The sequence below is a fragment of the Psychrobacter sp. K31L genome (genome assembly GCF_017942195.1).
GTDB lineage: Bacteria > Pseudomonadota > Gammaproteobacteria > Pseudomonadales > Moraxellaceae > Psychrobacter > Psychrobacter glaciei.
On the sequence record NZ_JAGKSC010000001.1, the window covers coordinates 461,371 to 519,041 of the forward strand.

Annotated in this window: 50 protein-coding genes and 1 pseudogene (2 of these 51 only partly in view); 24 read left to right on the top strand and 27 right to left on the bottom strand. The window is 43.7% G+C overall.

Annotated elements, in window-relative coordinates:
- The 4 genes from J5X94_RS01800 to glpK form a co-directional block, all read right to left on the bottom strand.
- A protein-coding gene (locus J5X94_RS01800; RefSeq protein WP_210539620.1) for an endonuclease/exonuclease/phosphatase family protein crosses the window boundary here: on the bottom strand, positions 1-28 show its start. It extends 1,001 nt beyond the left edge of the window; the window shows 28 of its 1,029 coding nt (coding positions 1-28); its start codon is at positions 26-28; its stop codon lies off the left edge, out of view.
- A 241-nt stretch (positions 29-269) separates the two neighbouring features.
- Positions 270-1,601 (bottom strand): hypothetical protein, encoded by a 1,332-nt coding sequence (locus J5X94_RS01805; RefSeq protein ID WP_210539622.1) that lies wholly within the window; start codon positions 1,599-1,601, stop codon positions 270-272.
- A 172-nt stretch (positions 1,602-1,773) separates the two neighbouring features.
- A complete protein-coding gene (locus J5X94_RS01810; RefSeq protein ID WP_189581493.1) occupies positions 1,774-2,286 on the bottom strand; it encodes a hypothetical protein in 513 nt (170 codons plus the stop codon).
- A 263-nt stretch (positions 2,287-2,549) separates the two neighbouring features.
- Positions 2,550-4,154 carry a glycerol kinase GlpK gene (gene glpK, locus J5X94_RS01815; protein ID WP_210539623.1) on the bottom strand — a complete coding sequence of 535 codons (1,605 nt, stop codon included), beginning with the start codon at positions 4,152-4,154 and terminating at the stop codon, positions 2,550-2,552.
- Between the two features lie 615 nt (positions 4,155-4,769).
- Between glpK and J5X94_RS01820 the strand changes: the two genes are divergently transcribed.
- The 5 genes from J5X94_RS01820 to J5X94_RS01840 all read left to right on the top strand — a co-directional run bounded on the left by J5X94_RS01820 (position 4,770) and on the right by J5X94_RS01840 (position 11,289).
- The gene (locus J5X94_RS01820) at positions 4,770-6,482 is read left to right on the top strand and encodes a TolC family protein (protein WP_210539626.1); all 1,713 of its coding nucleotides are present in this window, start codon (positions 4,770-4,772) and stop codon (positions 6,480-6,482) included.
- 130 nt (positions 6,483-6,612) lie between these two features.
- Positions 6,613-7,476, top strand: a complete 864-nt coding sequence (locus tag J5X94_RS01825; RefSeq protein ID WP_210539628.1) for a YihY/virulence factor BrkB family protein — start codon at positions 6,613-6,615, stop codon at positions 7,474-7,476.
- Positions 7,477-7,561: 85 nt separating this feature from the next.
- Complete coding sequence (locus J5X94_RS01830) at positions 7,562-8,761, top strand: HlyD family secretion protein (RefSeq protein WP_210539630.1); 1,200 nt, start codon at positions 7,562-7,564, stop codon at positions 8,759-8,761.
- A gap of 3 nt (positions 8,762-8,764) precedes the next feature.
- The gene (locus J5X94_RS01835) at positions 8,765-10,075 is read left to right on the top strand and encodes an ABC transporter permease (protein WP_210539632.1); all 1,311 of its coding nucleotides are present in this window, start codon (positions 8,765-8,767) and stop codon (positions 10,073-10,075) included.
- Positions 10,075-11,289, top strand: coding sequence for an ABC transporter permease (locus J5X94_RS01840; RefSeq protein ID WP_210539634.1), 1,215 nt, complete (start codon positions 10,075-10,077; stop codon positions 11,287-11,289). The genes J5X94_RS01835 and J5X94_RS01840 overlap by 1 nt, the downstream gene beginning before the upstream one ends.
- A 143-nt stretch (positions 11,290-11,432) precedes the next feature.
- On the opposite strand, the gene J5X94_RS01845 is transcribed toward J5X94_RS01840, so the two are convergent.
- The 3 genes from J5X94_RS01845 to J5X94_RS01855 all read right to left on the bottom strand — a co-directional run bounded on the left by J5X94_RS01845 (position 11,433) and on the right by J5X94_RS01855 (position 14,019).
- Positions 11,433-12,005, bottom strand: a complete 573-nt coding sequence (locus J5X94_RS01845) for a methylated-DNA--[protein]-cysteine S-methyltransferase (RefSeq protein WP_210539637.1) — start codon at positions 12,003-12,005, stop codon at positions 11,433-11,435.
- A gap of 65 nt (positions 12,006-12,070) precedes the next feature.
- Entirely contained in the window at positions 12,071-13,045 is a 975-nt protein-coding gene (gene ftsY / locus J5X94_RS01850; protein WP_210540034.1) for a signal recognition particle-docking protein FtsY, read from the bottom strand.
- 779 nt (positions 13,046-13,824) lie between these two features.
- On the bottom strand, positions 13,825-14,019 hold the full coding sequence (locus J5X94_RS01855) for a hypothetical protein (RefSeq protein WP_210539638.1): 195 nt from the start codon (positions 14,017-14,019) through the stop codon (positions 13,825-13,827).
- A 3-nt stretch (positions 14,020-14,022) separates the two neighbouring features.
- Here J5X94_RS01855 and J5X94_RS01860 point away from each other — a divergent pair, with 3 nt between their 5' ends.
- A complete protein-coding gene (locus J5X94_RS01860) occupies positions 14,023-15,573 on the top strand; it encodes a M16 family metallopeptidase (protein WP_210539641.1) in 1,551 nt (516 codons plus the stop codon).
- A 69-nt stretch (positions 15,574-15,642) separates the two neighbouring features.
- The gene (locus tag J5X94_RS01865; protein WP_210539643.1) at positions 15,643-17,220 is read left to right on the top strand and encodes a M16 family metallopeptidase; all 1,578 of its coding nucleotides are present in this window, start codon (positions 15,643-15,645) and stop codon (positions 17,218-17,220) included.
- Between the two features lie 177 nt (positions 17,221-17,397).
- On the opposite strand, the gene J5X94_RS01870 is transcribed toward J5X94_RS01865, so the two are convergent.
- Together J5X94_RS01870 and J5X94_RS01875 are read right to left on the bottom strand one after the other, a co-directional pair.
- Complete coding sequence (locus tag J5X94_RS01870) at positions 17,398-17,946, bottom strand: hypothetical protein (protein WP_210539644.1); 549 nt, start codon at positions 17,944-17,946, stop codon at positions 17,398-17,400.
- A gap of 232 nt (positions 17,947-18,178) precedes the next feature.
- Positions 18,179-19,159 (bottom strand): D-Ala-D-Ala carboxypeptidase family metallohydrolase, encoded by a 981-nt coding sequence (locus tag J5X94_RS01875; RefSeq protein ID WP_210539646.1) that lies wholly within the window; start codon positions 19,157-19,159, stop codon positions 18,179-18,181.
- A gap of 262 nt (positions 19,160-19,421) precedes the next feature.
- Here J5X94_RS01875 and rodA point away from each other — a divergent pair, with 262 nt between their 5' ends.
- Together rodA and J5X94_RS14075 are read left to right on the top strand one after the other, a co-directional pair.
- A complete protein-coding gene (gene rodA, locus J5X94_RS01880) occupies positions 19,422-20,564 on the top strand; it encodes a rod shape-determining protein RodA (RefSeq protein ID WP_201592572.1) in 1,143 nt (380 codons plus the stop codon).
- A 1,077-nt stretch (positions 20,565-21,641) separates the two neighbouring features.
- Positions 21,642-21,983, top strand: a pseudogene (locus J5X94_RS14075) (septal ring lytic transglycosylase RlpA family protein); the annotation flags it as partial.
- Positions 21,984-22,093: 110 nt separating this feature from the next.
- On the opposite strand, the gene radA reads toward J5X94_RS14075, so the two are convergent.
- From radA to J5X94_RS01940, 11 genes are all read right to left on the bottom strand, one after another.
- Complete coding sequence (gene radA / locus J5X94_RS01890; protein ID WP_189581451.1) at positions 22,094-23,539, bottom strand: DNA repair protein RadA; 1,446 nt, start codon at positions 23,537-23,539, stop codon at positions 22,094-22,096.
- Positions 23,540-23,917: 378 nt separating this feature from the next.
- On the bottom strand, positions 23,918-24,628 hold the full coding sequence (lptB, locus tag J5X94_RS01895) for an LPS export ABC transporter ATP-binding protein (protein WP_210540037.1): 711 nt from the start codon (positions 24,626-24,628) through the stop codon (positions 23,918-23,920).
- Between the two features lie 136 nt (positions 24,629-24,764).
- Positions 24,765-25,247: a lipopolysaccharide transport periplasmic protein LptA gene (gene lptA, locus J5X94_RS01900; protein WP_413191387.1), complete on the bottom strand. Its 483-nt coding sequence runs from the start codon at positions 25,245-25,247 to the stop codon at positions 24,765-24,767.
- A gap of 327 nt (positions 25,248-25,574) precedes the next feature.
- Complete coding sequence (gene lptC / locus J5X94_RS01905) at positions 25,575-26,162, bottom strand: LPS export ABC transporter periplasmic protein LptC (RefSeq protein WP_210539648.1); 588 nt, start codon at positions 26,160-26,162, stop codon at positions 25,575-25,577.
- Complete coding sequence (locus J5X94_RS01910) at positions 26,159-26,725, bottom strand: KdsC family phosphatase (RefSeq protein WP_189581445.1); 567 nt, start codon at positions 26,723-26,725, stop codon at positions 26,159-26,161. The genes lptC and J5X94_RS01910 overlap by 4 nt, the downstream gene beginning before the upstream one ends.
- A gap of 151 nt (positions 26,726-26,876) precedes the next feature.
- Positions 26,877-27,869, bottom strand: coding sequence for a KpsF/GutQ family sugar-phosphate isomerase (locus tag J5X94_RS01915; RefSeq protein WP_189581442.1), 993 nt, complete (start codon positions 27,867-27,869; stop codon positions 26,877-26,879).
- A gap of 262 nt (positions 27,870-28,131) precedes the next feature.
- The gene (gene hfq / locus J5X94_RS01920; protein WP_010198110.1) at positions 28,132-28,659 is read right to left on the bottom strand and encodes an RNA chaperone Hfq; all 528 of its coding nucleotides are present in this window, start codon (positions 28,657-28,659) and stop codon (positions 28,132-28,134) included.
- A 454-nt stretch (positions 28,660-29,113) separates the two neighbouring features.
- A complete protein-coding gene (gene miaA / locus J5X94_RS01925; protein ID WP_210539650.1) occupies positions 29,114-30,304 on the bottom strand; it encodes a tRNA (adenosine(37)-N6)-dimethylallyltransferase MiaA in 1,191 nt (396 codons plus the stop codon).
- A 49-nt stretch (positions 30,305-30,353) separates the two neighbouring features.
- On the bottom strand, positions 30,354-32,234 hold the full coding sequence (mutL, locus tag J5X94_RS01930; protein ID WP_228293110.1) for a DNA mismatch repair endonuclease MutL: 1,881 nt from the start codon (positions 32,232-32,234) through the stop codon (positions 30,354-30,356).
- 87 nt (positions 32,235-32,321) lie between these two features.
- Complete coding sequence (gene tsaE / locus J5X94_RS01935; RefSeq protein ID WP_210539652.1) at positions 32,322-32,876, bottom strand: tRNA (adenosine(37)-N6)-threonylcarbamoyltransferase complex ATPase subunit type 1 TsaE; 555 nt, start codon at positions 32,874-32,876, stop codon at positions 32,322-32,324.
- The gene (locus tag J5X94_RS01940) at positions 32,869-33,492 is read right to left on the bottom strand and encodes a 6-pyruvoyl trahydropterin synthase family protein (protein WP_210539654.1); all 624 of its coding nucleotides are present in this window, start codon (positions 33,490-33,492) and stop codon (positions 32,869-32,871) included. Before J5X94_RS01940 ends, tsaE begins: the two co-directional genes overlap by 8 nt.
- Positions 33,493-33,908: 416 nt before the next feature.
- Between J5X94_RS01940 and J5X94_RS13995 the strand changes: the two genes are divergently transcribed.
- Complete coding sequence (locus tag J5X94_RS13995) at positions 33,909-34,031, top strand: hypothetical protein (protein WP_264623036.1); 123 nt, start codon at positions 33,909-33,911, stop codon at positions 34,029-34,031.
- A 261-nt stretch (positions 34,032-34,292) separates the two neighbouring features.
- Here J5X94_RS13995 and J5X94_RS01945 read toward each other — a convergent pair whose 3' ends face one another.
- The 3 genes from J5X94_RS01945 to J5X94_RS01955 all read right to left on the bottom strand — a co-directional run bounded on the left by J5X94_RS01945 (position 34,293) and on the right by J5X94_RS01955 (position 36,567).
- Positions 34,293-34,625: a YnfA family protein gene (locus tag J5X94_RS01945; RefSeq protein ID WP_010198099.1), complete on the bottom strand. Its 333-nt coding sequence runs from the start codon at positions 34,623-34,625 to the stop codon at positions 34,293-34,295.
- A gap of 6 nt (positions 34,626-34,631) precedes the next feature.
- Entirely contained in the window at positions 34,632-35,453 is an 822-nt protein-coding gene (locus J5X94_RS01950) for a PhzF family phenazine biosynthesis protein (RefSeq protein ID WP_210539656.1), read from the bottom strand.
- Positions 35,454-35,541: 88 nt separating this feature from the next.
- Positions 35,542-36,567 (bottom strand): zinc-binding alcohol dehydrogenase family protein, encoded by a 1,026-nt coding sequence (locus tag J5X94_RS01955; protein ID WP_210540041.1) that lies wholly within the window; start codon positions 36,565-36,567, stop codon positions 35,542-35,544.
- Positions 36,568-36,667: 100 nt separating this feature from the next.
- On the opposite strand from J5X94_RS01955, the gene J5X94_RS01960 reads away from it, so the two are divergent.
- The 11 genes from J5X94_RS01960 (at position 36,668) to yfaE (ending at position 47,920) form a co-directional block, all read left to right on the top strand.
- On the top strand, positions 36,668-37,573 hold the full coding sequence (locus tag J5X94_RS01960) for a LysR family transcriptional regulator (RefSeq protein ID WP_210539658.1): 906 nt from the start codon (positions 36,668-36,670) through the stop codon (positions 37,571-37,573).
- A 129-nt stretch (positions 37,574-37,702) separates the two neighbouring features.
- Positions 37,703-38,629, top strand: a complete 927-nt coding sequence (locus J5X94_RS01965) for a bestrophin family protein (protein WP_210539660.1) — start codon at positions 37,703-37,705, stop codon at positions 38,627-38,629.
- Positions 38,630-38,758: 129 nt separating this feature from the next.
- Positions 38,759-39,406, top strand: a complete 648-nt coding sequence (gene tenA / locus J5X94_RS01970) for a thiaminase II (protein WP_210539662.1) — start codon at positions 38,759-38,761, stop codon at positions 39,404-39,406.
- Between the two features lie 176 nt (positions 39,407-39,582).
- The gene (locus J5X94_RS01975; protein WP_210539664.1) at positions 39,583-40,281 is read left to right on the top strand and encodes a class I SAM-dependent DNA methyltransferase; all 699 of its coding nucleotides are present in this window, start codon (positions 39,583-39,585) and stop codon (positions 40,279-40,281) included.
- A 310-nt stretch (positions 40,282-40,591) separates the two neighbouring features.
- Positions 40,592-40,912: a YbeD family protein gene (locus tag J5X94_RS01980; RefSeq protein WP_051000722.1), complete on the top strand. Its 321-nt coding sequence runs from the start codon at positions 40,592-40,594 to the stop codon at positions 40,910-40,912.
- Between the two features lie 512 nt (positions 40,913-41,424).
- A complete protein-coding gene (nrdA, locus tag J5X94_RS01985) occupies positions 41,425-43,701 on the top strand; it encodes a class 1a ribonucleoside-diphosphate reductase subunit alpha (protein ID WP_210539666.1) in 2,277 nt (758 codons plus the stop codon).
- Positions 43,702-44,541: 840 nt separating this feature from the next.
- Entirely contained in the window at positions 44,542-45,429 is an 888-nt protein-coding gene (locus J5X94_RS01990) for a hypothetical protein (protein WP_210539668.1), read from the top strand.
- A 196-nt stretch (positions 45,430-45,625) separates the two neighbouring features.
- Positions 45,626-45,889 (top strand): hypothetical protein, encoded by a 264-nt coding sequence (locus tag J5X94_RS01995; protein WP_210539670.1) that lies wholly within the window; start codon positions 45,626-45,628, stop codon positions 45,887-45,889.
- 32 nt (positions 45,890-45,921) lie between these two features.
- Complete coding sequence (locus tag J5X94_RS02000) at positions 45,922-46,305, top strand: hypothetical protein (protein WP_210539672.1); 384 nt, start codon at positions 45,922-45,924, stop codon at positions 46,303-46,305.
- Positions 46,306-46,372: 67 nt separating this feature from the next.
- Positions 46,373-47,506 (top strand): class Ia ribonucleoside-diphosphate reductase subunit beta, encoded by a 1,134-nt coding sequence (gene nrdB, locus J5X94_RS02005; protein ID WP_010198779.1) that lies wholly within the window; start codon positions 46,373-46,375, stop codon positions 47,504-47,506.
- Between the two features lie 147 nt (positions 47,507-47,653).
- Positions 47,654-47,920 carry a class I ribonucleotide reductase maintenance protein YfaE gene (gene yfaE, locus J5X94_RS02010; protein WP_210539674.1) on the top strand — a complete coding sequence of 89 codons (267 nt, stop codon included), beginning with the start codon at positions 47,654-47,656 and terminating at the stop codon, positions 47,918-47,920.
- A 120-nt stretch (positions 47,921-48,040) separates the two neighbouring features.
- On the opposite strand, the gene J5X94_RS02015 is transcribed toward yfaE, so the two are convergent.
- Positions 48,041-49,381, bottom strand: coding sequence for a S1C family serine protease (locus J5X94_RS02015; protein WP_210539676.1), 1,341 nt, complete (start codon positions 49,379-49,381; stop codon positions 48,041-48,043).
- A gap of 355 nt (positions 49,382-49,736) precedes the next feature.
- Between J5X94_RS02015 and J5X94_RS02020 the strand changes: the two genes are divergently transcribed.
- Together J5X94_RS02020 and J5X94_RS02025 are read left to right on the top strand one after the other, a co-directional pair.
- Positions 49,737-50,558: a Nif3-like dinuclear metal center hexameric protein gene (locus J5X94_RS02020; RefSeq protein ID WP_210539678.1), complete on the top strand. Its 822-nt coding sequence runs from the start codon at positions 49,737-49,739 to the stop codon at positions 50,556-50,558.
- A 1,012-nt stretch (positions 50,559-51,570) separates the two neighbouring features.
- Positions 51,571-52,779 carry a transglycosylase SLT domain-containing protein gene (locus tag J5X94_RS02025; protein WP_210539680.1) on the top strand — a complete coding sequence of 403 codons (1,209 nt, stop codon included), beginning with the start codon at positions 51,571-51,573 and terminating at the stop codon, positions 52,777-52,779.
- Positions 52,780-52,965: 186 nt separating this feature from the next.
- Here the strand turns inward: J5X94_RS02025 and sthA are convergent, their stop codons facing one another.
- The 3 genes from sthA to J5X94_RS02040 all read right to left on the bottom strand — a co-directional run bounded on the left by sthA (position 52,966) and on the right by J5X94_RS02040 (position 56,109).
- Positions 52,966-54,609, bottom strand: a complete 1,644-nt coding sequence (gene sthA, locus J5X94_RS02030) for a Si-specific NAD(P)(+) transhydrogenase (RefSeq protein ID WP_228293112.1) — start codon at positions 54,607-54,609, stop codon at positions 52,966-52,968.
- 78 nt (positions 54,610-54,687) lie between these two features.
- The gene (locus J5X94_RS02035; RefSeq protein WP_010198794.1) at positions 54,688-55,095 is read right to left on the bottom strand and encodes a hypothetical protein; all 408 of its coding nucleotides are present in this window, start codon (positions 55,093-55,095) and stop codon (positions 54,688-54,690) included.
- Between the two features lie 117 nt (positions 55,096-55,212).
- Entirely contained in the window at positions 55,213-56,109 is an 897-nt protein-coding gene (locus J5X94_RS02040; protein WP_227669839.1) for a pyruvate, water dikinase regulatory protein, read from the bottom strand.
- Positions 56,110-56,661: 552 nt separating this feature from the next.
- Between J5X94_RS02040 and ppsA the strand changes: the two genes are divergently transcribed.
- Positions 56,662-57,671 carry the 5' portion of a phosphoenolpyruvate synthase gene (ppsA, locus tag J5X94_RS02045; RefSeq protein WP_189581369.1) on the top strand. The gene runs 1,375 nt beyond the window's last position, so only the first 1,010 of its 2,385 coding nucleotides appear in the window; the start codon lies at positions 56,662-56,664; its stop codon lies beyond the right edge, outside the window.

The following is a 57,671-nucleotide window of genomic DNA, read 5'->3' on the forward strand; positions in this document are numbered from 1 at the left end:
CAATACCTTTATGGGCAGAGTAAGTCATAAAAATCCTAGTGCTATATGTATAGTATGCATTATTATGAATAAACAACGCAACTTGTTCATGATAATAGACCGCCCGTACTAAATCTGTAGTGTTTCGTATTGCTTTATCCTGCTACTTAAAACTCAAAAAATCGATCAACTGATAATGTAGCGAATACTTGCTCCATCAAAGTCATAACGCTAAATATTTATATGCATGTTACATCTGTACGTAGTTAGCTGTTTAACAGATTGGCTAATCACATTCGTTTGCGAGCCAATACAAAGGCGATACTACCAATCATAGAAGCCATGACACATAATATCAACAGCTGCACGTATTTGTGCTCTGCGCCAAATACTGGTGCCATCACTGTAATATAGCCACCGTTTTCTAACATATAGACAATACCAGCCATGAGCGCTGATACAAAGCTCACTATAATGGCCCAAGGTTTGACTTCCCAACTTGACCAAATACTAAAAAACACGACAGGTGCTAAAAACAAGGAAGCCGTACCACTAATGGCCACCGCATCAAACAGGTCTTTGCTACCAGTTGCAATGAAGGCCAAGCCTGCCAGCAAAAATCCTAGCATGATTAGTCTGCCATTTCTAACAGTTGGCTTTACCAGTTTCATATCAATGGCTATCAATTTTGCGGCACTGGCATACGTAGAATCTAATGTTGATATGGCTGAAATAATTAAGGCGAAACTAAACAACATCATTACCGCTGGTGAGAATAGCGTATTGAGCGTTTGCGTCACTTCAGTGGCACCGCCTGCATTGTTCAGCTGTGCGAATACACCTAGCAAACCAAACAGAAGGATACAAGCCATCGAAATAGGAGCAGCATAGTAAAATGACTTTTTGGTAGTGCCCCTGTCTGCTAAAAATCCTCTGTCAGTCATAACAGGATCATGAGCGGGATAACTCCATATTTGGATAAATGCAACTATCAATAATATCCATCCCTTGTTGTCAGCGGTATTAGATGAGCTGATAATGTCATCGAAGGAAAACAAGGGATGTGCAAACATAGCAACCGACAGAACAGCAATGGCGACGATCGTCAATAACGCTTGGGCAACATCTGTCTTTAACGCCGTGTGCAGCCCACCAATCGAAGAATAAATTAAGGTAGCAACCGCTATAATCAGTATTAGATAATTCTCATTAAAGCCTACGAACAAGGTGGTGATAAACCCAAATACCAGTAAGTTGCTGAACACCTCGCTCACTAATCGAAAACCAATCACTGCATTGTAAAGATGCTCACCAGTTGCCCCAAACTTGACTTGCATGAATGTCTGTATGTTATTGAAACCATGTTTGAATCGTAAGCTATCGACAATATGCGCGCCAGTGATAAAACTAAAATAATACATCCCATAAGCCAAAGTACCAGCGATACCATAGAAAAATCCCAAAACGGCCGCATTCATGAGCGACCGTGCAAATATCCAAGTAGTGACTTGAGACAACACCAACGTCCAAAGACTGGGTGGCTGACCTTGTAAAGACTTACCTTGATAAAATTTGGCGATATCAGGAGCAAGCTCACACGTTTCAGAAGAAGAGTCAGTCATAGTAGCTCTATGGGTTGTTAAGACATCATTAAGATTACCACAACTACCAAGGTTGCAACATGCAAAAAAGCCTCTAGAGCATGCTCTAGAGGCTTTAATATAGCTACAATTTCTAAAGGTAAAAACTCAGCTATAAAAATACGGAAATGCCGAGGTTTTCTATTTGCTAATGTTACGACACACGATTCCATGCATCCTGTGATGCTCTACGTGCCTCATTCCACTCCATGCGTGACTCACCTTTCACTTCATGCCATGAACGCTCCAAATCTGCTTCATGATCTTCAAAGCGAGCGTCCGCAGGATAGCGAGCGCGGTTAGCATAACCTACCGCATAAGCTGGGTGTAGGTCACGGTCAAAGTCATGCTCTTCGGTATAATAGTCAGCGTTTGCATGTTCGGCACGCCAGTAAGCTTCTTCATGGGTTGGATCAATTGCTTCAGCTGCTGCATGACCTGCACCGCCACCAACGATAGCGCCAATAGCACCACCGATTAATGTACCGAGTGGTCCTGCCATCGTACCGATTGCCGCACCTGCAGCTGCCCCACCTACACCACCAATACCAGTGCCTACTGGATGTGAGCCTGGCTCACCTGTGATAATGTCAGCATTCAAGTCTTGCTTGGCTTCTTTTGACATATGTTTTACTTCACTGCGATCAATTTCGTCATGGTTACTCATAATATTATCCTTAAATTATTTGTTATATTTTAGAGTTATTAAGTGCTAAAAATTAGCGGTGTTGCTTGAGTCATTTTTTATTTGATTCATCTAAATTATAGAAATTTATGTACAAGAACAGATAGATAGATTATGTAAACTGTGTCCATATTACGATTGTGTTGCGTTACAGCCTGTATCTTTCTCAAGGTTTTGTACGATGGATTTATGCTTTGAGTAATCACAAACACATGATGCCGCTAATTTCAGCAAAAAACCCCTGTCTACATCTGCATTAACGACCTTGCGATGGCTCGTTGCCATTTATAGAGGTGCTGCTCGCGTTCATCAGCAGACATACTCGGCTCAAATACTCGATCGACTTGCCATGAGGATTGCATCGTTGCTTCATCGTACAATCCCGTCTTTAGACCAGCAAGGAGCGCTGCACCTTTGGCAGTAATTTCCGTGTCTCTGGGACGCAGTACGGGGACGTCTAATAAGTCTGCCTGAAACTGCATGAGCAAATCATTATTGGCAGCACCGCCATCGACTCTCAGTTCGGTTAAGGGGTGCGGGCTGTCTTTTTGCATAGCGATTAACACGTCATACGTTTGGTAAGCAACTGCCTCCAACGCGGCACGAGCAATATGCGCTTTGGTCGTGCCGCGGCTCATACCTGTAATACTGGCACTAATGTCCGACCGCCAATAAGGTGCGCCAAGCCCTGTGAATGCAGGAAGCAGCACCACATCTTCACTACTATCGACTTGTCGCGCTAAGCTTTCGACCTCACCACTTTGCTGAATCATGCCTAGATTATCACGTAGCCACTGGACGATTGCACCTGCCATAAACACACTACCTTCTAGCGCGTAGGTGACTTCTTTTTTGGGCGGCTGTAGCATACGCTTGCCAGACTGCACGATTTGATCAAAGGATAAATTGTCGGGGCGCAGCGTTGTCGTCTTTCGTTGCCATGCTATCGTCGTCAATAGCTTATGCTCGCTCAACTTTGGCTGTTGACCGATATTCATCAGCATAAAACAGCCCGTCCCATAGGTGTTTTTGGCCATGCCAGCATCGAGGCAGCCTTGGCCAAAAAGTGCTGCTTGCTGATCGCCTAATACTGCTTGAATAGGGATTTGCTTGGCAAATAAGCCTTTTTTTGTTTTGCCAAACTCACCATCGGATGGCAGGACTTTGGGTAAAATATTCATGGGAATAGCAAAACGTGCACACAACTCCTCCGACCATGCCAGTTTATGAATATCGTACAACAGCGTACGAGAAGCATTAGTCACATCAATAACATGCTCACCGCCTGTCAATTTATAAACCAGCCAGCTATCAATGGTGCCGACTGCCACCTCGCCTTTGTGTGCTCGTACGCTAAGCTTGGGGTCATTTTCGAGCAGCCAAGCGATTTTACTGGCACTAAAATAAGGGTCTAAGCGTAAACCGGTGATTCGCTGCACTTCGTGTGCCATGTCATCGTCTTCATCCGTGTTACCGCTATGAGCCCCACCACCCGCGCTTTCAGCAGCAAGCGTTTTGCAGTAGCTTGCAGTACGGCGGTCTTGCCAAATAATCGCAGGTGCCAAGGGTTTGCCCGTTTTCTTGTCCCACATGACAATAGACTCGCGCTGATTGGTGATGGCGATGCTAGTGACATCGGTGGCGAGCAGCCCTGCTTGGTTAATGACGTCATGCGCACAGCTAATCTGAGTTTGCCAAATCTGCTGGGCATCTTGCTCCACAAAGCCCGCTTTGGGTGTCTGTAATGTGGTTGGCTGTTGCACCATTTTGATCGGACGCGCATGATCATCGTATAATATCGCGCGACTCGAAGTGGTGCCTTGATCTAGAGCCAAAATATATCCTGCCATTACTCATATCCTTTACTGGTCTTATTTATTATATGATTGATAGTTTATATCATTCTCATATTTTTATATTCAGCGGTTTTCATAAATAAATTAACCTACTTAAATAACCACTCTTTTATAATATTAACAGTCGAAACATAACCTTCATTATTATGAATTAGCAGTAAAACCAAAGTAGTGAAATACAAAAAATATTTAGTTATCAATTGGTTAATAGATAAAAAATTCATGATCTGATCACGGTCATGTTCTGATAGTTTAATCAATAATAACGCTATTATAAAAGCCAAAACCATTGCTTTACCACATCAGCATTGACTATACAATAGACAACGACAAGATACTGAGGCTTGACCCGTCACGGTTGTGTGTCTAGAGTGTACCCCGCATTAAGCACGACAAAATTTTAGTTAATATTTATATATCCTCATCTTTTGTTTTTTCCGCCTATTCTATTCGTGTTTTTTGCTTAAAACTTATTCGAGCACTATTAATTTGCTGGCTGCCGGATAGTTTATAATAGCGTAACGACGCTATTAGGTGGTCGGCTAAAATGATGAGTATCGCGCGTTGTTTTAAAAAATCTTGCATTCTAATTAATGGCTTGTGTGACTTATGAAATTTGCATTATCAACTCTGTCTACTGCTGTGATGACGGTTATGCTCATGGGGCTGTCCGTCGCTACCTCAGCAAACGCTAACATGGATAACGTTGAGTCACAGAATGACGTGCCACCAGTAACGGTAACCCAGATCGTTAACGCTGATGATGAACGACAAACTGGCGCTGCGACGGCTGTTCAGACAGATACAACGTTGTCAGTGGACGATAATACTGCCATCAATGGCTCTGCATCCACCATGCATAGTCAAGGCATTGAGCAACAGAGCCGCCTAGCCACGCTTATCGATCCTATCACGCACAAAGCGGTTGATAATAGCTATCCCTTAGAAGTCTCTAGCTTTTTGAGTCTTGAGCAGGCGCAAAACATCTTATTGCAAGTCTCGCCAAAGCTTGCGGCCAATGAAGCCGCCATTGCCGCGAGTCAATATCAGACCGATGCCCTAAAAACCATAGACAATCCGCTGGTGTTTGCCCGCGTATCGGCCAGTGCCTATCATGTGGAAGAAGACATTGATTTATCATCGCTCAAAAACGGCATCGTTAATGAGATCAATAATAGCGTAGATGAGGTTATCCCTCCTATTCCACCAACCACAGATTTGCCAAATTTTGGTGAATTGGTCGGTGAGCGCCTTCCAGACTCTTATGATTTTAATCGTTCAGGCTCAACGACGGGCGCAGGTATTGGCGTTGTTTGGCCTATTTACACTGCTGGGCGGACAACAGCGTTAACAGGCGCGTCCGATGCACGCACCCAAGAAGCGGTCGCGGACAGCCTATTAGACAAAAACGAGCTTTATAACACCCTAATTGAGCGCTATTTTAAGGCGCAGCTGGCCATTATCGCTGCCTATTTGCGTGAAGACGCTTATGATACCTTGCAGCAGACCGATCATATGGCGGAGCGTCTGTTCGAAGAAGGCTTTATTTCACGCGTCGACAGACTAGAAGCACAGTCTGCTTTAGCAGATGCCAAAAGCGAATCGGTCAATGCCAATAACGATGCACGCCTTGCGATGATTGCTTTGCAGCGGCTATTACGTACCGACTATCGTATCAAACCGACCACGCCTTTGTTTGTCTCCAGTCGCCCGCTACCTGATGTGAGTTATTTCCAAGACTTGGCACTTGCCAATCATCCAGGGTTACAGAAAGTCGCCGCCAAACGCGCACAGGCTCAGCAACTTCATGCGTTATCAGATACCGGTTACAAGCCTACGGTTATGCTGTACGGCTACGGACAAGTCGAAAAAGACCCCAGTTGGGTCGCTGGTATCTCTGCCACTTGGAAGCTATGGGGTGGACTCGATAAAACAGCATCACTGGCATCAAGTAACGCGCAAATACGCCAAGCGGATCTCTCTGAGATTGAAGTCAGTGACAATCTATTGTTATTGGTCGAAAAAAATTGGCACGATATAAATAATGCCCAGTCACGTTATCAAGCATTACAGAGCAATGTTGACTTGGCAGCAGAAGTATTGCGCTTGCGTCAGTTGGGTCTCCAAGAAGGCGTAAATACGACGGTCGACGTGGTTCAAGCCCAAACGCAGTCTCTCAAAGCACGAACTGAACAAGCACAGGCAGCCAACAGCTATGTGCAAGCGCTTGCCGCCCTCATGCAAAGTTGCGGGACGCCACTGGCTTTTAACACCTATCTTAATGCGGCAGATATTCAGCTACCTATCTTGTATAGTGAATGATGATCTCGTGTGAAGAGTAATAGAGCGTGTTGATAAGCGCTTATATTGATAATAATTAAATGGCTAATGGCTATATTATTACTGACCTTACGATACTACTAACCCTAGCTCTACTGTGAATAAGCGTTTTATGAAAAAATTAACTTCTAAAGTAACCAATTGGCTGCCGCACCTGCTTCAGACATGGCGTATAGCAAATAGCCCTAATGTTTGGGCACATTGCGCGAGCGTAGGCTTTTTTGGTTTTTTATCTATTTTTCCAGCAATGGCTGTGTTTGTACTGATTTATGGTCTCGCTTTTTCACCTGTTGAAATGCAAGAGCAGATTTCACTTTTACGTTCGTTTATCCCTGAGTCTGTATATGAGGTTCTTAATTCACGCTTAAGCGAGCTGGCTTCGAACACTGCATCCAAACTGACTTTTGGTTTGATTGTATCGATGCTACTAGCTCTTTATGCAGGCTCCAAAGGCATAAAATCCTTAATTATCCTGGTTAATCTTGCCTTTCATATCACCCAAGAGCGCAGCTTTATACAAGGCACCATTCGAGCACTGAGTTTAACTTTTGCTGCCGTTGTGGTCTTGATTATAGCCATCTCCTCTATCGCTATTATTCCTTTGGCGGCGGCTTATTTTCCTTTTCCGCAAATCGCTAAGACCATTGCGCTTTGGAGTAGATGGCCGATATTGGCTGGCATTATATTCTTAAGCTTCTTAAGCCTATATCGTTTTGCGCCAAACCGTGACGCCGTAGCGCTAAAAAATCTGGTGCCAGGCGCGGCCTTAGCTACCGTTCTCTGGATTCTATTGTCCGTGTTATTTTCGATTTATGTGCAAAACTTTAATAACTATAGCGCTGAGTTTGGTGCGCTTTCAGCAGCGGTAGTCATTATGCTGTGGCTTTATTACTCAGCATTTATTGTCGCTTTTGGTGCTATTTTTAATTTTGAAACCATAGAAAACTCTAAACCTTATGCTATTCGAGTGTACTAATAAACGGATAACAATATTACTGGTTAAAGCACTTGTACTATAAGCCTTTCACTCTCAACTTTATTGCTTTAGGAATCTCACTGTCATGACTGAATTTCCAAACGAATCAGACGACTCACGCAAATCAACTGATTCGACTGATGAGTCAACGCTGTCTCATAATAATCAGCCGTCAGTCGATTCTGTAGAAGACATACCTGACGTGGAACCAGAACAGGCAACACCTACTTATCGTGATGATCCTAAATCTGACAAGTCTGCCATGATAAAAAAGGCGCTGCTTGTCTTATTCGTGCTGATTGCCTTGGGCGTTATCGCTTATGGTTTGTATAAAAGCAACCAAAGCAGCGAACCTGACGTCGTTACCCTACAAGGGCAAATGCAAATGCAGCAAACCTCCATCGCCGCAAAAGTACCGGGGCGTATCGCTCAAATCATGGTCACTGAAGGTGATGAGGTGACGGCTGGTCAACAATTGATTGAGATGGATTCGCCTGAGATTAACGCAAAGATTAATCAAGCGCAGGCTGGTAAGCAAATGGCACAGAGTCAGCTTGATAAAGCCGAAAATGGTGCTCGTCCGCAAGAGATTGCCCAAGCAAAGGCTGCATGGCAAGCCAACAAAGCGGCCTCTGATCTGGCAGAAAATACTTATCAGCGTGTCAATCGACTCTATGAAGAAGGTCTCATGGCGCGGCAAAAGCGCGATGAAGCCTATGCGCAGTATCTTGCAACCCAAGATCAAACCGAAGCGGCACGCTTGCAATACGATTTGGCGATGGAAGGCACGCGTAGTGAAGACAAATCCGCAGCTACCGCACAAGTGGCGCAAGTCGATGCTCAGCTAGATGAAGCACTGGCTGCAAAAGAAGAAGCCAACTTAAAAAGCCCGATTGCTGGTATCGTAGATAATGTAATAGTCAGTGCTGGTGAAGTCATCGGTCAAGGTGTGCCGCTATTAACCTTGGTCAATACCAACGATCAATGGGTGGTACTGAATGTCACCGAAACCTATTTGAACCAGTTTGCCATTGGTCAGCAGTTTACTGGTACTATTCCGGCGTTATCATCAGCAGACAAACCCTATAGCAAGCAGTTTATTGTCTACGCAACCTCTACATTGTCTGACTTTGCGACGTGGCGACCCACCAATAATGATGATGGCTTTGATGTACGTACCTTTGAAGTCAAGGCGCGACCAAGTAAACCTGATACGCGGATTCGCTCTGGAATGAGTGTCATCGTCCGTATCAATCCAACCCTTGCTAATCAGAGCCAAGAATAAGCCATGCGCCTAACTCAGCTTAGCGAAGCTTTTATACGTAGTGCCGCCTATGAGCGGCGTTTTTTGGCCAAAAATTCTTGGGATTTTGCCATGGTGGTTTGGATACCCTTGGCGACAGTACTGCTGATTTGGTGGATTTTTTCGCAAACGCAAATTACCAATTTGCCTATTGGGGTGATCGATCAAGACAATAGCCCTGTTGCTAATACCGTGGTGCGCTATCTAGAGGCCAGTCCTGATATTACCGTCAGACAGCTTTATCGCTCGCCAGCCGCTGCTGAAGCGGCAATCCTGCAACGAGATATTTATGCAGTCGTGATTATCCCTGAGGATTTTTCTCGCAATATTTTATCCAATAAGCCAGCGCCACTGATTTTACAAGTAAATGCTCAGTATGGTACACACTCTGGGATTATCCAAAAAAGCGTTCAGTCTGTCGCTGCCACCTTATCCGCAGGCGTTGAGATACAGCGTTTGGTCAAGCAAGGCATGGCACCCTCGCAAGCGGCGATTGCTTACTCGCCGATCAGTATTCAGCGCATCAGTTTGTTTAATGCGGCAACCGACTATCAGCAGTTTTTGGCCTCCACTGTTATCCCTGCACTGCTGCATATTTTGGCAATGGTCATTGGAGCAACGACGATTGGACGTGAGTTGCGGGATAAACGAATCGGTCACTGGTACGCTTTTATTGATACTGGTCGTCCCAATTTGACGGCACTCATAGATAATGAAGCACTGTCTACGCTCGACAATAAGCAAACACGTAGCGATGACCCTGAAATATTGGAAAGTCTCAAAAAAAATCAGCAAGTAAGTATTGCCGTCTTAATTTTTGGCTTATTGGGCAAATATTTTTGGCCAATGCTTGCTTATAGTATATGGTCTGCATTGGCACTATGGCTTGCCACACCGCAACAAACGGTCGCTCTCGCCTCAATGGTTGTCACTTACATCGGGCTGATACTATTGATGATGCTGTCGTTTTGGCTAGGAGCCATCTTTACTTTGAATTCATTTTCATTGCGTATGGGCTTATCCGCTACCGGTTTCATTTCTGCGCCTTCTTACGCTTTTGCAGGTGTCACTTTTCCTTATATCGCTATTAGTGATAGCGCGCAGCATTGGTCGAACATCCTACCGCTTACCCATTATCTAAAACTACATATCGCGCAATTACAGATGCACGCACCCGTTGCCGTATCTTTGCCAATCATTTATGGCCTAACGCTAGCGACCTTGCTTGCTATGGGCTTGACTGCCGTACTAAGCAAGCGCGCATTGGCGCGTCCTGAACGTTGGGGAGCACGTTAATGTCGCCATTATCAAAAAACAAGCCACAAAAAAAACATGCTGAATCAACCACTTCGTCATCGTCACAGAGCTTCTTAGGCAGTTTTTTACAGACTCTCAAAGATATCTTTACCGATAAAGGCGTGGTTTTGCTGTTAATTGTGGCTCCTATCATTTATGGTTTCTTTTATCCATGGCCGTATTCTACTGAAGTCGTCAATCACGTACCCGTTGGCATTATCGATAAAGACAATAGCAACTTATCCCGTACCATTGTCCGTTATGCGAGTGCCAGCCCGCAGCTGAACACACAGCGATTTGTTAATGAGCAAGATGCCATCGAGGCCATGTGGTCGGATCAAATCGCTGGCTATATGGTCATCCCAAGTGGCCTTGAGCAGCAAGTGTTGTCTGGTAAAGCAGCTAGCGTGAGTGTGCTCGGCAATGGCGGCTATTTTATCTTGAATAAAAACGTACAGCTGGGCTTTTTAAAAGCGGTCAGTACGGTATCGGCTGGTATTGAAGTGAAAAAAAGCGTGGCACAAGGCGCGTATTCGCCTACCGCTGCCAAAAGTACCCAAGCCGTCCCACTGCAAATTATTCCTTTATACAACCAAACTGAAGGTTATGGTGCCTACGTGGTGCCAGCGGTATCCATTATTATATTACAGCAGACGTTACTCATGGCCACCGCAATGCTGATCGGTACTTGGTATGAGCAGCGCCGCCACATGACTACGATACGCGGCTGGCTAGGACGTATTGGCGCACTCAGCATGTTGAGCTTTATTATCGGCTGCTTTTATTATGGCTGGGCGTTTGAGCTCCATCATTATCCACGTGGACAAAATATGGCTGGCAGTTTGTTATTCTTGCTGCTATTTTGTCCGACCGTCGCCACCCTTGGTTGCTTGCTGGGACTGTGGTTCCGGCAACGTGAGCGCAGTATGCAAATTTTAATCTTTAGCTCGTTACCGTTATTTTTTATCAGTGGCTACCCTTGGCCTGCCGACCAACTCCCTGAGATACTACAGTTGGTACGTTGGCTGGTGCCGACTACCCCTGCTATCAACACCTCTGTGCAGCTAAATCAAATGGGGGCCAGTGTCACTCAAGTCGCTATGGGCTTTTATGCACTCGCAGGCTTGTGGGCATTTTACTTTGCATTACTGCTGCTGTTTCGCTGGCGTACCTCACAAAAACAATTGCCTCATAAAGTTTCGATAAAGATATAACAAGTCAGCCGATTGTCTCATCCATAAATAAAATCATTTTTCTTAGACTTATTTCAGGACGGGATATATTCGTAAAAAAGGCCAAACACTTAAAATGTTTGGCCTTTTTTGGGTTTATTTGTGTGATAGGCATGTGCTTCAAACTAAGTTTTGCAAGTGACGCCTTCAAGCCCTAACAAATATTCTTTCTTATCCAGCCCGCCCGTATAACCTCCAAGCTTACCATCGCTAGCAATGACGCGATGACAAGGAACGATAATACTAAAAGGATTTTTGCTATTGGCATTGGCCACCGCGCGAAAGCCTTTGGGATTATCCACATTTTGCGCCAGCGTTGCATAGCTGATTGTCTCGCCATAACCAATATCTTGTAATGCTTGCCAAACTCGTTGCTGAAAATGGGTTCCTAAGCTTGCATCTATAGGCAAATCGAAATTCTGACGATCCCCTTTAAAATAAGCCTTTAACTGTTCGATAGCATTTATGAGTAATGCTTGGGCAGGCTCACTTTCTCTTAAGCTATCGTTATTAATGAACGTAAAATTCTGATCGGCAAGGCCGTAGTGCTTTTTAAGTTTGGGAATAGATTTTGAGCTGTGCCAAGAGTTACCTGCCAGCAGCCAATTGACTTCAACCAGTTTAGGGCTACTATGCTCATTGACACTTGCAATCAACGTCAATTGATGTGATCCAAAAACTGCTGTAGTAACTATCATGACTATTCCTTTCAAATGATTATATTCCCAAGAGTCGTTTATTGGCTAAAACGACCTATCGAGCGCTATTCTTTATCATCGGTTTCGAACAAGGCAGCGACAAATTGTTTTGGACTAAAGGCGCGTAAATCATCAATCGACTCGCCAACACCAATATAACGGATAGGCACATCTGTGGTTTCGGCAATATTAAAGACCACACCACCTTTGGCAGTACCGTCTAACTTAGTAATTGTAATACCCGTTAATGGCACGACTTTGTTAAAGAGTTCTACTTGGTTAATGGCATTTTGACCCGTGCCAGCATCGAGGACAATCATACCTTCGTGCGGTGCGCTTGGATCGGCTTTACGCATGACGCGTACGACTTTTTCTAGCTCAGCCATGAGATGCGTTTTGTTTTGCAAGCGCCCAGCGGTATCTGCTATCAGCACATCAATGTTTTTTGCTTTGGCAGACTGCATGGCATCAAAGATGACAGAGGCACTATCTGAGCCATGACCTTGCGCCACGACTGGAATGTTATTACGCTCACCCCAGATTTGCAGCTGTTCGGTTGCGGCAGCTCGGAACGTATCACCAGCAGCCAGCATGACAGATTTGCCCTCACCTTGTAAGCGTTTGGCAAGTTTACCGATGGTGGTGGTTTTACCGACCCCATTGACGCCCACAACCAAAATCACAAAAGGTGTTTTGCTGGTATCAACCACCAACGGCGCTACTTTTGGCGTTAAGATATCAACCAATTCCGTTTGCAATGCTTTATACAATGAATGCGAATAAATCAAATCCCCACGAGCTGTCTGCTCAGTCAAGCTTTTGATAATACGGTTGGTCGCGTTGACACCAATATCAGCAACCAGTAGCTGATCTTCAACTTCTTCTAACAACTCATCATCGATTTCTTTGCCACCGATCAGGATACTGACCATACCTTCAGCTAGATTTTTACGTGATTTACTCAGCCCTGTTTTCATCCGATTAAACCAGCTGCCTTTTTTCTGACTTTCTTGAGTCTCTGCTACTGGCTCTTTTGGCATGGCAACTTGCCCATCGCTATTAACAACGGGGGTCACACTCGGACTATCTCCCAACTGCTCCTGTAATGGCATGGTTGGAATCGTTGAAGCCGTATTGGTCTTGCTACTAGCTTCTGTTTCTTTGGCACGCGAAAAACTTTCAGAGGAACTTTTAGGTACGTTATGCTCTTCTGTCATGACAATCGGCGTGGCTAAAGCGATACTTTCAGCAGCATGGGCGCTTGAGACGTCTTTGTTTGTCGTCGTTTCTTGATTTTTCGTATCGTCATTATTTGTCATATTATCATGATGCTTATCAGTCACCCTAGCATCGTCTAACGGTTTGGTAGGTACACTATCCTCATCAACGATGGGCATAGATTGCACCGGTAGACTGGGTAAGGTAATATCATCGTCATCTAAGTCATCGAGACCACCGTCAAGGTTAATGACTACACGATTGCTATTATTTGGGTTATTCATAAGCTTGCCCTAAAAGTTATCATTATTAGTAAGATGTTTATTTTAAAATTGATCGGTATATTGTCAGTTTTCTACCATTCAAATGATAGATTATTTTTAGCCTAGTTTAGCATAATTCAAGTTGCGCTCAGCCTTTACCCTACCAGACCAACGCTAAATAGTAAGAAGTGATCAGACAGGCCAAACGGTTGAGAAAGTTTAGCTTAAGGTTTGGACACAAAAATCTGACCCTTAGCAGGCGCAACTTCGCCTACTCTTAGCGAACTTTATTCAATAACTTTCTACTAGGAACCACTTATGCTATCGTCACTAAATTGCTATAAAAAAATAACCTCTATCAGCGCAGCTCTGCTAATAGCCACCATCGCATTGTCAGCGACTGGCTGTAACACAACATCAGAGTTCAAACCGACGGCTAGTGTAATGGTTGGCGCACACAAATCGCTATAACGCTGGCGATTATTGTAGTTAGCAGGCACACATTCAGTCATCTTTTTATATAAGCAGAACATACCATGTCCTCGACTTTACCACTACACGTTTTACGCGTTGCTGGCGCTTTGGCTATAGCAACTACTCTTGCAGCCTGTCAAACCAATACTGTTGGTACTCCTTCGTCAGCGGATGGAAACGCGCTTGTCCAAAATCCAGCCATGCAAGGTGCGGCGCAGAACAAGGTAAATCAAAATCCAGACAGTAAGGACGATCAGCAGTCGTCAGCGTTGTCCATGGATATGTCAGGTCGACATGAGTATCAGTTAGAAAACGGTCTAAAGATCGTGGTAAAAGAAGACCACCGCGCACCCGTCGCCATGACCCAGATATGGTATCGAGTGGGGTCGACAGACGAGCCGCTTGATAAAGGCGGACTCTCGCATCTGCTAGAGCATATGATGTTCAAAGGCACCTCTAATGTATCGAGTGACGATTATGAACGCTTAATTGCCAAATTTGGGGGCGTTAACAATGCCTTTACCAGTTATGACTATACGGGTTACTACGAGCTATTCCCAGCCAACCGCATGCCGCTAGCGCTAGAGCTCGAAGCCGATCGAATGAAAAACTTAATCTTCGATGACAACGAATTTACCAAAGAGCACCAAGTGGTCATGGAGGAGCGACGCCAACGTACCGATGACAACCCACTTGCCAAAGCTTATGAATCATTCCGATTGTTAGCGCTGCCTGATAGCCCAAAAGGCGAATCTGTCATTGGCCCTATGAGTGAGCTTGAATCGATTACGCTCCCAGAGCTAAAAGAGTGGTACAAGACTTGGTATGCACCCAACAATGCGACCTTGGTGATTGTCGGCGATGTCGACCCAACAGAAGTATTGGCGCAAGTCAAACGCTACTTCGGTGATCTCAAACCAAGCAATCTGCCCAAACGCCCTGCTGTCAGTCAAAAAGGCTTTCGTGGTTATCAGCAAGTTGAGTCTGAACAAGCAGTACAAGTACCGGTTTTGCTGATGGGCTATAACGTGCCCAGTCTCGTCACTGCCGGCACAGCCAATGAAAAACAAGCTTACGCGTTATCGCTGGCACAAGACGTATTAGATGGTGGTCTGTCTGCTCGCTTAGAGAGCCGACTGATACGCGAACAAGGCCTGCTCACCACAGTTGGCACGTCTTATGACTTGCTCGATCGCGGCGATGGATTGTTTTTAATTCAAGCGACACCGCGTGAAGGTGTTAGCTTAGAACAAGCGCAACAAGCCATACTCTCTGAAATAGAAAAGCTCAAAACCGATCCTATTGCTGCTGACGAAATCAGTCGTGCCAAAACCAATACGGTCACTGGATTGATCTATGCGCAAGACAGCATGGAGGGTCAGGCACGCATGATTGGCTCGCTACAGTCTATCGGTCTCGATGACAGGCTGCTTGCCGAATTACCAGCCAAGCTCGATGGTGTCAAAATCTCTGATATTCAAGCGGCCAGTAAAAAGTACTTGGTTAAGAATAACTTGACCGTCATGCATGTGATACCGCCTACTGAGCAAACGTCTAAAGAAAAAGCATCTACAAAGCAAGCAAGTCAAAAAACGGTAAGCAAAAACAAATAATAACAACGTGCTGTCAATATTTTTCACTGATAAGCCAATGCTAAAGACCTTATTAATAAGAAGAAAGCCATGACTCAGACTACTTTTCTCATGAATACAAAAAAAAGCCCTTTATTGCCGTTAGTAAATCGCAAATTTAAATCTCATTTCGAACCTCGTTTCGAACTTAGGTTCAAGCAGCGTTCCTACTTGAGCCTAGGTATATTATTAGGTTTGACGATATTGACGACCACCGCTCAGGCAGATACCACTGGTAGCGAAGACTTTCGTACGCCATCAGCTGCCGTTGATATAAATGCACCAATAGCCGCACTATCAACACTTACAAGTGTCGCTGATGCTAAGCCATTAAAAGTCACAGTGCCAACCATTCAACAGTTCAAAACCAAAGCTGGCGTTCCTGTGCTTTTTGTACGCACCGCCGCCCTGCCCATTGTTGATATTGATTTACGCTTTAATGCAGGCAGTGCTCGTGATGGCAGCATACGCAAAGCTGGCTTTGGCATCGCCAATATGACTGCTACTATGTTGGAACAAGGCTCTAAAAGCTTAAATGAAAATGAGTTCACCCGCGCTGTTGAAACCTTGGGAGTGAATTTGAGCAGTAGCGCCTATAAAGATATGTTCATCGTCTCGCTACGCAGCTTATCCGATGACAAACATCTACTGCCTGCCGTCGACTTGATGACTCAAATGCTAAATGAACCGGCGTTTGATGCAGATATCCTAGCACGTAACAAAGCGCGACTATTAGTCGGTTTGCAGCAGCAAAAACAAGACCCCAATAGCCTTGCGAGCATTGCTTTTAACGAAGCCTTATATGGCGACCATCCTTACGCGCACCCTTCCGTTGGTACGCTCGACAGTGTACCGAGTATTGAAAGAAAAGAATTGCTCGACTTCAAAAATCGCTATTTGGTGGCGGCAAATGCTTCTATCGCGATGACGGGTAATCTGACTTTAACCCAAGCCAAAAAGCTTGCTGACGATATCACGGCTGACTTGCCAGTCGGTCAAGCAGCGACAACACTACCTGAGCCCAAATCACTGACAAAAGCGCAGCATATTCACATTCCTTTTCCCAGCACCCAAACGACCGTACTTATGGGACAATTGGGCGATAAACGTGCCACTGATGCTATCGCACAGCAGAAACAGACCAACTTTGCCGTGGGTAACGAAGTGCTGGCGGGCGGTGATTTCAATGCGCGGCTGATGACCGAAATCAGACAAAACCTTGGCTATACCTATGGTATTTCAGGCTCAATGAGTCCGATGCTGGCGCGCGGCCCTTATCAGATTGGGTTTTCGACACGTAATGATAAAGCCCGTGCTGCTATTGATGCCAGCTTAGACGTCATCAATGATACTTTGGATAACGGTATTACTAGCACTGAGATGCGTTTGACGACTGACAATCTAAAGAACAGTTTTCCGATGGGTTTTGCCAGCAATGCCGGTATCAATAGTTTATTGGGAATGATGAATTTTTATCAGTTGCCCAAGAATTATCTGACCAATTATGTGAGTCGTATTGACCAAGTACAATTAGCAGAGGTTAATAAAACCATGCGCGATACGCTCAAACCGGATGACTTTTTGATTGTCACGGTTGGACAAGAGGATCCTTGGAAGACTAATAAATAATGCTTATCAATAATAATGAGGATCAAAAAAAAGCACTTATAAAAGTGCTTTTAGGAAAATCATTGAGAATTGTCTAGGGCGTGTCCTCATTTTAAAAATGAGGACACGCCCTAATACAAAATAATGAATAACGTTATAAATCCCAGCTATTATGTAAAGTAATTGGCTTCAGTCAAGTTAGCTAGTGATGGTGATGTTTACGTCATAGCTTAAGCGATCGGGTTTATGAGTCACCCCGACATAATTTAAACGAATCACATGCTTATCATAAGATTCGACTTGATAAGAACCATTGGCAAAGTTATGCATGGTTGGCACAATTAGCAACGTCTCGATTTGATCGGTATTGATATCAATGTTTATGCTTTGACCCCTCTCTGGGTATAAGTAATAATCACAATAATTCGATATCATGACCTCCGCAGTACGGACAATAGTGTCATCGTCGACGTTTTTTTGTAGTAGTTTTGGGCATACATCAGGACGTTTGGCAGCGAGACGCGCATAAGAGTTTTTAATGTTTTCTTCGATGTCTTTTGCATCCGAGGCATTTACGTTAGGCAAACTATTTTCAGAAGCAGTGTTCGGGCTACAGGCGCTAATAAACAGAAGAGACAGAATCACCGAGCAACATAGCCCTGCATACATCTGAGTTGAGCGCAAAGTGCTTTTTTTCGGTTTTTCTGATTGACTCGATCTTTCTACTCTTAAGTACCACTTTTTCATAAATCCCACTTACTATAAACTAGGCTATATTTTTTGACATAATACAGCATAGTTTACTGAGATAAAAAGTGATTTGTATAAGTATAATAGGATAACTATATAGTCGGTTCAATTTAAAAGTGGTACAAGGCAACCGAGTGTAGATGTATATTTAATACCTCAAGCGAGGTTAACGCTGTAACGCTTTTATAGTGGATTGACTATAGTCGTTTTGACTATGCGAATAAAACTATTAATAACGACATGATGAACTGCTGCTAGCATGATTAAAGCCCCACTTGCGATAACCCTCAGTATCCAAATGAATAGCACCCGTGGAGTACAGTCCTAGCCCAAAGTTATGAGACTGACCCTGATATTGCCAAAACTGACATAGGCCATCTTGCATGGTACTAAGCAGCCATGAATTATCTTCGTACTCCGGCACCCAAATATCTATAGCACCCGCAGTCATATGTTTGCTGCTATCTGCCCCGCCAGCACAGTCATTGAGTCCAGGACTACGGTAAACTGAGCGTATCTCACTACTGGCAGGTAAGATACCTTGATTCTTTAGCTCACTATACAGTCGTAGTGTGGGAACTATATTGGCCCATAATTCTTGCGGTGGCAGCTGATAAGGCTCATAGCCACATTTATCCCAACTACGTGCCGTCGTAAGCAGCTGAGACAAGGGTGGTACATTACGCGCACCCACTCGTGCGTTCAAATAGCGTTGATAATCAGCGACTTGGCTAGCACGGTAGCTATTGCTATTTAGCCAGCCGTTAAAGTCGATACTGGTAAAATTGTTATAAGTATTATTACTGGTGCTGTAAGTGGAAGGATAAGTTGTATTATAGCTAGGCGTACGTCTATTGATATTGACGCGTTTGTTTTCTTCGATGGATAAGCTGGCGTCAAAATCGAAATCACGTTGTTTTTGCTGAATTAGCCCTTGCATGCTATCGCCCGCTATCGCATTTGCTCCACTTAACCTTGTTGCCCCACTTAACATAGTAACGCCTGAGTTATAGCTTGTCGCGTTCGTGGAAGGCCTGATATAAGCATTACTGCTGCTATTGCCACTACTGCCTCCTTGACGGACTTCGATACGACGCTCACTATTATCGCTCACGATAGCTGCATGAACGCTAATACTACTGGCACAAACCAATAGGGCGATAATAGGCTTATGAATCTGCCGATAGGCATGGTTTTTTTTATTGATCATTGCAAGAAGCTACCGCTAAAAACGTTTTATCGATACTATCAAATTTTTGGCAAGCAGGCTAAACTATCGCTTCTAATTCGTAGCCACCTATTCGTAATTAACACTTATCCTCATAATTTTCATAGTTACGTGACTTTATTACTGATGTGTTACTTTATCTGCTGGCACCTATTGGAATGAACCTCTTGTAATCACTGATTTATCACACATTTATGTCAAATTCGACATCTCTTTTACGCCAATTGCCAGTCACACTTTGCCTATGTCTTCTAATCCGCAATATCGTTTTTCACGTCAGAGCCACCATTTCGGTCAAGGTCATGCGCCGACGCTATGGCAACGTATCCATATCGATCCATGGTTGACCCTGCTTCTATTAACAGTTTGCTGCATTGGCTTAACGATTCTATATAGTGCCTCAACCCAAGACAATAGCATGGTCATACGCCAAATGGTCAGCTATGGCGTGGCATTTACCGTGATGTTTACCATGGCACAAATACCGCCAAGTATTTATCGTACCTTTACGCCTGTTTTTTATGTACTAGGACTCGTACTATTGGTATTGGTAGACATCATTGGTGAAGTGCGCATGGGGGCACAGCGCTGGATTAACCTGCCAGGATTTGGCAGCGTGCAGCCTTCAGAGTTTATGAAACTTGGTATGCCGATGATGTGTGCCTGGTTTTTGTCTAAGCGCGACCTACCTCCATCAGCATCAAGTATCGCGATCACTTTAGCCTTGATCATCGTTCCGGTGTTATTGATTGCCAAAGAACCTGATTTAGGTACTTCACTGTTAGTTGCAGCCAGTGGCATCTTCGTGCTTTTTTTAGCAGGTCTGTCATGGCGGGTGATTTCGGGCGCGGCCGTCTTAGCGATACCCCTCATCGCCGTCGCTTGGAATTTTTTATTACACGACTATCAGCGTACCCGAGTATTGACATTACTCAATCCTGAAGCAGATGTACAAGGAGCTGGCTGGAACATCATTCAGTCCAAAACAGCCATTGGTGCAGGTGGACTGACGGGCAAAGGCTATTTAGAGGGCACGCAGTCGCATCTACACTTCTTACCGGAAGGCCATACTGACTTTATCATCGCGGCTTTCTCTGAGGAATTTGGTCTGTTGGGCGTGATGTTGTTGATGTTCGTTTATGCCTGTTTACTCACCCGTGCCTTATATATCGCTTTCACCCATCCCGATGTGTATAGCAGATTATTAGCAGGCGCGGTCGCCATGTCATTTTTTGTTTATGTGTTCGTCAATGTCGGTATGGTCGGCGGCATTTTACCTGTCGTTGGCGTACCCCTACCTTTCATTAGCTATGGTGGCACCGCAATCGTCACTTTAATGGCGGGATTTGGGCTGCTGATGTCCATTCATACTCATAAATCTAACTAACCGCCATCATCTAATAACTCTGACGGTAAAAATTAAAAAATAGAATGCAGGTCAGTTTTAACGACAAAAAACTGGCTTTATTTGTAATTAATACTACAGATATTCTTGATATTATCCATTTTCCTCTAAAGCAGTTATCTATCATAAACCCTTGATATTATTGAATTATTAAAAATAAAATCACTGTCTTTCTTCGTCAAAAGCGTACTTATTGTCAATCTACACTGATAGGTTTTAATCCTTGTTTTTTACAAATAATTGCGTTAACCTCGTTTTACTGTGTTTTGCTACATAACCCGTACAGAGCTACTAACAAACTTAGCATTTAATTATATTTTAGTTATAGCTCATCCGTATAGTTAGCAAATCCGAGATTTCAGGCTTTCAAATCGACTACTTAATTAACGCTTTAATAACAAAGTAATACGTAATACACTTCAAAACGTTTATTAATTTAGCAATACATGGAAGTTTGTTTATCGGATATGATAAATGTCGGTACTGACCATTTAAACTTTAGTTGTTTAACTATTGAAGTCGGTACTTAATTAATATTGTTAACTATCATTTGAGCATATCGTAAACGTTTCGGTCATTTACTACTGCAACGCATTTATGATAACAAAATGAAAATTATCATATGTTAGACCCTATAAAAGCCGTCTTTTGCATCAATCCTGATTAGAATGACCGATTGATACATAGGCTTTAGAGCTTGCGACACGATTAGATTGGTCTAAGTCTGTCACACTCGATCTAAGATTTTTAGAGTTAGGTTTTAATGTATAAGTTATAGAGGTATTTATGAATAAGCGTTTATCTGGTTTACTTACAATGTCAGTATTTCTATTTGCTGGCTCTGCAGTCGCATCTAATGCCAATGCGGTAGAAGCAAAAACCACCCTTGCAATGATTTCGCAAGATAACGCCTCCCATATCGACCGTGTACTCGGTGAGCTTAGTCGTCAACATGATGGTGCTTCAAGCTTGGTTAAGTCTGCCCGTCAGCCTACCTCATTAGCACTTAGCAGCTCACTCTTAGCGAGCGATACCGCCCAAGTAAGCAATGACGAAGATGTGTTAGAACGCTTAACAGCAGTCGCGTCTAACTCAGTAAGCAAATTTAAGCAAACCGGTTTGGCATCTTGGTACGGCCGTAAGTTTCATGGTCGCAAGACGGCCAGCGGTGATACTTTTGATATGAATGCCCTAACAGCGGCGCATCGTTCACTACCATTAAATTGCTATGTGAAAGTCACCAATAAAACCAATGGCAAAAGCGTCGTGGTAAAAGTTAATGATCGCGGTCCATTCCACGGTAATCGGGTAATGGATTTGTCTTATGGTGCTGCCAAGCAATTAGGTATCACGAGCAAAGGGGTTGGTAACGTCTCGATTGAGCGTGTTTCAGGACCTTAGTTCTAAAACAACAGCCTTCTTAATTAGAATAAAAAAACGCCTAACCATGATGAGTTAGGCGTTTTTTGTTTGAGTTTATCTTTTTTAGTCGAACACCGAAGAGTATCTGTTTATAACTCAAACGCGCTTTCGATAGCATCATCGAGACGTTCAACGGCAATTACATTAATGCCTTTAAACTGAGGAGCATCCTTTGCAGGCGCATTGCCCTTAGGAATAATGGCATGTTTAAAACCATGCTTCATAGCTTCTTTCAATCGCTCTTGACCATTAGGGACAGGGCGTATCTCCCCAGACAAACCCACTTCACCAAACACGGCTAAGGATGAAGGTAAAGGCTTTTCTTTAATACTAGAAGCACAAGCCAATAATACAGCCAAATCTGACCCTGTTTCTATGACCTTGACGCCGCCAACTACGTTGACATACACGTCTTGTCCGCTGGTATGAATGCCACCGTGTCGATGCATAACCGCTAGCAGCATGGATAAGCGTTGAAAATCGAGGCCTAATGCCATGCGTCTGGGCTGCCCTTGCGAATCATCAACCAACGCCTGTACCTCGACCAGTAGCGGTCTCGTACCTTCACGACTGACCATAACGACCGATCCAGCCACGGGCTTATCATAACGGCTCAAAAATATCGCTGACGGATTGGCGACTTCTTTGAGTCCCATATCGGTCATACCAAAAATACCCAGCTCATTAACCGCACCAAAACGGTTTTTAACCGCGCGAATCATCCGAAAGCGGGAGTCCGACTGTCCCTCAAAATACAATACCGTATCGACCATATGCTCAAGCACGCGTGGCCCTGCTAACGTACCTTCCTTGGTCACATGCCCCACTAAAAATAGCGCAGTGCCCGTTTGCTTAGCGTAGCGTGTCAAAATAGCGGCAGATTCTCGAATTTGACTGACGCCGCCCGGCGCAGAATTGATAGCATCCGTATAAATAGTCTGAATAGAATCAATAATAGCGATGGCTGGCTGTTCTTGAGTTAAAGCCGCACAAATAGTTTCGACGTTGGTTTCGGCCAATACCCGCAGCCTGTCTGCTGGCAAATCTAAACGTTTGGCACGCATAGCAACCTGAGCCAGTGACTCCTCACCGGTCACGTAAAGCGCACTACCTGCCAGCGAATCAGCACGAGCCATATTGGTCGCTGTTTGTAATAAGATAGTGGATTTACCAATACCGGGGTCGCCACCTATCAGTACAACAGATCCGGCAACCAATCCACCGCCGAGCACACGATCAAACTCACTAATGCCAGTGGGCAAGCGCGTATCTAGGCCGACGCTGACAGCATTAAGCGGCATGACCGCACTATGGGTACCAGAATAGTTCCCTGTAGGTGTGCCACTGCTGCCTGTGTTACGAGGCGCTGCACGACCAGCATTAGGCTTAGCAGTACTCTTATTATGATGCGGCATACTGACGTTTGGCGCTTCAACCAAGCTGTTCCATTCCCCGCAGTCCGTACACTGTCCTGCCCATTTGCCAAAATGCGCACCGCAATGTTGACAGACATAGCTGCTTTTATTTTTTGCCATAATGTATGAGCCTTATTCAGACAATCAATCAATCATAAAATATCAGAATGCTTTTGTATAAGTGTTTATATAAGAATAGTTTTATAAGGAAGAAGCCGCTTAGATGATATAGTCGATACTAAATAAAATGGATACAAGACATTATCATGCGTGACGGGTACAAATTTTTCTTGCTTGCTGTGCCGGCGCAGACAGAGGCGACAAAAAATTTATACCAGTCACGCTGTCTCTTTTTTATATTGACCTGACTATAGGCTGTGTAGCAGAAATGATAATGAATACGATATAAATCGTGGTCGTTGGCATAAAAAATAGCAGAAACTTTATGCCAACCTATGAATAGTATAAACGAACGAAAACAGCGATTAACTGACCGGTTTATACCTGAAAATCTTTACCTAAATAAACAGATTTTACCAACTCATTATCTAAGACTTCAGACGCTGTGCCTTCAGCAATAATAGCGCCTTCTGAGACGATATAAGCTTTTTCACAAATAGCGAGCGTGTCGCGAACATTATGATCCGTGATTAACACGCCAATACCACGATTTTTTAGCGTTAATATCACGTCTTTAATGTCACCAACAGAGATAGGATCAACGCCCGCAAAAGGCTCATCTAGCAAGATAAACTTCGGGTCAGCGGCCAAGGCACGGGCAATCTCGCAACGGCGACGCTCACCGCCTGACACACTCATCCCTAAAGATTTGCGCACATGTCCTAAATTGAATTCACCAATCAATTTTTCAAGCTCTTGGCGCTGCTCACTAGCAGTCAATTCTGTACGAGTTTGCAAAATAGCCAAGATATTGCCTTCGATAGATAATTTACGAAAGATTGAGGCTTCTTGCGGTAAATAGCCAATGCCAGCACGAGCGCGTTCATGCATTGCGTATTTGGATAAATCCATGTTGCCTAAGCTGACGCTGCCTCTGTCCATGTTGACCAGACCTACTACCATATAAAAACTGGTGGTTTTACCCGCACCGTTTGGTCCTAACAAGCCAACCACTTGACCTTGATCAACAGAAAATGAGACATCTTTGACGACCCAACGTTTGCCATAACGCTTACCTAAGTTTTTCATACTCAAGCGCTCGACAGGCTTAGCATTGTTAGTGGGGGCTAAAGCGTCAAAACTTTGGTTATCACTCATAATTTACTCATAATTTACGCATAGTGTTGTCGAAATTTAGTTGCTGCTACGCAATTACTGCTATCTCTTAGCGTACACCGCTCTGGCTGTTATTGCTGCTGGGTGGGAAGACTAGCTCCACGCGCTGGTTGCCACCGGCAGTCGCTTCTACATCACCTGCCTTTAAGCTATAACGAATGACATTGCCCGCAAAACTGGCGCCATTTTGTACCAGCTTTGCATTACCCGTCAAAGTAATAATACCAGTAATCGCATTGTAGTCGATCTTATTGGCCTGACCTTTTGCCAGACCTTTCTCTTGCGTGACCACTTGCTGCATGGTGGCTGGTCGCCCAGTCGCTACTGCAGAGTTGATACTACGACCCTGTGATAGATTGACCGTGATATTATCAGCGGTCATCTTAAACGTACCTTGAGTAATAACCACACCACCCGAATAACTGGTGACGCCGGTGCGCTCACTATAAGTCGCTTTATCTGCCAACAGTTTAATCTGCTGATTGGCGTCTGATGGCAGCGCATGACTATATAGTGGTAACGCTAGCAACATGATGACTGGTAGCGTGCGCAGGCTAGAAGAGACTTGCATCGAGCGAGTCGATAATGAGCGCAAAGTAGGCAAAAACTTAGATTTCATAAACATTACTCGTTTTATTATTAGTAGTTATAGTCAATCCAAAATAATATCAATACAAGGAAACCGAGTGCAATCGATACATGAGTATGGTCAGCGAGGTTGACGCTGTAGTGATTTTATCGTGGGCAAACGATAGGATTTGCAAACTTCATGCTAGCTATAGTCAATCCCATAGGGCGTCAGACTAACTTTCACTGACTATATGGTTTTGAATATCTCTTTGGGCAAAGATCATTTCAACTAGAATAATGCCTTGTCTTTACGATCAGCAGGAGAAAAATTAACCGCCACTTGACCGAACTCATATTCACCAGTCTCCAAATTGGCTTTCATGCTCGATGCTTCAAATCGATTCATCCCTTGCTCAATCTTGACCATTTCATCACTATATACTTGGCCTGACTTGGTGTTACCTTTGAGCGTGCTGCCCGTCACTTTAATGGGTTCAATATCTGATATCCCATCGGCTTTGTCTTCACTAACTAAGGTAAAACCACCAGACAAGCTCAATTCACCAGTCTGCTGACTGATGGCAGCGCTACCCGCTTCGATACGATAGCGCTGCTCATCTGAGGGCTCCCAATTCATTGTGATGCCTGACATCTCATCTTCGTTAGTTGCCGGATTGTGCGTCAATGATTCAGCAGTAAGCTCATATTCAGTGTCGCCTTGCTCATTGGTTTGCACCGCCTTAATATCAGTCGCTTCATAATCAACATCAGTCGCTTCCATGCTAACTGGCGGTGATATGTCTCCTTGCTGCTGAAAAAACCAGCCAGCAATACCAGCAATAATCAACGCTAAAACGATTAAAACACGAGTATTCACGATAAGGTATCCTGAGTTGGTGCCTCATCAAGCGTATAATGCGCGATAAAGTCTTTATAATGGCCATGACCTTTTAAGATAAGATCACATATTTCACGTACGGCGCCAGTACCGCCTGCACGTGTGGTCACCATATCGCTGCGCTTAATTACTTCGGCATGGGCATTGGGCACTGTTGCCGCAAATCCCACAGTTTGCATTGCCTTAATATCTGGCAAGTCATCGCCCATATAAGCACAATCAGCTGCCGTGATATTGAGCGCAGGATCAAGGGTAGATAGCAGCTCATTTAAGGCAATCAGCTTGTCATCACGACCTTGCACCACATAATCCACACCTATTTCAATGGCGCGCTTATCCACCATGGGGCTGCTACGACCCGTAATAATAGCAGTCAAAATGCCATAACGTGCTAACGACTTAATGCCAACACCATCGTGCACTGAAAACTCTTTGGTCTCAACACCATTGGCGTCATAGATGATTTGACCATTTGACAAAATACCATCAACATCTAATACCAATAGCTTAACTTGTCCGGCTTTTTTTATTAAGTCTTGCATGAGTTATCCTTTCTTAAAGACTTTTTGGCTCTATAATGCGTGACTGGTACAAATTTTTCTTGCTTGCTGTGCCTACGCAGACAGAGGCGACAAAAAATTTATATCAGGCACGCTGTGTCTTTTTTTATATTGACCTGACTATAGATAATGCTTACTTAACACCCGCTTGTAGTAAATCATGAACCGTAATAATCGCTTCTAATCGATCTTTCTCATCGATAATCAATAGCTGACTGATACCATTTTCATTCATGACACTCAGAGCGTCTGATGCTCGCATGGTTTTGCTGATTCGGCGTGGATCGTTAACCATCACATCGCGCATCGGGGTTTGTAGATCGATGCCTTTTTCTAAACCGCGGCGTAAGTCACCGTCTGTAAATACCCCAACAACCTTATCATTATCGTCAGTGACCACTGTCATCCCTAAGCGCCCAGCAGACATAGTAAAGAGCGCCTCTTGCAATGGTGCTTGTTGATTGATAAGTGGCAAATCTTCTGACTTAGTATGCATCAAATCTTCGACGCGAGTGAGCAGTTGACGACCCAACGCCCCTGCTGGATGCGATAGAGCAAAATCTTCTGAAGTGAAATTACGCGCATGTACTAAAGCCACTGCTAACGCATCACCTAGCGCCAATGTAGCCGTGGTGCTGGAGGTAGGTGCAAGGTTCAGCGGACACGCCTCTTGCGATTTGCCTAGGGTCAATACAATATCAGCTGCACGCGGTAACATGCCACGCTTATCACGACTGATACTAATCAACGGAATATTTAAGTGCTTAACCACTGGCAGCAGCATTTTAATCTCATCGGACTCACCAGAGTTAGAGATGGCAAGCAACACATCGCCTTTCACCAGCATGCCCAAGTCGCCATGCCCAGCCTCACCAGGATGCATAAAAAAAGCGGGCGTGCCAGTAGAAGCAAAGGTCGCGGCGATTTTGCGCCCTATCAATCCTGACTTACCCATACCAGTGACCACTACTCGACCCTTACAAGCCAAGATAATATCGCAAGCCTGCGCAAATCTGTCGTCTATCTGCTCTGTCAGTAGTGCTAACGCCGATATCTCAGTATTGATCGCTTCGATAGCGGTACTAATATATTGCTCATGGGTCAGATTGCTTTGGCTATTACTCATGCATCAGCTCTATGTTTATAATGAATCAATAAGATATTTTACTATACTCTGAGCAATATTAATAATGCCCTGCAAAACCCAGCATTAACGTCAAATCGATATCAATGCTAAGTAGTTATTATACGTCTATTTATACAAAAAAAACCCACTATAGCAGCAGGTTTTGATTAAATATATCAAGTCGAGATAACGCATCTATCTATAGGTAAATAGGCAAAATACTTCTTGTCTATTTATCTATGATTTGTTATTTATTATCAACTTAGTTGTTATCATCAGATTCGTCACTTGGCTTATTTTCAAAGTTCGCGTTCTCTGCTGGTGGCTCAAATCCACGGTCTTGACCAAATCCGCCACGCTCAAACCCGCGCTCTTGACCCTGTCCAAAGCTACCACGCTCAAAGCCACGATCTTGACCTTGGCTAAAACCGCCACGGTTAAAGCCACTACGGTTCGAGGCAAAACCACGCTCTTCAAAACCACCGGTGCTAGCAGGGTTGCTACCACGTTCAAAACCTCCACCTTGATAAGCGGCTGGCGCTGCACTTTGAGGCTGGGCACTGGTCGTTGTCGTTGTACTGCTACGTGGATTGCGTGCTGGTACAACCGTCGAGATGGCATGTTTGTATACCATTTGACTCACTGTGTTTTTGAGCAATACGACATACTGATCGAATGACTCGATCTGACCTTGCAACTTGATACCATTGACTAAAAAAATAGAGACAGGAATGCGATCTTTGCGCAGCGAGTTCAAGAACGGATCTTGTAAAGTTTGTCCTTTTGACATGAAATCTCTCCTAAATATTATATAATTATGTTTTAAGCGCCAATTATTTTAAGTGTTGCTTGAATTATAATGGCAAAGAGTAGATACAATAATAATTTTTCTTTATAAAACGTATCTAAATAAACATCGGTTCTTCTTAAGTGATTCCACTTTATCGCGAATACATTATTATTGTAAAAAAATTAAGTAACCACTTGTTTCATAAACTGTTTTTACCAACAAACGTTAGACAATAATTATTGGCAAAGTCATAGTGATCCTACAAAATTCACCATATTTCTGGTATTAAATTATAGCAGTTATTCACGTTATACTTTGAAACTAATTGTCATTACTTTCTCATGTACTTATGAAGCGTTACTACTGTGTTGTGTTTCTAAGAAGATAGTGTAAAAACAAGCCAATAAATTTACTAGGCCATATCCTCAATTCAATCGATGGTCATCTACATAGGCTAAAACAAATAGTCTCTTGCCTGTGCCATCGTTGTGCATATCTTCATCTCTAATGCATGGTTTGTAGGGTCATTCGCATCGTTAAATGAGTCAGATTTTGTTGCCGTGTCTATTGCATTATCAGGCAATTGTATTACTTTACGCAGCCAAGTATATTGGCGCTTTGCCAACTGCCTTGTCGCATATAATGCCTTATTTTGCATTTGCTGACAAGCAAGCACCTCGGTTTGGCTATCGGACAAACTTGATGCAATCAAAGGCTGAGACAGTTTGTCCTGCTTTGTTTTTTGATTTATTGACTCATCTAATGCACCAAAAGCCTCATAGAAAAGCGCCTTATCTAAATGCGGTTGCTCAAATATTGGGTGATTGATATGTACAAGGTACTCTAGTACTTGCCGATAACCAACGCAGCGCATAGAAGGTAAGTTCGGTGTCAATGGATACGCCTCAAGCAGTCCGATTACTTCAGCCACCAGACCCTCACTCCACATAATGTCTAGACGCTGGGCGATACGCTCATGCAACCACGGACGATCAGGCATCACTGCCAATACGTGCCAATTTTGATTGGGGTTATTTGCTAATGCTTGTTTGGGTTTACGTTGCCACTCACTTATAGAAATATCCGTTTGTAGATACACCTCAAGGGCGCGAGTAATACGCTGAGTATCAGTGGCATTAAGACGCTGGTGACTTATCGGATCAACCTTACCCAAATACTCATATAGCGCGCTAATACCCTCATCCTGTCGCCATTGCTCTACCTGCGTGCGAATGCCGTCATCGCTATCAGGTACAGGGGATAGTCCATCCAGTAACGCCATGTAATACATCATGGTACCGCCTACTAGCAACGGTATTTTGCCATTCTGGTGACAGCTATCAATCAAACGGGCGACATCGCTGACGAACTCAGCGACGCTATAGCTCTGCATAGGGTCAATCATATCCACTAAATGATGAGGATAACGCGCCAGCTCATCAGACGTAGGCTTTGCCGTACCGATATTCATATCACGATATATCAGCGCCGAATCTACTGAGATAAGCTCATAACGACCTGTATCATATAGTTCATAGGCCAGTGCTGTCTTACCACTCGCGGTTGGCGCCATCAAGCAAACCACGCTATTATCCGCTAAATTGGGACTCAAGCTATAAGATAAGCTGTCAGATGAATGTCGCATAGGTTGCCTTTACTAATGAGATGGTGGGTAGCAAAAATATAATTTGGCGCTATTGTTTGTTCAAAAGTGAGAACATTGCCGCTACTAATTGATGACTGTCTATGATTTTGATTGCATTGTCAGTGATTAAGGAGTCAATATCTTCTACAAAAACGATCAAGTCTTGCGCAGACATTTGCGAGCTTACGGTAGCGAGTTGTTGATTGATATATGCTGGGCTCTTTAGTAACTCGTCTTTTTTGGATACGTTATTACTCAGTACCTGCGACTCAAATAACGAACTTAGCTTTGACTGCCACTCTGCTGCACTAATCAGCAGACATTTTGCTTGATGGTAAAATAGTAACCAAGGCAGCGATTTACTATCCATGTCCTTAGCATTAGCAGATTCGGTTGCTATGTCATTTAAGTGGGTAATTATATCTAAGCAGACGGGCAAAGGCTTACTTGCTACTGATGAGCTATTTGAAATATCGGCACTATTGGTCTGGGCACTCTTGGTTAAAACTTCACTTAGCGCGTTAATACTCTGTGCTGACGATTCATCACGATAAGACATTTCTGAATAGGACTGTTTTGAGCGTTGCAAAAAAGGATTGCTTAGAATAGGAGCACTTACCGACAGTTGGTATAACTGTTTAGGCGCTTGTACTTGCTGGCTTTGTCTTGAATGGGTCGTAGGCGATGCGTTGCGCGGTATCGTAGTAAAAGACTGGCTTGGAGAATTGTTATAGTCTAGCGCCTGTCTATTATAACTGGTGGATGTGACCGTATCCATCGTAGTAATGGTTTTCAGTTTTGCATGAATGGCATGGCTTAAATGTGCCATAACATTATTTAATGGACTGATCTTAATACGCTGTTTGGACGGATGGACATTGATATTAAGCCATTGAGTCGGCAAATCAAAATAAAGGGCATAACCGATGCCATTTAAATGAGCACTCTGCGCGAGTTGACGAAGCTGATTGCTGATGATCGGCTCTTTGACCAAGCGACCATTGATGTACAGTAGCTTTGGTAAGCTGTCCTGCTGTTGCGCCTGCTTATTAATAGGCCACAACCAACCATAGATACCTGCCTGCCTACTAGAGCTTGTACTATCCGTGTATTCTGTAGACGGCTGCCACAAATTGGACAAATCAATCATTACTTCAAGTGCGTTCACTGTGAGCTCTGCACTCGTGGCTTGCTCCAGCCGTGACAATGGTAAAGGGTTGACACTGTTGCCTGCATTAGCACTGATAGATCCGTCGCTTGTAGGCATCGAATTTGCCGATAGTACACGTGCATTTGAAGACAGTGACAGCCGTTTTTTATTGTCATGAAAGAGACTAAGCGCTACATCTGCTCGCGCCAAAGCCACTTCGCGCACGATCGTTTCGATATGACCAAACTCGGTCGCAATAGATTTCAAATTGCCGCGACGGGCTGGTACGTTAAAGTATAAATCCTTAACCGTAATGGTCGTGCCACGATGATGCACAACTGGTATCATTTTTGGTATGTCATCTAACACACCCGCGACCTGCAACTGGCGACCGATACCACTGTCATCATGGCTACTGGTTAGCGTCAGCCGAGAAACTGCTGCTGTTGCAGCCAATGCTTCCCCTCGAAAACCCAACGTCGTAATACCATGCAAATTAGCCACATCCGCGACTTTGCTGGTCGCATGACGGGTAATCGCCATGACCATATCATCAGGATGAATACCAACGCCATTGTCGATCACCTCAATCATACCCATGCCGCCTTGGGTAATATGTATATCAATATTGGTGGCATCAGCGTCAATGGCATTCTCTAGCAGCTCTTTAACCACTGCGGCTGGGCGTGTCACGACCTCACCAGCTGCCAATTGATTGATGAGCAGCGGCGATAGTTTTTTGATGCGGGTATTAAAATGATTGTCTGGCATTTGCGGCATTAATAGGTATCTTTATTTTGCGTAGTGATAATTTGCGTAGTGATAAGTAATGCTGGCGAATATTGATGACTTATATTGAAGGTATAACTAAATCTTAAAGGATGATAAATCCAAACCTTGCGCTTGTCCTGCCTTCGATAGTCGCAGCTCAACGTGACGAGACTCTTGATTTTTATCACCGCTGTTAGCCTGCGTCATATCGATAAACAAAATCGGCGGTGGTAAATAGCTGTCCGCACGGCTTGCCCATTCAATAATGACCAGCGCATTTGGCTCATCCAGATACTCATCGAAGCCTATAAAGGACAATTCTTCTGGGTCTTGCAGACGATACAAATCCGCATGGTAGACGGGCTTGATTGAGCCGTCTTTTTGCTCGATGCTGTTCTGCTCGATACTGCTTTGGTCGATGCTATAAGGCTCGACCAAGGTATAAGTTGGGCTTTTGACGGCTCCTGCATGCCCTAGCGCCTGTAACCAATAGCGAGTCAGAGTAGTTTTACCTGCCCCTAAATCACCCACCAGCCACACGCTACCCGTCAGTGGCAACGCTGCTAATTGCGCAGCCAAACGCTGGGTATCGTCTTCAGAGTACAGTGTCAATGTTTTGACGTTTTTGTCTTCTGTTGTACTATTAGGCATCAGGCTTACCTGCCTGTACTTGCGTCTGTACTTGCATAGTTACCGTTGGATTAGTAAAGCTTTCACCGCGAATCAGTTTGGCATACAGATCGGTGTCATGCCATTCGGCACTGACTTGGTCGCTAAACTCAAACGCTTCTAAATTAAGCTGACCCATTTGTTCATTGGCCACATCATCAGCAAAACACTGGGCGTAACCCGTTGCGGTTTCGTGCGCAATCACCGAGTAAACGCTGACATCAGACTCACCGTTTTGCATTTGGGTTTGCTTGAGAATTTCTTGCGCCCAAAAGAAGATGACTCTAGAGAACTGCTCTGCTGATGGCGATACCGGCAAGCTTATCCAGCGCGCGCTGAATTTTTTGCAAGCAGCGATATATTCAGGGTCGTCTTTATTCCAAAAGCAAATCGCATGATCAAAGCTGTCGATAATATCCTTGATAGACGACTTTAATAGTCCAAAATCATAGACCATTTGCCCATGATCCAAGCGCTTAGCCTCAAGAATCAGTTCAATCTGATAGCTATGACCATGGATAGAGTGTTTGCAGCGCTCAGAGCTACAATTACGCACAATATGTGCATTTTCAAATTTAAAAAGTTTACGGATACGCATAACAATCAACCAAAACAGTAAGCATCTTTGTGCTAAATAGGAATATTATAAAAGTTTGCCGCGACGACTCATCGGCTTGTGGCTCATTATAGCAAATCGTGATGTATCCGTAAGTAAGCACTTACGAATACTAATATTGATACTGGTATTGATTAAACGCATCGTTTGAACATATCTTTAGCCGACAATCTGACTGAGATATTCTGAATTTCAATATAAAAGAGGCGTTGAATAAAATTTAGCCAAATAGAATGACCGCATTGAAGCGTAGGGAAATTGTGCTATCGCTATCTATTGCACAGTCTTAGAGCTATACTCAATCTAGTACGCAGCATCTGCGTCAATTGTAGCCATTCCGCCCGCTAGTCAGCCAATCTGGCTTATGGCTGTATAAGCTACCTAAAGAGGAAAAAATCATGAGTAAAGGTCAAGATAGTAAGAAAAATGTGAAAAAGAAACCGCTATTGACGGCAAAAGAAAAGAAAGCCGCCAAGCAATCTAAGAAAGATGACAGTGGCAGTATCTTAGGTAAACATTAATATTGCATGCATCACTACGCTAATTAAAGCTATGCCAATCGAACCTCACGGTTTGATTGGCATTTTTTGTGTTAGGCGCTGCATTGATATTAGGGCGTGTCCTCATTTTAAAAATGAGGATAAAAGTGAGGTAAATGGCAGTCAAACAAGGAAAATAGCGCAGATAATATCGATATATTACCTAGCTAATTGACGATGTTTGGCAAGATTTAACCACTTTTAGCCCATTTAGATCGCTATCGGTTGAATTGAGGACACGCCCTAGCCACTGCGCGGTGCAAACATAATAATTGCCATGCCTAACAATGCAACCGCAGACCCTACGATATCCCATGTGGTCGGCCTGATACCGTTCACCGTCCACAACCATAAAATCGCCATCACAACATACACCCCACCGTAAGCCGCATAGACTCTACCTACAGCGGTTGGATGTAATGTTAGCAACCAAACAAAGGCTGCCAGACTCAGCACGCTGGGAACAAGAAGCCAGATAGACTTACCTTCTCGCAGCCATAAATAAGGCAGGTAACAACCAATAATCTCTGCTAATGCGGTCAGTGCAAAAAGCCCTAGTGTCTTTAATTCTGTCAAAACCTGCTACTCCTCGACCGTGATAAATCCTGTCAAATACTGCACGGCATTGCCGGAAACAAGCACCCTATCTTTTGCGACAACACAGTCTAGTATTCCGCCTCTATTTGATGCCTGATAAGCGACCAATTCATTTTTACCCAAACGCTCAGCCCATAATGGCGCAAGTCCTGTGTGCGCTGATCCAGTCACTGGGTCTTCATCACCGCCATTGGCTGGCCAAAAATAACGTGATACAAAATCGTAGTCTTTGTATTCAGCAGACTTAGCTTGGCATGTCACCACCACATCTAAAGGTGCGAGCTGTTTTAGCTGCTCGTTATCACGCTCTACGTTTAATACATCGCTTTCAGAATTATAAATCACGAAATAGGCTTGGGTATTTTTATAGACTTCAACTGGTGCAATAGACAATCCTGCCAGCAAACTATCAGGGACATTGTCGACTTTTTCAGGTTTAGTATTGGGAAAGTCCATTTGTATTTTGCCAGCGTCTGTTTGCACGATGGTCAATATTCCAACGGCGTCGGCTGAAAATTTAATAAAGGCTAAATTAGGATTTTTCTTAAATAACACAAAAGCAGATGCCAAGGTTGCATGACCGCAAAAGGCAATCTCAGTAAGCGGTGAAAACCAGCGGATATGATAGATATCTTTACCATCACTCTCATTTAAAACCAAAAATGCCGTCTCAGACAAATTGTTTTCAAAAGCAATCGATTGCATTAGATCATCAGTGAGCCAGCTATCGGTGATAATAACGGCTGCTGAGTTACCTTTAAAAACGGTATCAGTAAAAGCATCGATAACATTGATTTCTAGTTGCATATCTGTCTCTTATTTTTGATTGGGCTGTGTCCTCATTTTAAAAATACTGATAAAAACGAGGACATGCTTTATTAGGCTCTGTTGAATATTAAAAACCTTCTAATACTATTTTACCAATCGTTGTACCCGACTCTAGCGCTTGATGAGCCGCTCGTAGATTGGTCGCATTGATGATACCCATGTTTTCGCCAACCGTGGTCTGGATATAACCCTGATCAATCAAGTCAGCGACACGGTTTAATAACTGACCTTGTGCTGCCATGTCCGAGGCTTTGAACAGTGAGCGGGCAAACATAAACTCCCAATGAAATGAGAGGCTTTTGAACTTAATTTTGGTGATGTCTAACTGTTCAGGATCATCGATTATCGCTATTTTCCCAAAAGGCGTCAAGATATCTATATAGGTATCGAAATAGCTTTCAGTACTCTGAAGCCCTGCGACATGGGTCACAGGGCCAATGCCCAACGCTTCGATTTGTGCTGCTAGTGGCTGGCTATGATCAATCACATAATCTGCCCCAAGTGTCTGCACCCACTGCTTTGAGCGCTCACGTGAGGCTGTCGCGATAATTGTAGCCCCCGTTAATGTTGCTGCCAGTTGTAGCAAAATAGAGCCCACTCCACCTGCAGCGCCCACGACTAAGATAACCTCATTAGACTTGCTATGATCAGTGATTGGCTGCTGTTTAATGGTTAAATGCTCAAACAATATCTCCCATGCCGTGATAGTGGTCAACGGCAATGCTGCCGCTTCATTATTCGACAGACTTTTTGGTTTCATACCAACGATACGCTCATCCACCAATTGATACTCTGCATTACTGCCTTGGCGATCGAGCTCGCCTGCATAGTAAACCCTATCACCAACTGCAAAGCGTGTCGCCTTCTCACCAATGGCGACCACTTCACCGACTGCGTCCCAACCAATGACTTTGTGGCTACCGTCCTCGGATGGCATGTTTTGGCGGACTTTATAATCGACAGGATTGACCGCGATAGAGCTGATTTTGACCAATAAATCAAAGCCTTCTGCGATAGGCTGTGGCAATTCGATATCTTGCAATGAGTCCGTGTGAGTAATGGGTAAAGACTGTATAAATCCAATGGCTTTCATCATGCTGCTCCGGTTCGTTAAGTGGCTGCCATCATAACGCTGGCTTATGACAAGATAAACAGGGTAATATTTGATACATTATCAAATAAGAATTGAGAATATGCTGTTATCTGATCTCGAAGTTATTCTAAAAATCGCTGAACATCGCAATATCACGGCAGCGGCAGCACATCTAGACATGCGTGTGGCAACTGCCAGTGCTGCGCTCAAGCGGGTAGAAAAAACATTGGGCGCTGAAATATTCATTCGTACCACGCGTCAATTACGTCTATCGAGTGCCGGAGAGCGCTACATTCCAGAATGTGAAAAAGCGCTCTTATTGCTTGAGCAAGCTAGGCAAAATATCAAAGAAGATCTCGATATTGTCGATGGTGAGCTGCGCATTGCACTGCCTTCTGATTTGGGGCGCAACATCGTTACACCATGGCTTGATGAGTTACTAGATCATCACCCAAACATGAGCTTGAGAACCGATCTAAGCGATAGTCATATAGACTTTTATCGTGACTCTGTAGACATGGCATTACGCTATGGTTCGCCAAAAGATGCCAGTCTTTACGGCTTTAAGATTTGTGATGTCCCAGGGTTGCTTTGTGCATCGCCAGAGTATATAACACGTCACGGCATACCCCAGCATCCGCATGAGCTACCGACGCACAATGGGTTGTTTTATCAGCTGTACGATATCACTCACGATGTGTGGGAATTCACCAAGAACAAGCAAGTTTATAAAATAAAAATGAGTGGCAATCGAGCCTCTAACGATGGTGATCTGGTCAGGCGCTGGTGTGTCGAAGGAAAAGGGCTTGCTGTAAAATCCTGCTTGGATGTTTCGAGTGACATATCAGAAGGCAAGCTGATTCATATCATGACCGACTATCAAGCAAAGCCAAGCGAGCTTTGGCTCATCTGCCCAAGTAGGCAATCGATAACCCCTGCCGTCAGACTGCTCAGAGACACCTTAAGAGAAAAATGTAAGGATCTTTTGAGTCGTTTAGCCATATAGTTTGCACGCTATGTTTCACTTTTTTTGCACAGTGTCCGATGGGCAATCAAAAACAAAAATACTCAAATTTTAACAACGCTATTGTATAATGCACGGCCTACTAACATACCCGATCGCTAGGAAGCTGACATGATTGTCCGCCAAACCCCCAATGCCCTCAAGATATTTTTCACCCTGCGTGGCTCCATCATTCCAAAAGTCTATCGGCAAATTTTGCTGATTACTATCCTTAGTACACTCATAACGATTATTCAGCACTGGCTTCCCGACTCTTTTCCTTATTATGGTATGGCGATGTTTACCTTGCTCGGAATCGCGCTATCGTTATTTCTTGGGTTTCGGAACAATGCCAGTTATCAGCGTTGGTGGGAAGCTCGGGGACTATGGGGTCAGCTGGTATATGATTCCCGCAGCTTAACGCGTCAAGTGCTGTCTTTTATAGAGGATGACACCGATGCTGGGCGTGATACTCAACGAGCGATGATTCACTTGGCGATCGCTTTTGCCCATGCTGTACGCCATCGATTGCGTGGTACGTCACCTTGGGAAGATATCGAGCCATTTGTAGCGTTAACACATCATGACAATATGCGCCAAGCGAAAAACGTACCTGATTATATAATGCGCCTCATGGGTAAGCAGCTCGGTGACATTCGGCGGCAAAGGCTGGTGTCTGAGCAAGTCATCCAAAACATGGACGAGCGCCTGACATCCATGACGATTGTATTGGCGGCTTGCGAGCGCATTCATAATACGCCGCTGCCATTTGCTTATATGCTGTTGGTACATCGCACGACCTATCTGTATTGCATCCTGTTGCCTTTTGGCTTGGTGGCCTCACTCGGTTGGGCGACTCCGTTGATTTCTGCTGTGATCGCTTACACCTTCTTTGGTTTGGATGCCCTTAGCGAAGAGCTAGAAGAGCCTTTTGGCTTGGCAGCTAACCAACTACCCCTGACTGCCTTGTCACGCACAATCGAAATCAATCTGCGAGAAGCATTAGGAGACACGGATATCCCGCCTGATATCGCGCCTATCAATGGCTACTTACCGTAAGGTGCATCAGCAATTGAAAACTTAGCTGTCCAAATGTATGATGCCACTATACTTGGTACATCCCTTGCTAATAATGCATGAGTTCGTCTACCATCTGCTTACTCGCATTTATAAAAGTAAGTGAATACTATGAATTACCAAACGCTACGTCATCATTGCCCAACTTGGGATGATTATATTCAGCACGACTTTGTCAAGCAGCTAGCAGCAGGTACGCTTGCCCCTGACAGCTTCCGCCACTACCTCGTCCAAGACTACTTGTATTTGATCCACTATACCCGCGTGATGGCGCTGAGCGTGTATAAAAGCGACACGCTGGCACAAATGCGCGTCGGTCAAGCGGGTATCAATGCCATGCTCGATATGGAAATTGGCATGTATTTGGACTTCTGCCACCAATGGGGCATAGCGCTTGAAACCGTCGAGAACGCACCTGAATCTACTGTAACTATCGCCTATAGCCGCTATATATTAGACGCTGCCCTGTCAGGCTCACTGGCTGAGCTTTATGCTGCTATTGCCCCTTGCTTGATGGGTTATGGTGAAATTGGCAAACGCATCAAAGCCGAAGGGTTTATCACGGGCAATCCCTATCAGCCATGGATTGATGTATTTTCTAGTGATGCGTTTCAAGCGATTACTGCGCAGAACGAAGCGCAAATCAATGAACTACTGGCACAGGCTAGCCCTGCTCAAGCAGACAAGTTCCAACAGTTATTTAATACCGCCTCACGGATGGAAGTGAATTTTTGGCAGCAAGCATTAGATCTGTCATAGCTCATATTTTTATAGCAAATTTAATGTCACGTACTATTCAATATAGTTGATTCAATTTAAAAGAGTGACAAGGCAACCGAGTGCAGATGTATGAGTAATACTTTAAGCGAGGTTAACGCTGTCACTCTTTTATAGTGGATTAACGATACAACAAAAAATACTCAAGGAGAGATATCATGGCAGCATTTGATGAGCACGCAAGCGCGTACGATAGCTGGTTTTTTGACAATCAAAACTTACTGACCAGTGAGCTAAAACTGGTCGCCCATTTTTTAGATACAGACAGTGAGATATTGTCTATCGGTTGTGGTAGCGGATTATTTGAGTCGCTACTAGCAAAAGATTATGATATTCATATCAAATATGGCATCGAGCCTTCTAAGGAAATGGCAGCCGTCGCCGAAAAGCGCGGATTGCAAGTAGATATCAGCCCTGCTGAAACTTGTGAGATTGAGCCCAATAAGTTTGACATTATTATGTTTAACGGCAGTGTCAGCTATATCAGTGATTTGGATGCCTGTATTAAAAAGGCATTTAACGCATTAAAGTCTGGCGGCAAATTGATTCTGATCGATGTACCAAAAGAGAGTGGCTTTGCCAGCTTATACAATTTGGCCAGCTCGTTAGGCACTTGGGAACATCCGCTACTTGCGCACATCTCCCCTGCTGACCCTTATCCTATTGAACTGGTAAAATCAGCCAATTGGCGCACTTCAGATGAAAAAATCGCGCTGATGCAAGCCAATGGCTTCGTCGATTTTGAGTATGCGCAGACCTTATTGACCCACCCAATGTATGCCAATGATAAGGTACAAGAGGTCATCGAAGGTTATGACAGTGGGGATTATGTGGCGGTTTGTGGTTATAAAAGATAAGCGGTCGCTGTCCGTACCGTAGCCGAAGGCTCGACATACCCTAATGTACTGTCGTCGCTATCACAGGACTTGAATAATAGGCTTAGTGCCACTATAAATGGGCAATAAAGCTCTTATCCAAATATAGTCAAATCCATATAAATCCGCTACATCGTCATCCGCGCTAAGCATACTAATGTATAACTTGCGCTCGGTTTCCTTGTATCGAAATTATTTGAATTCAACTATAGCTCATATTTAAAAAAACAAGGCAAACATCATGAGTGATGATTCAAAAGATACTGATAATCAAAACACCAAAGACGTCACCATGACGGATCTGACACCCAATGAAGGTGTCTTAAAAGGCAAAAAAACCGACATTCAAAATCCAGAGCTGTGGGATTTTCCAATGAACTACCCATTAAGCATCATTGGTCATGAAGGCGAGCATGAAAGCTTGCTTAATGAAGTGAAGCTGATCCTTGGTAGCCAGTTCCCTGATTTTGATTTGGCTTCTATAGAAGTTAAGCCATCTAAAACGGGTCGCTTTCATTCAGCGCGTGTCAATTTATATCTCACAGCAGCCGATCAAGTGAATACACTTTATGCGTCACTTGACGATGCAAAAACGGTTCGTATGGTTGTATAAACAGGTAATGGGTGTTTAGAAAAAAACAACCCCTTTTCCGTCCAAATCGTCACTCACTATTGATAACATACGGGTGGCGATTTTTTATGGTTTGGTGTACAATCTGCGCCCGCATTATTGCCGCTCTGATCACTATTATCAGTCGACAATAACCGATAAAATAAAAATCAAATCGTCACGATATTTTTACAAAAAATTTATGATGAGTGCATTTGCGTCTAACCCTTATCCCATCGTCCTTTGCCCAAATCTGGACAGTCTACAACCTCGCAGCAACATAGTTTTAGTCTAAAATCAATATAGTATTTTCAAAATTTTCCCGCTATATTGTGCCTACCAATTAACAAACACGCTATATGTAGTACTCAGTGATTTTAATCATCATTATGAGTAGCGGCAGTTTTTTGCCAAAAAAAACTGGCTATCGCAACCCAGCATCGTAGCGTTATAAAGAATGTCTGCCGCTGATTCAGCGCGCAGCATCACAATAAGCAATCAAAATAGAGGCCAGCATGACACATATTGACAAAATCCAAGTAACCAAACGTGATGGACGTTTAGAGCCTATTGATTTAGACAAAATTCACAAGGTGATAGCGTGGGCCGCTCACGGCTTGGACAACGTGTCTGTGTCGCAAGTTGAGCTAAAGTCGCACATCCAGTTTTATGAAGGTATTAAGACTCGTGACATTCACGAAACCATCATCAAATCTGCCGCTGACCTTATCTCTGAAACGACGCCTGATTATCAATATCTAGCGGCGCGTTTGGCTATCTTCCACTTACGTAAGATTGCTTACAATAGATTCACCCCGCCACATCTATTCGATCACGTTACAACGCTGACCAATGCTGGCAAATATGATGAGCATATCCTAGCTGACTATAGCCGTGCTGAATTTGACGAGTTAGAAGAGTATCTCGATCACTGGCGCGATATGAACCTTGCTTATGCTGCTGTTGAGCAAATGGCAGGCAAATACCTCGTTCAAGATCGCGTGAGCAAAACCGTTTTCGAGAGCCCGCAGTTCTTGTACATGCTGGTCGGTATGTGCTTGTTTAGCCGTTACGAAAAATCAGAGCGTATGAACTATGTGAAGCGCTTCTATGATGCGACTTCAGAATTCAAAATCTCACTACCAACGCCTATTATGTCTGGCGTACGTACCCCATCGCGTCAGTTTAGCTCGTGCGTATTGATCGAATGTGGTGATAGCCTAGACTCTATCAACGCCACCACCAGCGCTATCGTACGCTATGTATCACAGCGTGCTGGCATCGGCATCAATGCTGGTCGCATCCGCGCCCTTGGTAGCCCTATCCGTGGCGGTGAAGCACAGCATACTGGCTGTATCCCATTCTATAAACTGTTCCAAACGGCGGTTAAGTGCTGCTCACAAGGCGGCGTCCGTGGCGGTGCAGCGACTCTGTTTTACCCATTATGGCATCTAGAAGTTGAGTCATTACTGGTACTCAAAAACAACCGCGGCGTCGAAGACAACCGTGTCCGTCATATGGACTACGGCGTACAGTTAAACAAAACGATGTACACTCGCTTAATCAAAGGCCAAGACATCTCGCTATTCTCACCAGGCGATACTCCGGGCTTGTATGATGCGTTCTTTGAAGATCAAGACAAGTTCGAAGAGTTATATACCAAGTACGAAAATGATCCTGCTATTCGTAGCCGTCAAATCCCAGCAGCAGACTTGTTTAGCCTAATGATGCAAGAGCGTGCCAGTACGGGTCGTATCTATATCCAAAACGTCGATCATTGCAACACGCATAGCCCATTTGATGCGACGGTTGCGCCGATTCGCCAGTCAAACCTATGTATGGAAATCGCTCTACCAACCAAGCCACTGGATAACATCAATGACGAAGAAGGCGAAATCGCACTTTGTACGCTATCAGCGGTGAACTTGGGTAAAGTCGAAAACGTCAGTGACATCGAAGAGCCAGCCGAGCTAATCGTCCGTGCACTTGATGCCCTGCTAGACTATCAAGACTATCCAGTCAAAGCGGCTCAAAACGGCAGCATGCGCCGTCGTACGCTAGGTGTGGGCGTGATTAACTATGCTTATTACCTTGCTAAAAATGGCGTGCGCTATTCGGACGACAGCGCGCTTGGTCTGACCCATCAAACGTTTGAAGCATTGCAATTCTATCTCTTGAAAGCATCAAACAAATTGGCAAAAGAGCAAGGCGCTTGCCCTGCGTTCAATGAGACTACATATTCACAAGGTATCTTGCCGATTGATACGTACAAAGCCGACTTGGACAAAATCTGCCAAGAGCCGCTACATCTCGATTGGGAAACGCTACGTGGCGAGATCACGAAGCACGGTCTACGCAACTCTACCCTAACCGCCTTGATGCCGTCTGAGACCTCTAGTCAGATCGCCAACGCGACCAACGGTATCGAGCCACCACGTGGTCTGGTCTCTATCAAAGCGTCAAAAGACGGTATCTTAAAGCAAGTCGTGCCTGAGATTACGACGCTAAAAGATCAGTACGAGCTACTATGGCAAATGCCAAACAACGACGGTTACCTAAAGCTGGTCGCTGTCATGCAGAAGTTCGTCGATCAAAGTATCTCTGCCAACACCAACTACGATCCTGTTCGTTATGCAGGTGGCCGTGTACCGATGAAGATATTGCTAAAAGACTTGTTAAATGCTTATAAGATGGGTGTGAAGACGTTGTACTACCATAACACTCGTGATGGTGCGAACGATGCCCAAGCGGATATGGAAGATGACTGTGCTGGCGGTGCATGTAAGATTTAAGGTTCGACTATCCAGCTCTCTCATTCAATTAAGAGAGCTGGATAGATATTTTATTTTTATTTAGCCAAAGGAGGTAAAACAGCAATATAAATAGCATAAAACCCCTAAAACTAACCAATAAAGAGGTAAATTAATTATGGCTAAGAATACAGGCCGTAGTACTCGTAAAGGTTCAGTAACAGCTCGAACTCAAATGAAGCATCTTAGTAACCCTAAGCATTCGCTTAAGAGAGACGCTACTACAGGTCAATTTATGAGTGGTATGAAAGGTAGTTATAAAGGAGTCGCACAGGAGGTAGATAGTAGAAGATAAAAATGGCATTGATGATAAATCACCAATGCCATCGGAGATACTGAATACGCCAATATTCAATATCAGGAAGTTGAGACTATCGACTTTCACAAGTGGTAAGAAAATAGAATAACGTTCCGTTCTTAGGCAGCTATTCTAATTTAAAACTTACCCCTTGTCCAAAGAAACCGTGAATTGATAGTCGCAAATGTTTCAGCTCAGGAGAAATGAGCATGGAAAAATATCGTGATATCGGTGGTAACTCTGGTATAAGCGCATATGAGATCGGTGACGACTTTATAACTGTGCGCTTTACGAAGGGTGGTATGTATCTGTACAACTATTCCATAACTGGTTCTAATCATGTCAAAAAAATGATTGAGCTAGCTAGAATGAGGAATGGACTTAACAGATATATAAACTTAAATACTAAGTACGCTTATGCTAGGAAAATAGCATAGGTTATTAGTCTAACCTCAATGGTTTAGTGTTAGGGTGCTTCGGCACCTTAGCACTATTAAGTATAAGTTGCTAAGAGGGATAAGAATTTGAATATTTCAGTTAGTAAAAAGCATTTTTTGAGAATTAATACTTGGGATGATATTTATAAAATGATTGGATATACTGACTCATTAGATCCTAAGAAGGAAAAATTAAAGCAAGTTATTAATAAATATGAACTTCCAAATAAGGGTAGATGCGGTTTATCAAATTGTCGCACACCTCATAATATTGGATGTATTGTTGAAACTGAATCTGGTAGGTTGACTAATTTAGGAAATGACTGTGGCAAGAAGTATTTTGGAGAAAACTTTACGTCCTTGAGCAACAAACTTAGCAAAGAGATTGATTACTCAAACAAAATCGAGAATATAAAGTTAGCTAAATTGAATATTGCTGAAAATTATAGAAAGTTAAATGAAATAGAAGCTGATTGGAAGAAGATTGAGAGCGTTTATAGAGCTATAAAGTCTGAAGGTCTTGATGGGCTATACGACAAGTTAGAACAAATGAAACATAGTAAGAGCTCCATTATTGCAATACAGCGTAGAGCTACAAAACCTGAGATTGAGCTTGAAGAGGTTAGAACAGGAAAAGACGTTCAAAATCCTTTCTATGTTTCTGATAACTTAGGTGATTTGAAAGGTCTAAACTATCTTACTGATAGAATCAAAATTAAAGCCATCATTCTAAACAATAAAATAACTCTTGATCGTTTAAATGATTTTGATGAGGACAAGACAACTCTCAAAGAACTTAGCAAAATGATCAAAGAGAATGAAAAACTAAACGATAGTGTTCGTGAAGCTCATAGTATTATTGCGAATGGCTTTAAGTTATTTAGTGCAGATAATATGAGACAATTTACGCCTTTGATAAGTAGTAAAAGGCATAGAAAGTTAAAAAGGTTTTTAAATTGTTGTTTTGAAAGCTAATCAAGCGTAGGTTGGGTGGAGCTTGCGACACCCAACGATTTTAATTGAATAATACGTTGGGTCTCGTTCCTCGACACCAACCTACCTTTAGATCGTAGCGGTTATTGTAGGCTGGGTTAAAAACCCAGCCTACGCAAAAAACATCCAACTTTATAGCTTATGTTTGCTCGTGATGTAGCGTGCGCCCAGCGCACCGATGATATGGAAATTATGTTTAAAGGTGCGCGAGGCGCACCCTACAAATTACGTCCAAACAGAAGAATCGTTAAGGACAAAGAAAGACGCCCTAGCAAGGCTTTTTAGCCGCGACTATAGCGGTATCCTGCTGACGACGATGGCGATGCGGTCTGTGACTGGGAGTGGTCGCTCGAACGTTGGAACACTACCAGATACAATAGACTGCACGCCAGCGGCAAAGCAAATACAAGCGGTAGGCGGGATTGGCTACTGTTATAATTAAAACACACAAACAATAAAAACGACGGAGGTCATGTGCAATATACCGCAATCATCAAAGACGGTGGTTTGTTTATCCCAAACGTATTTTCAGACCTAAACGATGGTGGCTCGCATATCGTACAAGTGGAAGTCGACATCACAGACGTCCGTGAGCAATTAGGCCAAGGCATAGCGGTAAAACCAGAAGTATTAAAGAAAGACGCCGCAAAAGTACCGAAAAAACCAGTAAAGAGAGCGACCAAAAAAGACGTACAGAAAGAAATACAACAAATATCAGATGATGAGGGTTTGAGTGCGCTGCGTAAAAGTGCCATCGATGAATTGGAAGCGTTGGATGATGTGGAGCTGAGCGAGATATTTAAAGCGTATATGAATGATGGACAGACGCCAGAGCAGATATCACTAGAGCACTTGTAATATAATCCGATTAAACCCAGTCAGATTCATATAAATTAATAACCGTATCAATTATAAAGGCAGTCCCATGACTTACTCGATTTTTTCTCAAACGCCAAACAATGCGCTAAAAGAGCCGATGTTTTTTGGTAATCCGGTCAACGTAGCGCGTTACGATCAACAAAAGCACCCAATCTTTGAGCAATTGATTGAAAAGCAACTGTCGTTCTTTTGGCGTCCAGAAGAAGTTGATGTGTCAAAAGACCGTATGGACTTTGGTAACCTGTCCTCGCATGAGCAGCATATATTTTTGAGTAACCTCAAATACCAGACCCTACTCGACTCTATCCAAGGTCGTAGCCCAAACGTGGTGCTATTGCCGCTCGTGTCCATCCCTGAGCTTGAGACGTGGATTGAGACATGGTCATTCTCTGAGACCATTCACTCGCGCAGCTATACGCATATCATTCGCAATATCGTCAATGATCCAAACATCATCTTTGATGACATTATGCAAAATGAGCACATCTTAGAGCGTGCCTCTGACATTGCCCAATATTACGATGATCTGTACCGCAACTCGCAGCTATATAGCCTATACGGCGCTGGTACGCACAACGTTAATGGCGAGGAAGTGACTGTCGATTTGAGATCACTGAAAAAGCAGATGTATCTGTGTATCGTCGCGGTCAACGTCTTAGAAGCCATTCGCTTTTATGTGTCATTTGCCTGCTCGTTTGCCTTTGCTGAACGTAAACTAATGGAAGGCAATGCCAAAATCATCAAGCTCATTGCTCGTGATGAAGCGCTGCATTTGACGGGTACGCAGCATATGCTGAATCTCATGCGCAATGGTCGTGACGATCCTGAGATGGTCGAAATTGCCGCAGAGTGTTATGAAGAAAGCATCGAGATCTTCCGCAAAGCTGCCGAGCAAGAAAAAGAATGGGCAGGTTATCTGTTCAAAGATGGGTCAATGATTGGTCTGAACAAAGACATACTTTGCCAATATATCGAATTCATTACCAACTTGCGTATGGAAGCCGTTGGCTTGCCATCAGTATTCCCGAACTCTAAATCAAACCCGATTCCATGGATCAATACTTGGTTATCGTCTGACAATGTACAAGTTGCGCCGCAAGAGACAGAAATCAGCTCTTACTTGGTCGGTCAGATTGACTCTGACTTATCAGACAGCGACTTTGATGACTTTGAACTGTAACGTTTGAGCTATAAAATTTGAGCTGTAATAGTTTTACGCTTAAATAGTATTTTAGGCGTCAACAGTACTTTAGGTATTAGTAGTATTTTACGTTTCGATGGCGGTAGGATATAGCAGCAGGATAGCCAAATCCAAATAGGATGAATTATGACGTGGGTAATGACCAGTAAGCAGCAGTTTTACTTGCATGATGATGAAAGTCTGCTCGATGGACTGCTGCGCACTGGACATGACGTCAATTATCAATGTAAGGAAGGCTACTGTGGCAGCTGCCGGATAAAACGTATCGCCAGCTCACACGTCATTGACTATCCATTCGAACCACTCGCCATGATTGACGAAGATGAAATCCTGCCCTGCTGCTGCCGTGTGCAAGGCGTCATCTATATCAATCATGACCCGATTGAGAAATAGAGCAAAACAAACATAAAAAAGCGCGCTATCTTATGTAGATAGCGCGCTTTTTCATGCTATAAATTAAATGAATGTGCTGTCTCATAAACACATTATGAATCAGCACATGGTTATGACAGATTACTGTGCTGCGGTGTCTTGTTCAAACAGTTTCATCAGCTCTTCACGCATACGATCACGCTCAGCCTTTGACATCATGGGCGCTTCTTCATCGTTCTGAATACTTCGCTCGGGCATCTCGCCCTCTTCCATTCCGCCTATGCTTCCCTCTTGTAGGACGATAGGACGTTCGACAGGCTCTTGTGCTGGGCGCTCTTCTAGCATTATTTTTACTTGTGCATTCTTACCTTGGCGTAGTATCTGTGCATCAAGCTCAGTATCTGGCGCTTTGCGAGCAACGTACTGAATCAAAGTATTGGCATCTGTCATTTCCACACCATCTATTGTCAGGACGATATCGCCAACACGTAGACCACTCTTTGCCGCTGGACTTTGATCGATGACGTTTAGCACTTCTACGCCTGTTGAGGTCTCAAGCTGCGTTGGATCACGTAGCTGCGATTGGATCTCGATACCTAGCCAGCCGCGACTGACCTTGCCATCTTTAATCAAGGCATTCATTACTTGCTCAACCAGCGCTGTTGGAATAGCAAAACCAATGCCCATCGAGCCACCAGAGCGCGAGAATATAACCGTATTGATACCGACCAACTCGCCGCGAGCATCGACCAGCGCACCACCTGAATTACCTGGGTTAATCGCAGCATCGGTTTGAATGAAATCTTCGAACTTATTGACACCCAACCCCGTACGTCCAGTCGCTGAGATAATACCTTGGGTCACGGTCTGACCGACACCAAACGGATTACCAATTGCCAGTGCCAAATCACCCACGCGAATAGGATTTTCGCGGAAGCCAAGTGGGGTCAATCCTGTCATATCGACCTTGATCACTGCCAAATCGCTATCAGGGTCGGTACCGATGACTCTAGCACGGCTTTTACGACCATCGTTAAATGCGACTGTAATCTCATCTGCCTTTTCGATCACATGAGCATTGGTCACGATATAACCATCTTCTGATACGATCACGCCTGAACCTAAGTTGGTTGATCCTTGATCTTGGGAAGGCCCACTATGATCTTCAAAGAACCGACGCAGTATAGGATCATCCATATACGGATGCTCTGCCATCGTCTGGGTGGTATAGATATTGACCACGGATTGCGAGGCACGGGCAACCGCATTATGATAAGAAGAAATAGGTGCTGGCGTATCTGCCACTGGTTCTGACGCTTGCTGCTCCGCAGGCGGGGTTCTTGGTGGCTCCCACGTAGCCTCCGACGTCGACTTCATACTCGTGAACAACCAGATAAACGCTGCCAATACTAGCAGCAATAAGACCCAAGGTAACCATTTTAATAAAGACGCCTTGTTATTGGTGTTCCGGGATGACGACATATAAAACCTCTATAAATTTAATGCACACAGACAGTGAAAAACGAAGTGAGCCAATGGTGACTGCTGGGCTGCTATTGACCCACTAATCATGTGATCAATTGCTCCATCAGCTAGGCAGACTCACATGTATAAATTATAACCGCAATACTATTAAATAGTAACGTATCGTGTACCATTTCAGTTATCCAGCTTATCTGTTTGCTTACACCAGCATGTTAAAATAACTCTGATAAAGGATTAAACTAAAAAGATAAAGAATTAAACTAAAAACAGCCCTTACAAATAACTCATAATTTTTGCTCACTTGATCGACTGCACTTTACTGCACATATTTCATTGACGATAGGAAAACATAATGACTGCAAATCATACGACAGCTGAATCGAATAATCAAAACATCAGCGTCCAGACATTGACACAGTTCTGTGACGACTACTTATCCGCTAGTGTGTTTAAAGACTATGCGCCAAATGGCCTACAAGTCGATGGTGGACGTCCGATCCAGCGTATCGTAACCGGTGTAACGGCTTGTGAGGCCTTGATTGACGCTGCCATCGCTGACAATGCCGATGCCATCATGGTACATCATGGTTATTTTTGGAAAGGCGAACCTGCCCCTCTCACTGGTATGAAAGGTCGACGCGTTCGCAAATTGATGCAGCACGGTATCTCTATGATTGGCTATCATTTGCCCCTTGATGCGCATCCGATCACTGGTAACAATGTAATACTCGCTGACATGTTGGATATGACGATCACTGGTGCGCTCTATCCTGCTGAGTCACATCCTGTTGGCAATATCGCTACTTGTACACCGCAAAGTGCCGATGACCTAATAGCAAAGATTACGCAAGCACTAGGGCGTACACCGCTACATATCGCCGCCAAGTATAATTCTAGTAAAGAGGCAGAGAATAAAAGGCTTATCAAACGTGTCGGTATTTGTACGGGCGGCGCGCAAGATATGATTGAACAAGCTGCCACGATGGGCTGCGATGCGTTTATCTCTGGTGAGATATCAGAACGTACCACGCATATCGCGCGCGAGCTTGGTATTGATTACTTTGCCTGTGGTCATCATGCAACCGAACGTGGCGGTATTCAAGCGCTAGGTGAGATAGTTGCCCAGAAATTTGGACTACCAGTGACTTTCATCGACATCGATAACCCAGCTTAGTAATTAGAGTTAGTTATTAAATTCAGCCGTTATAAAACCACCTCAGTAGTAACTGAAATATATAGTGTAAGAAAGCCCATAATAGTAAGTAGGTTAATCAAGTTTTAGCCAATGTAGCAATAATGAGGGCATTTCTTACCGTCTATAGTCCAATTGTTAAGTTTTATCGCTCTTTTCTTAACTTAACTTGAATAATCCACTATATAACCGCATATTAGTACTTGAAGAAAGAACGTTTTGTCATGAAACTTCCCATTTATTACAGCTTCCGGTTATGACACTAAAATAATGCTGGTAGTCATTTAAGACTTTATCATGCTACATAAGTGATAAGGCTTTAGACTGCTATCCATTGAAATACTATGTTTGCACTATATATTTTAGCAACATGGTATTTTTTTATTTTTAGTGTCGCGATGATGGTATTAAATCACCTGTTTGATAAAAAGCGACACAAACTATCAAGCTTGGTTATTTTACTTACCCTTATTGCTGGACAAAAAACTTTAGCAGCCAGCTATCCTATTACTAGTGAGTCAAGGTATAGCCAGCCATTAAAGTTAGCATCGTAAAAACAGATGAATGTATTTGCTTAATTAGCAAATGATTACATCAGTATTTTGCACGATGTCTTTGTCTCAATGACTTAATCATGACCTTACCTGTGTTTGACATATAGTTGTTTGGCCACTAGCCATACTTAGTTATCGATGAAGGAATCATCTGATTTATATCCTTCGCGTCGTTGTGCGTCCAGTTTTTAAAATTAATATAAAAATATTATTTGAGAACGCTTTGATAACGCACCGATAGCTGGCTGACGACAAACTACCCCACTAACTCTTAGAGAGAGTACGCTAGTGGCGCTATAGTCAAACAAGATAGAGTGGCATTTTTCCTATTAAAAGGTGCGACTCTATTTAAGATGCGATATCGATATATGTCAATATTATGGTCATATATTTGTACGTGTTTTTGCGGTAAGAAGGATGGCTAAAACTAGGAGACATCCATGCAACGTATTACTTATCGTGTAAAAGTATCTGCGCAAGGGGCCAAACGCCGTATCTCATATTTACTGCGTCCATCTAAACGCCTACTGAACACTAAAAGTAACCTCGTTACATCCGTTAACCCTGTTACTTCAAGTCGTTTTGCCAGAACCAAAAAACTGGCACAAGTTTCTAGTATTGCCCTGCTCTCTTTACCAGCTGAGAGTTTTACTACCATGGATTCACAAGTGCCAACTTATGATCATGTCATGCTGGAGAATACCTTAACCATCGCCGCTGTCCCTGGAGATAGCACTTATTTTGCGACGGATGGTTTTCAGCACGGCTTCGGTTATGACTTGGTACGTACCTATGCTGATGAGCTAGGCGTAGATGTCAATCTAAAAGCCTATGCCAGTGAAAAAGCTGCTCTCAGAGCGGTGAAATCAGGTAATGCTGATATGGCGTTGACGACAGCCAGCACCCAACTCAAAAGCCAGCTAAATTTGTCTTCCGTCAATGTCAGCTGCGGTTATGATGCCAGCTTGACCAAAAACGGTCTACATCCCAAGGTCAGTTGGACTTTCAATTCAGCCAATGATCCGCTATCGCAAAAAGCCAGTTACTTTTTATGCGACAGTATCAAGCTTCAAAACACCCAAAAGCTAGCGGCTTTTTATAATCAAAACTTGCTAAAAGATGCTTATAGTCAGGATCACTTCCAAAGAACGCTTACGGAAAAACTGCCTGATTATCAATCCTCGTTTGAAGAGCAAGCGCGTAACTACAATCACGACTGGGAATTGCTGGTGGCGATGGGTTATCAAGAGTCACATCTGGACGCCAATGCGGTATCGCCAACAGGTGTACGCGGGCTCATGATGCTGACCAACAATACAGCAAAAGCCATGGGCGTCTCAGATCGCGTCGACCCTTATCAAAGCATTGGCGGTGGTGCACGTTACTTAGAGCAAATGAAGTCAGACTTTGCCGATGTACCCAAAACTGACCGTATTTGGTTTGCCCTTGCTGGCTATAATATGGGTCCGAATGCGGTAAAAAGCATTCAACGTAAACTGAGAGCTCAGGGTATTGATGACAAAAGCTGGGCAAATATCTATGCCTACCTTGCTGAAAACAGAGCGTCCAACAGCCGTTATGGGCAAGCGATGCACTACGTTAGCAACATCAGAAGCTATCTTGAGACTATCAAAACTCAGACTGTTTAAGTAATTGTCTTTTAAGTGACTGTTTTTTAGTCTAGTTTTGTCAGCCTTATTGTGTGAGTCTCGTTCTAAAATAGAGTTAGAAAAACCTTTTTGGTAAATTTATTTTAGGATGGAATACACAACAAAAAAAGCGCCTAGCGATATCGTTAGGCGCTTTTTCATTGTTATTTCAATCTTTATAACCGTTTAAAATACGCGGTTAAGGCCATTTAGCGCCGCGACGCGATAGGCTTCTGCCATCGTTGGATAATTAAAGGTCGTATTTACGAAGTACTCAAGCGTATTGTTACACTTCATGACCGCTTGTCCAATATGGATAATCTCTGAGGCATGGTTGCCGTAGCAATGAATCCCCAATATCTCAAGCGTCTCACGGTGGAATAATATCTTTAATACCCCTGTACGCTCACCGATGATCTGGGCGCGAGCGAGATGCTTAAAGAAGGCTTGTCCCACTTCATAAGGTACTTGTTCATCTGTTAGCTCCTGCTCGGTCTTACCGATACTGGAGATTTCTGGAATGGTATAAATACCAGTAGGAACGCTCGATACTGGCTCTGCGTCGCTATCACCAACCATAAAGGCTGCCGCACAGCGACCTTGGTCATAAGCAGCAGAAGCCAGAGATGGCCAGCCAATCACATCGCCAGCTGCATAGATATTTTCGATATCAGTACGGTAGGTATCATCCACTTTTAGCTGACCACGACTATTGGCTTCTAAGCCGATGGCCTCCAAGTTTAAGCCTTCCGTATTACCTGAGCGACCATTAGACCAAAGAATCGCATCAGACTTGATTTTTTTACCACTCTTTAAGTGCAAAATCACACAGTCATCGTGAGTCTCAAGATGATCAATCTCTTCGTTATTGCGAATCAGAACGCCAAATTGTCTAAAGTCATGTGCTAGCGCATCACTGATTTCACTATCTAAGTAGCTGAGCAGCTTGCCCTGATTGTTGATCAAGTCGACTTTATAGCCCAGACCGGTAAAGATAGAGGCGTACTCGCAGCCAATCACCCCAGCACCATAAATGATGATTTTTTTGACCACATAATCCATTTGTAGGATTTTATCCGAATCAAAAACGCGCGGATGATTGAAATCTAAAATCTCAGGACGATAAGGACGGCTACCAACGGTGATGATGGCTTTGTTAAAGGTAACGGTTTCAAAGACATTTTCATCAAGCTCAACACGAATGGTATGCGCATCGGTAAAGCTTGCCCAGCCATGAATCACTTCAATCTGATTGCGCTCATAAAAGCGGGTATGGGTGCTAACTTGATTGCGTATCACTTTACGAGCGTTCGCAAGCACCTTGTTTAGTGGTACTTGATGATACTCCATCGCCTTGGTAAACATAGGATCACGGCGAAAGTTAATCAAGTTAAATACTGATTGGCGTAACGCTTTACTCGGAATCGTGCCGACATGAGTAGAGTTGCCCCCGACTTGCTCACGCGGATCGATAACCACGACTTTTTTGCCTGATTTAGCAAGCTTCATGGCGGCCGCTTCACCAGCGGGACCCGCGCCCAACACCACCGCATCATATTCAAACTGATGCTTATCACCCTTGATACGCTCAGAGTCTCTAGTAAATCCTGACTTTACATCAATACGGGTATCGTCTAGCGGATTAACCAAGTCAGGGTGGTGCATGATGTCATCGGTGACTTGCTCATGCGTTTGTTCGATTTTTTCTTTTTTGTTTTTGTCTGCCGTATGTTCAGGATTTGGCGCTACGCCGCTTTCTTTATTAGATACTTCGGTATGAATGTCTTCACCAGTGTCATTGGTAGCATCGCTAGTATTTTTGCTTCCCATTGTGTCCTCTTTATTTCTTTATTTGTCTGTCTTTAGGCTATGAATGAATCAATGCAAAGATGCGTCAGGGTCATGCTGCTAAGGAGTGCCCACCATACGTTGTGATAGGATATTTTGCAATGTCCAATGCCCTGTCAAGCTTTGTTTGCCTTCATCTATTTGTGGACGTGCACTAATTATATACTCGGTGCCAAGGCTCGGTTTAAAGTCATCGATCCAATCATAAGGAATCTGAAACACGCTGCCATCTTTGCTCGATTTGGCCAACAAGCACTGCATCGGTAACGCTGAAGCGCACGCCACACGATTTGGCATCACAGTAAGCGTTTGCGCTTCACCCAACACAATCGTTGGAACATAACGGGGCTCAGGTACCGGCTCACGTGCAAATGGCGACGTCTGACAAGCACTAAGCAAAGTCGCCGCGCTTAATAACAGGCTGGTAAGTAATAAAGGTGTCTTTCTAGACTTATAAGATGAACTCATAATATTCTCTATATGGTAAAGGCATTGTTTTGAGTGAAATTATTTTAAATGAGACTGTTTTATACAAAATGGTACAAATTATTTTTGTCAACACTAACGTCTTATTAGCCGCCAGCATTAACCAATACGGCGTTTAAGACCCGTCATCTGCAAGATACGTGTGGCAATTTCTTCGACTGACATTTCTGATACGTCTAAGCTAGGAATACCATGAGTGATATATATACCTTGTATCGCCCGCTGCTCTTGCTGGCATTGCTGATAGCTTGAATAACGACTGCCTGCACGGCGTTCTTGACGAATTTTTACCAAGCGATCGGTATCAATGAGCAAGCCAAACAATTTGTCTTTGTGCTCACGCAACGCTTTTGGTAATTGATTGTCGTACAAATCATCTTCGGTCAAAGGATAGTTGGCCGCACGGATACCGAATTGTAAGGCTAGATATAATGACGTTGGGGTTTTGCCTGAGCGTGAGACTCCAACCAGAATAATATCGGCCGCGTCATAATGACGTGTGCGTGCGCCATCGTCATTGTCCAAGGCAAAATGAACCGCGTCAATACGTTCCTTGTAGGTTTCGGAATCGACATCATCGTGTGCATGACCTGAGTGTCCATCTGGCTCCACCCCAGTCTCTTCGGCAACACGACCAATCAAACCCTCGTACATATCTAAGTTACAGCTGGTCGCTGAGTTGATTTTTTCGCGAATTTCAGAGTTAACAATGGTATCGAATACCAAAGGTAACACACCATCGCGTTGATAAGCCATGTTGATTTGCTCAACAGCGTCTTCGGCGCGTTCTAAACTATCGACATAAGGCAGTACACGCGTCTCAAAAGGAACGGAAGCAAACTGACTTAAAATAGCACGTCCAAGAGTCTCAGCCGTAATAGCCGTACCATCAGAGATAAAAAATGCACTTCTTATGGTTTGCGAATTGTCTAAGTTTAACGCATCATGATTTTGTATCGTCGGCTTATTTTGTTCAGATAGATTGCTTGAGTACATAACTTTGATACCTCGGTTGAAACCCTAATATTGGCCTGTGACTGGCTTATTTTTTTGACTGTCTTTTGATCAGTCATCATATTTTAATGATTGATTCAATTATTCGCGCAGGGCGTTTCACTTTTCATTATACGCATAATAGAAGCTCAATAGAAATCAATGTTGTCGGCAAGCGACGACAAACACCCCACTCTTTCTTTCGATATTGTCCTGCACAATTTCGTTTTATTGACTATATAAGTACCCATAATAAGTCCCAATATTATGTCCTATGTATAGTAGTAAAAATCCTAGGAGTATTTTTGGACATATTTTACTCATTTTTAGGGGTTTTGATGACAATTATGGCACCCTATTATTTCGGTAGCATTGACATTTTGGCTCGGCCTTAAAAGTAAAACCGTCAGGCAGCTGACGTAAATTATGTAGCAAACCCGACAATTTGTATCTTTTTGACGAATTTTTTGGTTCTAGGTCTCGAAATTATCCAAATATAGGGGTATAATTGACCGTTATAATCTTTACTAAATAACCTTATTTTCTGGAGTTATCATGGCAGCGCAATCTACAGCACTTGTAATCAATCTTGATCAGCTAGGAAAAGACGACATTGAGATGGTCGGCGGTAAGAACGCCTCATTAGGTGAAATGATCAGCCATTTGTCTGATTTGGGTGTTAGTGTTCCAGGCGGATTTGCCACCACTTCAAATGCATTTAACCGTTTTTTGAACGAAACTGGCTTGCTTGACAAAATCAACAGCGAGCTAAAAACATTAGATGTTAATGATGTAAAAAAACTTGCAGAAACGGGTAAAAAAATTCGTACGTGGATTATTGAGCAAGAGCTGCCAAGCGATCTAGAGCAAGAAGTGCGTCAGTCATTTGAAACCATGAGTGGCGGCGATGACATCGCGGTTGCTGTCCGTTCTTCTGCGACTGCCGAAGATTTGCCAGATGCCTCATTTGCCGGTCAGCAAGAGACTTTCCTAAACATTCGCGGTATTGATAACGTTCTGATTGCCATTAAAGAAGTATTTGCCTCTCTTTATAACGACCGCGCAATCTCTTATCGTGTACATAAAGGTTTTGAGCACGAAGGCGTTGCATTGTCTGCTGCTGTACAGCGCATGGTACGCTCAGAAACTGGCGCAGCCGGTGTGATGTTCACGCTAGATACAGAGAGTGGTTTTGATCAAGTGGTCTTTATCACTTCAAGCTATGGCCTAGGTGAAATGGTCGTACAGGGTGCGGTTAACCCAGATGAATTCTATATCTCTAAGCAATTGCTAGCCAATGGCAAGCCTTCGGTTATTCGCCGTAACCTAGGCAGCAAGCATAAGAAAATGATCTACGGTGATGAAGGCAGTACGACTAAGTCTGTCAAAACCGTTGATGTTGAAAAACAAGATCGCATGCAGTTCTCGCTATCTACCGAAGAGCTGACCTCACTTGCCAAGCAAGCGATGACCATTGAAAAGCATTACGGTCAAGCGATGGATATCGAATGGGCAAAAGACGGTGATACCAATGAAATCTTTATCGTTCAAGCCCGTCCAGAAAC

Bases quoted from the DNA above. Each gene is read 5' to 3' on its own strand.
- J5X94_RS01915 (WP_189581442.1), bottom strand. From the start codon at position 27,869: ATGAGTAATAGCCAAAGCAATCTGACCCATGAGCAATATATTAGTACC.
- J5X94_RS01910 (WP_189581445.1), bottom strand. From the start codon at position 26,725: ATGCAAGACTTAATAAAAAAAGCCGGACAAGTTAAGCTATTGGTATTA.
- J5X94_RS01855 (WP_210539638.1), bottom strand. From the start codon at position 14,019: ATGTTCTGCTTATATAAAAAGATGACTGAATGTGTGCCTGCTAACTAC.
- J5X94_RS01965 (WP_210539660.1), top strand. From the start codon at position 37,703: ATGATTGTCCGCCAAACCCCCAATGCCCTCAAGATATTTTTCACCCTG.
- J5X94_RS01860 (WP_210539641.1), top strand. From the start codon at position 14,023: ATGTCCTCGACTTTACCACTACACGTTTTACGCGTTGCTGGCGCTTTG.
- J5X94_RS02035 (WP_010198794.1), bottom strand. From the start codon at position 55,095: ATGAGTTCATCTTATAAGTCTAGAAAGACACCTTTATTACTTACCAGC.
- lptB (WP_210540037.1), bottom strand. From the start codon at position 24,628: ATGAAAAACTTAGGTAAGCGTTATGGCAAACGTTGGGTCGTCAAAGAT.
- yfaE (WP_210539674.1), top strand. From the start codon at position 47,654: ATGACGTGGGTAATGACCAGTAAGCAGCAGTTTTACTTGCATGATGAT.
- J5X94_RS01980 (WP_051000722.1), top strand. From the start codon at position 40,592: ATGACGGATCTGACACCCAATGAAGGTGTCTTAAAAGGCAAAAAAACC.
- J5X94_RS01940 (WP_210539654.1), bottom strand. From the start codon at position 33,492: ATGCGTATCCGTAAACTTTTTAAATTTGAAAATGCACATATTGTGCGT.
- J5X94_RS02040 (WP_227669839.1), bottom strand. From the start codon at position 56,109: ATGTACTCAAGCAATCTATCTGAACAAAATAAGCCGACGATACAAAAT.
- J5X94_RS01825 (WP_210539628.1), top strand. From the start codon at position 6,613: ATGAAAAAATTAACTTCTAAAGTAACCAATTGGCTGCCGCACCTGCTT.
- J5X94_RS01810 (WP_189581493.1), bottom strand. From the start codon at position 2,286: ATGAGTAACCATGACGAAATTGATCGCAGTGAAGTAAAACATATGTCA.
- J5X94_RS01975 (WP_210539664.1), top strand. From the start codon at position 39,583: ATGGCAGCATTTGATGAGCACGCAAGCGCGTACGATAGCTGGTTTTTT.
- J5X94_RS01840 (WP_210539634.1), top strand. From the start codon at position 10,075: ATGTCGCCATTATCAAAAAACAAGCCACAAAAAAAACATGCTGAATCA.
- J5X94_RS01875 (WP_210539646.1), bottom strand. From the start codon at position 19,159: ATGATCAATAAAAAAAACCATGCCTATCGGCAGATTCATAAGCCTATT.
- J5X94_RS01950 (WP_210539656.1), bottom strand. From the start codon at position 35,453: ATGCAACTAGAAATCAATGTTATCGATGCTTTTACTGATACCGTTTTT.
- nrdB (WP_010198779.1), top strand. From the start codon at position 46,373: ATGACTTACTCGATTTTTTCTCAAACGCCAAACAATGCGCTAAAAGAG.
- miaA (WP_210539650.1), bottom strand. From the start codon at position 30,304: ATGCGACATTCATCTGACAGCTTATCTTATAGCTTGAGTCCCAATTTA.
- sthA (WP_228293112.1), bottom strand. From the start codon at position 54,609: ATGGGAAGCAAAAATACTAGCGATGCTACCAATGACACTGGTGAAGAC.
- radA (WP_189581451.1), bottom strand. From the start codon at position 23,539: ATGGCAAAAAATAAAAGCAGCTATGTCTGTCAACATTGCGGTGCGCAT.
- J5X94_RS01830 (WP_210539630.1), top strand. From the start codon at position 7,562: ATGACTGAATTTCCAAACGAATCAGACGACTCACGCAAATCAACTGAT.
- J5X94_RS01805 (WP_210539622.1), bottom strand. From the start codon at position 1,601: ATGACTGACTCTTCTTCTGAAACGTGTGAGCTTGCTCCTGATATCGCC.
- J5X94_RS13995 (WP_264623036.1), top strand. From the start codon at position 33,909: ATGAGTAAAGGTCAAGATAGTAAGAAAAATGTGAAAAAGAAACCGCTA.
- J5X94_RS01865 (WP_210539643.1), top strand. From the start codon at position 15,643: ATGACTCAGACTACTTTTCTCATGAATACAAAAAAAAGCCCTTTATTG.
- J5X94_RS01835 (WP_210539632.1), top strand. From the start codon at position 8,765: ATGCGCCTAACTCAGCTTAGCGAAGCTTTTATACGTAGTGCCGCCTAT.
- rodA (WP_201592572.1), top strand. From the start codon at position 19,422: ATGTCTTCTAATCCGCAATATCGTTTTTCACGTCAGAGCCACCATTTC.
- J5X94_RS02015 (WP_210539676.1), bottom strand. From the start codon at position 49,381: ATGTCGTCATCCCGGAACACCAATAACAAGGCGTCTTTATTAAAATGG.
- J5X94_RS01995 (WP_210539670.1), top strand. From the start codon at position 45,626: ATGATATGGAAATTATGTTTAAAGGTGCGCGAGGCGCACCCTACAAAT.
- J5X94_RS01955 (WP_210540041.1), bottom strand. From the start codon at position 36,567: ATGAAAGCCATTGGATTTATACAGTCTTTACCCATTACTCACACGGAC.
- mutL (WP_228293110.1), bottom strand. From the start codon at position 32,234: ATGCCGCAAATGCCAGACAATCATTTTAATACCCGCATCAAAAAACTA.
- lptA (WP_413191387.1), bottom strand. From the start codon at position 25,247: ATGTTGCTAGCGTTACCACTATATAGTCATGCGCTGCCATCAGACGCC.
- J5X94_RS01820 (WP_210539626.1), top strand. From the start codon at position 4,770: ATGAAATTTGCATTATCAACTCTGTCTACTGCTGTGATGACGGTTATG.
- J5X94_RS02020 (WP_210539678.1), top strand. From the start codon at position 49,737: ATGACTGCAAATCATACGACAGCTGAATCGAATAATCAAAACATCAGC.
- glpK (WP_210539623.1), bottom strand. From the start codon at position 4,154: ATGGCAGGATATATTTTGGCTCTAGATCAAGGCACCACTTCGAGTCGC.
- J5X94_RS01960 (WP_210539658.1), top strand. From the start codon at position 36,668: ATGCTGTTATCTGATCTCGAAGTTATTCTAAAAATCGCTGAACATCGC.
- tenA (WP_210539662.1), top strand. From the start codon at position 38,759: ATGAATTACCAAACGCTACGTCATCATTGCCCAACTTGGGATGATTAT.
- ftsY (WP_210540034.1), bottom strand. From the start codon at position 13,045: ATGCCAAAAGAGCCAGTAGCAGAGACTCAAGAAAGTCAGAAAAAAGGC.
- J5X94_RS02025 (WP_210539680.1), top strand. From the start codon at position 51,571: ATGCAACGTATTACTTATCGTGTAAAAGTATCTGCGCAAGGGGCCAAA.
- nrdA (WP_210539666.1), top strand. From the start codon at position 41,425: ATGACACATATTGACAAAATCCAAGTAACCAAACGTGATGGACGTTTA.
- J5X94_RS01845 (WP_210539637.1), bottom strand. From the start codon at position 12,005: ATGATAGTTACTACAGCAGTTTTTGGATCACATCAATTGACGTTGATT.
- J5X94_RS01870 (WP_210539644.1), bottom strand. From the start codon at position 17,946: ATGAAAAAGTGGTACTTAAGAGTAGAAAGATCGAGTCAATCAGAAAAA.
- hfq (WP_010198110.1), bottom strand. From the start codon at position 28,659: ATGTCAAAAGGACAAACTTTACAAGATCCGTTCTTGAACTCGCTGCGC.
- tsaE (WP_210539652.1), bottom strand. From the start codon at position 32,876: ATGCCTAATAGTACAACAGAAGACAAAAACGTCAAAACATTGACACTG.